Origin of the sequence: Caballeronia jiangsuensis (assembly GCF_046030135.1) — a bacterium.
In the GTDB taxonomy this organism is placed as follows: Bacteria; Pseudomonadota; Gammaproteobacteria; order Burkholderiales; family Burkholderiaceae; genus Caballeronia; species Caballeronia jiangsuensis.
The window spans coordinates 1-57,671 of the sequence record NZ_JAQQDB010000043.1 but is presented as its reverse complement, the minus strand read 5'-3'; the positions used below and the strand labels follow the sequence as shown (position 1 = coordinate 57,671).

The window sequence follows — 57,671 nt, the reverse complement described above, 5'->3', positions numbered from 1 at the left end:
AAGCGATAGCGCGGCCTGCGCGCGCAGCACGCGTTGCGTCGCGCGTTCCGAGGCTGGGATGGCAGCCAGCGCATTGTCGAGCGCTTGCCGGGCGCGTCCGGTCTGAAAGCGCATGAGATCCGTGAAGGCATCGCTGTACTTTCGATTGATGACATCCGCGGCGGTCACGTTGAAGCGCTGCAACTCGTCGATAGGAATATAGATGCGGCCATTGCGCGCATCGCCGCCGATCTCCTGGACACGCTCCGCGAGCAGCAACGCCGATCCCAGCGGAGCGGCCCACGCGGCGGCCTGAACCGGATCGCGCGCGCTGGCCCGCGCAAGCGCCGTCGCGAACGCCCCGCCTGTCTGATCGAGATACCGTTTGAGACCGGGCCAGTCGAGATAGCGCGCCTGATCCAGATCCATGCCGAAACCATCGACGACCGTGGCGAGCGGCGCGCGCCATGCTGCATCGCCTTCATGCGCCTGCAATGCCTTGGTGACCGGGTGCGTCGGCTCGCCGCCATCGAGCCGGCCAAGCTCGCTCTGCCACCACGCGTGCTTCGTGCGGCCGATGGTCGGATCGCTGGTTTCCTTCACGGTCTCTTCGAGTTCGCGGTAGAGCGCGAAGAGCGCGGTCAGAAGCGGCTGGCTCGCGGCCGGCGCGCGGCGCAGCGCGTAGTACGTGCCGGAGCCTTCGGGGGCGGCCTTTTGCTGGCAATAGTCGTCGAAATTCACGAACGGGGCTTATGGGAGTTCGAAGGGGAGGCGTCGTGGGGTGTCGTCTTGCGGTTTCGCCACGCGGCGGACCGACGCATGGGCGCTCATTTTATCCGGCGGGGCGCGGCTTCGCCGACGCGAGTTCAGGCGGGTGATGGAGCGCGGGCATCGACTTCGCGGGTCGCTCGCAGGCGAAAGGCGAGGCGATGACGATCGAGCTGGGCGACATCGGCATCTAGCCGGTGAAAGCAGAGCCCCAAAACGAAAAACCCCTTTGCCGATGAAAGGGGTTTCGTTGTGGTGCGAGGAGGGGGACTCGAACCCCCACACCCTTGCGGGCGTCAGGACCTAAACCTGGTGCGTCTACCAATTTCGCCATCCTCGCAGCACGGCAGGCTCTGGGCTGATTCGGTGACGATTCGCGCCCGGCGATGCCGCCGTGTCCGGCACCGGTCCACTGTGCCAAGCCCGAAATTCTAACCGATCCGTCCGTCGATGTCTGCGAAAATGCGTCGATGCTTTTCGCTCGGTGAATCGGCTTGCAAGGCGCGCGCATGAGCGCCGATCCCGGACATACACGCTCCAGGATTGCCGCTTCGTGAGCGGCTGCCTACAATCCCGTTCATTCATCCGTCTCGACACTCAGGCTTACTTTCATGACTCGCAACGCGCGCAATCGCTTCGTCGCATGGCTCGGCATCGCCGCCATGTGGCTCGCGATCGTCGCGCCGGTCATCAGCCAGACGCTCGCAGCACGCGACGCCGCCACGACCGATCCGCAAGCGATCCTGTGCACGGTCGATGTGTCAGCACCGGATGCGCACGCGGGTCATCACGACTCCGCGAATCATTTCGACGCCTGTTCGTACTGCGGATTGCTCGCACACGATCTGCCCGTCGCGACGAGCGCCGCGCATGACGTGGCATCGATCGAGCGCGTCGTACGTGCCCCGACGTTCGCGAGCGCCGACCCGGTCGCCTCGAAATCCTTCAACGCCGCGAGCCCGCGCGCGCCTCCCGTTCTTTCCTGACATCGTCCTTCGTCCGGCCGTCTCGCTCATCCAGCGAGGGCGTCGGCGTTCTCGCCAGCATTGCGTGTTCTGTCCGCATGCCGCGCGCACGCCCAGTCTGAAAACACAAACATTCAACGAGAATCGCCATGCTTGCACCCAACCTGAACGCGGAGGTCGCGGCGCACCGTCGCACGCTCTGGCGCTGGCATTTCTATGCGGCGCTCTTCGTAATGCCGCTGCTCATCGTGCTCGCGATCACCGGCACGATCTATTGCTTCCAGCCGCAGATCGAGCCGCTTCTGTATCGCGACCAGATGGTCGTCGCGGATACGCACGGACCGCAGCTTCCCCGCGATGTCCTGCTCGCGAAGGCCGCCGCGAACGAGCCGCCCGGCGCCGTGCCGACGCTCGCGCAAATCGAAACCGATCGCACGCGCAGCGCCGAGTTCGTCTTTCGCCTGCCTTCGGGCGAGAGCGAAAGCGTGTATGTGAATCCCTATGACGGCGCGGTGCTCGGCACGCTGTCCGTCGAACATCGATTGATGAAGCAGGTGCGCAATCTGCATCGCGGGCTGATGCTCGGCAAGACCGGCGAACTCGTGATGGAACTGGCCGGTTGCTGGACTCTCGTGATGATCGGCACGGGCATCGCGCTGTGGTGGCCGAGCCGGTCGAACGCGCGACAGGGTGGCGTGTGGCTGCCGCGTCTGTCGTTGCAAGGACGCGCGTGGTGGCGCGATCTGCATGCGGTGGGCGGCATCTGGCTCGCCATCGGCGCGCTGTTCTTCGTGCTCTCGGGGCTGCCGTGGTCGGGATCGTGGGGCAAGGAGTTCAAGGCGCTCGCGACATCGGCGTCGCTCGGCTATCCGAAGGGCGCTTGGGGCGAAGCGCATGTGCATTCGGCCGCGCCCGGCGCCGCATCGAAGAACGCGGATGAGCACGCGATGCACGGCATGCACATGAAGATGGACGACCTCCCGCTGCATCAGACGCCGTGGGCCGTCGGTGCGACGACCGTGCCCGATAGCGCGAACGCTTCTTCGCCGGCCGCGCGCGTGTCGATCGACGACGTGGTCGCGCTCGCCACGAAAAACGGAATCGCCGACGACTACGGCATCGCGCTGCCCGACAAGCCGACGGGCGTCTACACGGTTTCGTACTTCCCGGCCGATCCGCGCGCCGAACGCACGCTTCACATCGATCAGTACAGCGGCCGCGTGCTGTCCGATATCGATTACGCGAGCTACGGACGCGTCGCGCAATGGATTTCGTATGGCACGTCGCTGCACATGGGGCGCTACTTCGGACTCGCGAACCAGATCGTCTGCTCCGCGATCTCGCTCGGGCTCGCGACGCTGGCCGTGACGGGCTTCATCATGTGGTGGAAGCGCCGGCCCGCGCGTGAGCTCGGCGCGCCGGCGCGTCCCATCAAGCGGCCGCCGATGCGCGCGTGGCGCGGCGGCCTGACCTTGCTGGGCGTGGTTTTCCCGCTGATGGGCGCGACGATGCTCGCCGTCTGGTGCCTCGACCGGTTCGCGTTCGGCGCGAAGCGCGCGGTCGTCTAGCGGTTGCCGAGCCCGACGCTCAGATCGAACCGAACCGGAGCCGCGTGAGTTGCTCGGCTTCGTTAGCGAGCAGGCGCGCGGCGTCGCGGATCGCCGTATCGAGCGTGATCGGGCCCGGCGCGGGCGAAAAGCAGCCGCTGAAGAACTCGGAGAGCCGCGGCAGCGCGGCCGAATCGACCGCGCCCGACAGCAGCGACGCCGGCACGCCCGAATCGCGCGCGTGCTTGCAGGCGATGAAGGGCGCCTTGCCGTGCAGCGTCTGGACATCCGAACGGCCTTCGCCCGTGATCAGCCAGTTCGCGCCTTCGAGCGCGGCATCGAGGCCGATTTCGCGCGCGACCACTTCCGCGCCCGTCTCGAAGCGCGCGCCGAGCATGTGCAGCGCGAAGCCGAGTCCGCCCGCCGCGCCCGCGCCGGGTTCGTTGCGCTTCGCGACGCCCATCGCGGGTTCGAGAAGATCGGCGAAATGGGTGAGGGCGGCGTCGATCGTCGCCACTTGTTCGGGCGTCACACCTTTTTGCGGACCGAAGATCGCGGTCGCGCCGTGATCGCCGGTGAGCGGATTGTCGACATCCGACATGCCGACGAACTTTGCATCCTTCACACGCGGATCGAGTCCCGATGCGTCGATGCGCGCGATCTGCGCCAGCGCCGACGGCACCGGTGCGAGTTCCTTGCCGGCCGCATCGAAAAGTTTGAGCCCGAGTCCGACGAGCAGGCCCGCGCCGCCGTCGTTGGTGCTGCTGCCGCCGAGCGCGACGTAGAACGTGCGCGCGCCGGAATCGAGCAGCGCGCGAATCGCCTCGCCCATGCCGAGCGTGCTGCGCTCGGTGACCGGCACGGCCATGCCATCCGGATCCGTGATGCCGACGACTTCCGCCGTTTCGATGATCGCGCCGCCATCGTCGAGCAGGCCAGTCGCGGCATCGCGACGCGCGGCGGCCGCGCCGCGCACGTTGAGCATGCGGCGCTCGCCGCCCGCCGAGAGCATCGCGTCGAGCGTGCCTTCGCCGCCGTCGGCCATCGGGCGGATGCGGATGTCGGCGTCCGGCCGTGCGCGCCTGATGCCTTCCGCGATGGCGTTCGCGACGCCTTCCGCGGAGAGCGAGCCCTTGAAGGAATCGGGAGCGATGACAACTACAGGAGCAGCAGACGTGGCGTTAGGCATGGTGTCTCGAATGTTCTGGTGTGAAGGAACGATTGAAAAGCCGCGGCGATGCCTTATCTATGCACTTGTTGCATGCGCTTCATGCCATGCGGCAATGGATTGCGCGCCGGACGGCTTCGTCGCTTGAATCATGCGCCGGCAAGCTTATCAGCGCGGCGCGCGCCGCAAAATAGCGGCGCGCCGATAACGGGAATTGTGCGCGTGGGAGCGCGTCCGAAAAACGCGGATTTACGCCGAAATTCGCCCATCAAACGGGCGCTTTTCCGGGCAAATTCGGCTGAAACGGCGTCTTGACGAATTCGTCGGACGGACCGCGCGGAATTGTTTGCTAAAATACTTGGCTCTGTTGACTGACACCGTGTCGGGCGACGTTCCGGCACGCCGCGAGATGCGTTTTTTACGCGTCTTTCGGCGCCAGGCGTCGATTTCGGCCGGCTCCCGCAGAGCCCGCATCCGGACCCGCGCCTTAAGAACCGCGGAAGAACCGAACACCGAATTTACGATTTACTCTAGGACGATTTCAGCCATGGCTAACGTAGTTGAGAACCTCGGCAAGCTCGAACGCCGCGTGACGATTTCCCTGCCGAAAGACACCGTGCAGAAGGAAGTGGATTCGCGCATCCGCCAGTTGGCCAAGAACGTGCGCATGCCGGGCTTCCGCCCGGGCAAGGTGCCGCTCAAGATGGTGACGCAGCAGTACGGCGGCCAGGTCGAGGCGGAAGTGCTGAGCGACAAGGTCGGCAAGGAATTCTTCGACGTCACGCGCGCCGAAAATCTGCGCGTCGCGGGCCAGCCGAGCTTCGCGCCGAAGTCGGAAGTCGCAGCCGACGCCTACGCGTTCGACGCGACCTTCGAGGTCTATCCGGAAGTGCAACTCGGCGATGTGGCGAACGCTGAAATCGAACGCACGGTCACGACCATCTCCGAAGCTGAAGTCGATCGCACGCTGGACATCCTGCGCAAGCAGCGCGTGCACTTCCACGCCCGCGGTGAAGCCGGCGAGCATGGCGACGGCGGCGAGAGCACGGCAGCGGCCGACGGCGACCGCGTGACGCTCGACTTCGTCGGCAAGATCGACGGCGTCGCGTTCGAAGGCGGCAGCGCGGAAGACTTCGCGTTCGTGCTGGGCGAAGGCCGCATGCTGCCCGAATTCGAGCAAGCCGCGACGGGCCTGAAGGTCGGCGAATCGCGCGATTTCGACCTCAAGTTCCCCGAGGACTACCACGGCAAGGACGTCGCGGGCAAAACGGCGCAGTTCACGATCACGGTCAAGAAGATCGAGTGGCCGCATCTGCCGGAAATCAACGCGGACTTCGCGAAGTCGCTCGGCATCGAAGACGGCGATCTCACGAAGATGCGCACCGAGATCAAGGACAACCTGGAGCGTGAAGCGAAGCGCCGCACGCAGCAGATCGTGAAGAACCAGGTCATGGACGCGCTCCTGAAAATCTCCGAGCTGGACGTGCCGAAGGCGCTGATCGAGCAGGATCAGCAGCGTCTCGTCGAAATGGCGCGCCAGGACCTGCAGCAGCGCGGCGTGCCGAACGCCGCCGACGCGCCGATCCCGGCCGAAATGTTCGCCGAGCAGGCCGAGCGCCGCGTGAAGCTGGGCCTCGTGCTGGCCGAGCTGGTGAAGGCCAACGAACTCCAGGCGAAGCCGGAACAGATCCGTGCTGAAGTGGACGAATTCGCCAAGAGCTACGAAGACCCGAAGGAAGTCGTCCGCTGGTATTATTCGAACCAGCAGCGCCTCGCCGAGATGGAAGCGTACGTCGTGGAAAGCAACGTCGTCGATTTCGTCCTGGGCAAGGCCAAGGTGACCGACAAGGAAGTCAGCTTCGAGGAACTGGCCAGCGCAACGGCGCAAGCCTGACGCGTTAGGCAAGGGGCGTGCGGAGTCGTCGGACTGACGGCTCGCACGCCTTTTTTGCATTAAAGTTTGGGCGTTTGCATGCCGTTCTATTGGATGTTCCTTTGTCGTTCAGTATCCCTATTCCGAACAAGGAAATTGCATGACCTTTCGCGCTGAATTGCTCGACACGTTGGCGTCCCACGCATCGCGGGACTTCGAAGCCCAGGCGCTCGGCCTCGTTCCGATGGTCGTGGAAACGAGCGGCCGCGGCGAGCGGGCCTATGACATTTATTCGCGCCTCCTGAAGGAGCGCGTGGTGTTTCTCGTCGGCGAGGTGAACGACCAGTCGGCGAACCTCGTCGTCGCCCAGTTGCTGTTCCTCGAAAGCGAGAACCCGGACAAGGACATCAGCCTGTACATCAACAGCCCTGGCGGCTCGGTTTCGGCCGGCATGGCGATTTACGACACCATGCAGTTCGTGAAGCCCGATGTCTCCACGCTGTGCATGGGTCTCGCCGCGAGCATGGGCGCGTTCCTGCTGGCGGCGGGCGCGAAGGGCAAGCGCGTCGCGCTGCCGAACGCGCGCGTGATGATTCACCAGCCGCTCGGCGGCGCGCGCGGTCAGGCATCGGACATCGAGATCCAGGCGCGGGAAATCCTGTACCTGAAGGAACGTTTGAATCAGTTGCTGTCGCATCACACGGGTCAGCCGGTCGAGCGCATCGCGCGCGACACTGATCGCGACAACTTCATGTCGGGCGACGATGCGCAAGCTTACGGCCTCGTCGACCAGGTGCTTCACAAGCGTCCCTGAAGGCGTCCGGAGCGGCGCCGCGCCGGCCCTCGGAGACGAAAAGCCGGCCAGGAGTGCGAAGTCGCGCGTGCGGCGCAACGCCAAAAACGCGCTTCTTTCGACCTCGCGGGTGCGAATCTGCGTCGTCGAATCGAAGCGCGTATCATGTAACAAGAGTGTCCGGAGGCTTACACATTTATGGCGGACAAAAAAGGTTCCAGCAGCGAAAAGCTGCTGTATTGCTCGTTCTGCGGAAAAAGCCAGCATGAGGTGAAGAAGCTCATCGCTGGGCCGTCGGTGTTCATCTGCGACGAATGTATCGATCTGTGCAACGAGATCATTCGCGACGAGGCAGCCGGCGCGGCGGAGGAGGCTGGGCTGACGAGGTCCGACCTGCCGAGCCCGCAGGAAATCAGCGATATCCTCAACCAGTACGTCATCGGCCAGGAACGCGCGAAGAAAATTCTCGCCGTGGCCGTGTACAACCATTACAAGCGGCTCAAGCATCTCGACAAGAAAGACGAGATCGAGCTGTCGAAGAGCAACATTCTTCTGATCGGGCCGACCGGCTCGGGCAAGACGCTGCTCGCGCAGACGCTCGCCCGCATGCTGAACGTGCCGTTCGTGATCGCGGATGCAACGACGCTGACCGAAGCCGGCTATGTCGGCGAGGACGTCGAGAACATCATTCAGAAGCTGCTGCAGAACTGCAACTACGAAGTCGACAAGGCGCAGCGCGGAATCGTTTACATCGACGAAATCGACAAGATCAGCCGCAAGTCGGACAACCCGTCCATCACGCGCGACGTGTCGGGCGAGGGCGTGCAGCAGGCATTGCTCAAGCTGGTCGAAGGCACGATGGCGTCGGTGCCGCCGCAAGGCGGACGCAAGCACCCGAACCAGGATTTCATCCAGGTCGATACGACCAACATCCTGTTCATCTGCGGCGGCGCGTTCGATGGGCTGGAAAAGGTCATCACGGACCGCACCGAGAAGACTGGTATCGGTTTCGGCGCGAGCGTGAAGAGCAAGCAGGATCGCGACGCAGGCGAAGTGCTGCGCGAAGTCGAGCCGGAAGATCTGATCAAGTTCGGTCTGATTCCTGAACTGATCGGCCGTCTGCCCGTGGTGGCGACGCTCGGCAAGCTCGATGAAGCCGCGCTCGTGAAGATTCTCATCGAACCGAAGAACGCGCTGGTGAAGCAGTATCACAAGCTCTTCGCGATGGAACGCGTGGAACTGGAAATCCGCCCGGCGGCGTTGCAGGCCATCGCGCAGAAGGCGATTCGCCGCAAGACCGGCGCGCGCGGCCTGCGTTCGATTCTGGAACAGGCGTTGCTCGACGTGATGTACGAACTGCCGACCATGAAGGGCGTTTCGAAGGTGATCGTCGACGACAACACGATCGACGGCGACGGCAAGCCGCTGCTCATCTACGAAGACGCACCGAAAGTAGCAGGATCGAACTGAAGCAGGCTGTGTGTCGGCGAAAGGCCGTTCATGGCGACGTGAACGGCCTTTTATTTTTTTCGGTTTATCTTGTGGACGTTACTGACGCGATCTTTGACTAACGACTTTTCCCTTCCGATAAAGGCTTGCAATAGCTCTGAACGGCCTTACTTACGACTGAACTGATTCCATTAATGGGGAAATGAAATGTCAGGAACCCAACTCCTCCCGCAGGAACGCATTACGCTGCCGCTGCTCCCGCTGCGCGACGTAGTCGTTTTCCCGCATATGGTGATTCCGCTCTTCGTCGGGCGGCCTAAGTCGATCAAGGCCCTCGAAGCCGCGATGGAAGGCGGCAAGCACATCATGCTCGTCGCCCAGAAGACGGCGGCGAAAGATGAACCGACCGAAAAGGACATGTACGAAGTGGGATGTGTCGCCAACATCCTGCAAATGCTGAAGCTGCCCGATGGCACCGTGAAAGTGCTCGTCGAAGGTTTGCAACGCGCCAAGACGCTCTCGATCGAAGAGCAGGAAACGCAATTCTCGTGCGACGTGATGCCGCTCGAGCCCGATCACGCCGACAGCGCTGAAACCGAAGCGCTGCGCCGCGCGATCGTTTCCCAGTTCGATCAGTACGTGAAGCTCAACAAGAAGATTCCGCCGGAGATCCTGACGTCGCTGTCGGGTATCGACGAAGCGGGTCGTCTTGCCGACACCATCGCCGCGCATTTGCCGCTCAAGCTCGATCAGAAGCAGCACATCCTCGAGATGTTCCCTGTGATCGAGCGTCTGGAGCATTTGCTCGCGCAGCTCGAAGCCGAAATCGACATCCTTCAGGTCGAGAAGCGCATTCGTGGCCGCGTGAAGCGTCAGATGGAGAAGAGCCAGCGCGAGTACTACCTGAACGAACAGGTCAAGGCCATTCAGAAGGAACTGGGCGAAGGCGAAGAGGGCGCGGATCTCGAAGAACTCGAGAAACGCATCACCGCCGCGCGCATGCCGAAGGAAGCCAAGAAAAAGGCCGATGCCGAGCTCAAGAAGCTGAAGCTCATGTCGCCGATGTCCGCGGAAGCGACCGTCGTGCGCAACTACATCGACACGCTGATCGGTTTGCCGTGGCGCAAGAAGAGCAAGGTCAACAATGACCTCACGAACGCCGAGCGTGTGCTGGACGAAGACCACTTCGGTCTCGAGAAGGTGAAGGAACGCATTCTCGAGTACCTCGCGGTTCAGCAACGCGTCGAGAAGGTGAAGGCGCCGATCCTGTGCCTCGTCGGGCCTCCGGGCGTCGGCAAGACTTCGCTTGGGCAATCCATCGCCCGTGCGACGAACCGCAAGTTCGTGCGCATGGCGCTGGGCGGCGTGCATGACGAGTCCGAGATTCGCGGTCACCGTCGCACGTATATCGGTTCGATGCCCGGCAAGATCCTGCAGAGCCTGACGAAGGTCGGCGTGCGCAATCCGCTTTTCCTGCTCGACGAAGTTGACAAGATGGGCATGGATTTCCGCGGCGATCCGGCTTCCGCGCTGCTCGAAGTGCTCGACCCGGAACAGAACCACACGTTCGCGGACCACTACATCGAAGTGGACTTCGACCTGTCGGACGTGATGTTCGTGGCAACGTCGAACTCGCTGAACATTCCGCCGCCGCTGCTCGACCGGATGGAAGTCATCCGTCTGTCGGGTTACACGGAAGACGAGAAGGTCAGCATCGCGACGCGTTACCTGTTGCCGAAGCAGAAGCGCAACAACGGCTTGAAGGACGGCGAGATCGATGTCACCGAGCAAGCCATCCGCGACATCATTCGTTACTACACGCGTGAAGCGGGCGTGCGTTCGCTCGAGCGCGAAGTATCGAAGATCTGCCGCAAGGTCGTGAAGATGTTGCTGCTGAAGAAGGCCGAAGGCGCCGTGAAGGTCGATGGCTCCAACCTCGACACCTTCCTCGGCGTGCGCAAGTATGACTTCGGTCTGGCCGCGAAGGACAACCAGATCGGTCAGGTCACGGGTCTTGCGTGGACGGAAGTCGGCGGCGATCTGCTGACGATCGAAGCGGCGGTGATGCCCGGCAAGGGCGGTGTGATCCGCACGGGTTCGCTCGGCGACGTGATGAAGGAATCCGTCGAAGCGGCGCGCTCGGTGGTGCGTTCGCGTTCGCGTCGTCTCGGCATCACGGACGAGTCCTTCGAGAAGAAGGACATTCACATCCACGTGCCGGAAGGCGCGACGCCGAAGGACGGTCCGTCCGCCGGTATCGCGATGACCACGGCGCTGGTGTCGGTGCTGACGGGCATTCCGGTTCGCGCGGATGTTGCGATGACGGGCGAAATCACGCTGCGCGGCGAAGTGCTGCCGATCGGCGGATTGAAGGAGAAGCTGCTGGCAGCGCATCGCGGCGGCATCAAGCTCGTGCTGATCCCCGAGGAGAACACCAAGGATCTGGCCGAGATTCCCGACAACGTGAAGAACGCCATCGAGATCGTGCCGGTTCGCTGGATCGATCGCGTGCTGGAACTGGCGCTCGAACGCGCGCCGGAGTCGTTGCCCGAGGAAGAAGCGAAGGCAACGCCGGTCACGGCCGAGCAAAAGGACGCGCCTGCATCGGGCGAGTTTGTGAAGCACTGAGCGCTTCTCGCGACACGGTTTCATCGCCGTGTTGCGTGATCGAAGCTAAAACCCGCGGGCGTTTGCCTGCGGGTTTTTCTTTTTGCGAAACGCTTTTCGAAGAGGTCTTCTAAAACGCTTCAAACCCGCGCCGAGTAAGGCTCAACCCCCGTTGACACGCTTCTTTCGGCTAAGTTAAATGAGCGCCGCATCCATCATATCGAGATGCCATTCGCATCGATGCTGGACCAGATCGATTACAACGTGCCAATACTGATTCGGGGATCACCATGAACAAGACGGAATTAATCGACCATATCGCGCAGCAAGCCGATATCTCCAAGGCCGCAGCCGGCCGCGCGCTCGAAGCGGTGATCGGCGGCGTGAGCGCGACGCTGAAGAAGGGCGGCACTGTGACGCTCGTCGGCTTCGGGACGTTCGCCGTGGGCAAGCGCACCGCGCGCACGGGCCGCAATCCGCGCACGGGCGATGCGATCAAGATCGAAGCCGCGAAGGTCCCGAAATTTCGCCCTGGCAAAGCGCTGAAGGATGCGCTAAACTAGCGGACTCGCTGGATACGGCGCTTCTCAAACGAAGCGCATGAATTCAGCGCAGCGCAAACCGAATGAATTTGCGGACCGGGTGCTTAGCTCAGTTGGTAGAGCGGCGCCCTTACAAGGCGTAGGTCGGGAGTTCGAGCCTCTCAGCACCCACCAGGTCTCAGTTCATTGCGCGCTACCCAGGAGCGGTAGTTCAGTTGGTTAGAATACCGGCCTGTCACGCCGGGGGTCGCGGGTTCGAGTCCCGTCCGCTCCGCCAGAATCGAACATGAAAGTCCCGCAAGCTGTATCGCTTGCGGGACTTTTCTGTTTTTTGCGCGTGATTCCGCGTCGTTAAGAATGCTAACGATTGCGCAAAGAAGCACGCGTCTGTGTACCGCTGATCCGCTGCACACAAGGTATTTCCGGAGCGTGAGACCTTTCACTACGGAAAGTCGGCGCGACTATTTCGCTCTTGAGAACGCAAATCCCATCTGCCTTTCGCCTTTTCCCCGTCCACTGTTGTAATATCGAGCGTTTTGTTATAACCACGCAGCGCACGCATGCTCGACTTTTTCCGTAATCACCAGCGCCTGATGATGGCTCTGCTGATCCTGATCATCGTGCCCGGTCTGGGCATGGTCGGGATCCAGGGCTTCAGCAACTATTTCGACGAAAGCTCCTACGTCGCCAGCGTGAATGGCCACAAGATCACGCGCGCGGAGTTCGACAGCGCCTTCCGTCAGCAAGTGGACCGCGCCCGCTCGATGCTCGGCGCGCAGTTCGACGCCAAGATGTTCGACACGCCCGAGGCACGCGCCGCGATGGTCGACAGCCTCGTGCAGCAACGCGCGATGGCCGACGAAACGCAGCGCCTGCATCTGACCGCGTCGGATGACGCCGTGCGCCGCGCGCTGCTTTCCGATCCGGTGATCTCGTCGCTGAAGAAACCCGACGGCAGCATCGACCTCGATCGCTACAAGCAACTGCTCGCAATGCAGGGCATGACACCCGCGCAGTACGACGAGCGCATGCGCTACACGATCGCGACCGAGCAGATTCCGGGCAGCATCCAGACGACGTCGTTCACATCGAAAGCGCTTGCGCAGAGTCTGACGGAGCTTGCCGAGCAGAAGCGCTCGGTGCAGGGTCTGTCGCTGCGTGCGGCCGACTACACCGCGAAGATCCAGCCCACCGACGCGCAGCTCAATGCGTACTACGACGCGCATCGCAACGACTTCGCGACGCCGGAGACGGCCACGATCCAGTATCTGCTGCTGTCGCCATCGACGGTCGCGGCGGCATCGAAGCCGAGCGACGCCGAGCTCAAGAAATATTACGACGACAACATCCAGCGCTATCGCACGGAAGCGGAAGTGCGCGCGAGCCACATTCTCGTGAACGCGCCGAAGGACGCGAGCGCGGCGGACAAGGCGAAGGCGAAGCAGAAAGCCGAAGAACTGCTCGCGCAAGTCAAGGCGCATCCCGACCAGTTCGCGCAGATCGCGCAGAAGAACTCGGACGATCCCGGTTCGGCGAGCAAGGGCGGCGATCTCGGCTACTTCGCGCGCGGCCAGATCGCGGGCGGCAAGGCTTTCGACGACGCCGCGTTCGGCCTGAAGAAGGGCGAGGTGAGCAATATCGTCGAGTCGGACTTCGGATATCACATCATCCAGGCGACCGATGTGAAGCCGTCCATCACGAAGCCGTTCGATGAAGTGAAAGATTCGCTCGCCAAGGACTATGCGGCCCAGCAAGGCACGAAGGGCTTCGCCGAAAACGCGCAAGGCTTCACCGATCTCGTCTACGAGAAGGCGAAAACGCTGCAACCCGCCGCGGACAAATACAAGCTGACGATCCAGACCGCGACGGTCGGCCCGAAGCCGAATCCGCAGTTGCCGCAGGACAATCCGCTCAACAATCCGAAGTTCCTCGCGGCCGTCTTCGCGCCGGACGCGGTGAAGGACCGCAACAACACGCAGGCCATCGACGTCGGCAACAACACGCTGATCGCCGCGCGCGTGACCGACTACAAGGCTTCGTCGGTTCCGGCGTTCGACGCCGTGAAGGACGACGTGCGCAAGAAGGTGATCGCGGAAATGGCCGCTGCGATGGCGAAGAAAGAAGGCGAAGCGAAGCTTGCGAATCTGCAGAAGTCGAAGTCGGCCGATGGTTTCACGTCGCCCGTCACGGTTTCGCGTAACGACGCGCAAGGCTTGCCGCCCGCTGCGCTGAGCGCGATCTTCAAGGTGGATGCATCGAAGCTGCCGGCTTATGTCGGTGTGGATCTCGGCGCGGACGGTTATGCGATCTATCGCGTGAACGGCATCGAGAAGGCCACGCCGGTTGCCGCCGATCGTCTCGCGGGGGCGCAGCAGCAGGTCGCGCAGGTCTATGCGCAAGCCGACATGGAGGCGTACATCAACGCGTTGAAGGCGCGCTCGAAGGTCAAGCTTAGCCAGGCGCCGCCGCCGTCGTCGTCGAACTGATCGACGCTGGCGTCGTTAAAAAAGCCCCGCTACCGAAAGGATGCGGGGCTTTTGCTTGGGCTACGCCACCGTCAAGCAGGCAGGCGTCAGAGACTCGCTTACAGGCAAGCCTGGATATCGCCGGTGGCCTGGCTGCCGGCAGCGCCCGAGGCGCGGAAACCGACCCACGTGCCCGAACCCGACCATGCGGGTCGAACGACAGCCGCAGCGCCGCTCGGCGGTTGCTGGCCGGGAACGTACACGTCGACGGCCTGATCGTTCGCCAGCGTGTCCTGCGACACGACTTGCTGCTGCGACGCGTCGGCCCACTTCTGGGCGACGCATTGCGCGACGACCTTCGGCGCCTTCTGGCTCGTGCCGACCTGCTGCACGCCGGCAGGCGGCTGAGCGGCGCAGGCCGAGATCGCAACGGTCAGGGCGAGAAGAGGGATAAATTTCACGTGACCTCCTTGTAGAGTCGCTCACGAAACGAGCGGGGTTATAAGAGTTACGCGAAAGTCTCAGAGATCTGAATCTTGGCCGTGCTCCGCGTTGGATTGCTAAAGCTGTCGCGCGTCCGGCGTCTTCGTTAGTGCGACGCACTGGCGCCCAGCAAGGGTTTCAAGGTTGGCCAGACGTTATCCAATAGCAAAGGCTGGGCCTGCACCGTCGGATGAATCTGGTCGGCCTGGAACATGGCGGGCTTGTCAGCGATACCCGCAAGCAGAAACGGCACGAGCGGCACGTTCTTGTCCTTCGCGATACGCTCATAGACCGCGTGGAACTTTTGCGTGTAGTCGGGGCCGTAATTGGGCGGAACGTACATGCCGATGAGTAAAACCTTCGCATGCGCGGCCTGCGATGCATCGACGATGCTGCGCAGATTCGTCTCCGTCGTCGGGAGCGGTACGCCACGCAGCGCGTCGTTCGCGCCGAGCTCGACGATCACGACCGCGGGCTTGATGCGCGAAAGCACCGCGGTCAGGCGCGCGCGCCCGCCGCTCGTGGTGTCGCCGCTGATGCTCGAATTGGCGACGCTATAATCGAAACGCTCCTTCGCCAGCTTGTCGCGCAGCAGATTGACCCAGCCGGTGTCGCGTGGCAAACCGTATTCGGCCGACAGACTATCGCCCAGCACGACGATTGCGGGCTTCGGCTGCGATGCCGCCTGCGCATCTGCGGCGTGCGCGGTCGCACAACATGCCGTCATCATCGCGATCGCGGAAGCGAAGCCGCGCAAGTTTATTTTCAAGGTGTCCATGCAAAACAATATCGAGCCGGTCATCGAAGTACGGGGATTAAGCAAGCGAGTGAAGGACGCAACGGGCGAGCTCACGATTCTCGATCACATCGATCTGTCGATCGCGAAGGGCAGCAGCGTCGCGATCGTCGGCGCATCGGGCTCGGGCAAGTCGACATTGCTCGGCCTGCTCGCCGGTTTGGACAGCGCGAGCGAGGGCTCGGTTCGTCTGCTCGGCAAGGAGTTGTCCACCTTGAACGAAGACGAGCGCGCCGCGCTCAGAAGCGGCGCCGTCGGCTTCGTGTTCCAGTCGTTCCAGTTGATGCCGCATCTGACCGCGCTCGAAAACGTGATGCTGCCGCTCGAGTTGCGCGCCCAGACGCCGCACAGCGAGATCGCCGCGCGCGCGCGTTCGCTGCTCGATCAGGTCGGACTGGCGCAACGCACAGGACATTATCCCAAGGTGCTGTCCGGCGGCGAGCAGCAGCGTGTCGCGCTCGCGCGCGCGTTCGTCACGCATCCCGCCGTGCTCTTCGCCGACGAACCCACCGGCAGCCTCGATGCCGCCACGGGCTACGCGATCATCGATCTGATGTTCGAGATGAATCGCCGCAACGGCGCGACGCTCGTGCTCGTCACGCATGATCAGGAACTCGCGGAACGTTGCGATGCCACGGTGACGATCGAAGCGGGGCGTCTCGTCAACGGTCTCGGCGTGTAAAAAGGCCCGCAACGCAAAAGCGTCGCGGGCCATCGACGACAACGCCGGGCGTCAGCGCTTCAACGCACTGCGCGCACGCGCGATCAGCGCCGAGGTCGACGAATCATGCTTGGCCGCATCGACGTTCGCGGCGGTGATATCGGCCTCGACGACCTTGCCGAGAATCTTGCCGAGCTCCACGCCCCACTGATCGAACGAGTTGACGTCCCACACCGTGCCTTGCACGAGCACCTTGTGTTCGTACAGCGCGATGAGCGCGCCGAGCGACTGCGGCGTGAGCGCATCGAGCATGATGGTCGTGGTCGGGCGGTTGCCGGGGAAGCTCAGATGCGTCGCGAGTTCTTCCTTGCCCGGACCGGCCACCTTCTTCGCTTCCTCCAGCGTGCGGCCGAGCATCAGCGCCTCGCTCTGCGCAAAGCAGTTGGCGAGCAGCTTCGCGTGATGATCGACAAGCGGATGCTCCGGCGTCATCACGGCGATGAAGTCGATCGGGATCAGCGTCGGGCCCTGATGCAGCATCTGGAAGAATGCGTGCTGGCCGTTCGTGCCCGGCTCGCCCCAGATCACGGCGGCGGTCGGATAATCGACCATCTTGCCGTCGAGCCGCGCGGACTTGCCGTTGCTTTCCATCTCCAGTTGCTGGAGATACGACGGCAGATAGTGCAGCGCCTGCGAATACGGCGCGATCAGATCGCTCTGCGAGCCGAAGAAGTTGCGATACCAGATGCCGATCATGCCCATCAGCACGGGCAGGTTCTTGTCGAGCGGCGCGGTGCGGAAGTGCTCGTCCATCGCGGCCGCGCCTTGCAGGAGCGCGTCGAAATTCTGCGGACCGACGGAGAGCATGATCGAGAGACCCACGGCCGACCACAGCGAGTAACGGCCGCCGACCCAGTCCCACATCTCGAACACGTTTTCTTTCGCGATACCGAACTTGACCACTTCGGCCGGATTCGCCGAGACGCCGACGAAGTGCTTCGACAGCTGATCTTCGGGACAGCCGGACTTCAGGAACCAGTCGCGCATCGAATGCGCGTTGGTCATCGTTTCGAGCGTCGTGAAGGTCTTGGAGACGACGATCGCGAGCGTCTCTTCGGCATCGACTTGCTGGAGCACGCTCCAGAGATCGGCGCCATCGACATTCGATACGAAGTGCGTGTCGAGATCCTTCGACGCGAGATGATGCAGCGCGTGCACGACCATCTTCGGGCCGAGATCCGAGCCGCCGATCCCGATGTTCACCACGTGACGGATGCGCTTGCCGCTATAGCCTTTCCACGAGCCGTCGCGCACGCGGTCGGAGAAGGCGGCCATCTTGGCCTTTTCCTTCTGCACCTGCTCGTAGAAGGGCGCGTCGGGCGACTGGGCGCGCAGCGCGGTATGCAGCACCGCGCGATGCTCGGTGATGTTGACGATATCGCCACGGAACATCGCGTCGCGGCGTTCGGTGACCTTGGCTTGCTGCGCGACCTCGACGAGCAGCTTGAGCGTTTCGTCCTTGACGCGGTTCTTGGAGAAGTCGATTGCGAGGCCGCCGCCTTCGAAGGTCAGGCGCTCGGCGCGCGTCGGCGCGGTGTCGTGCTCGGGCGCGAACCAGTCGCGCAGGCGCTCGCCGGAGATGGCATCGTAATGCGACTGGAGCGCCGACCAGGCAGGAAGCGAATTGAGCATCGAGTTTTGGGTCATGAGCGGTCCGTTAGTCTGAGAGTGACAGAGGAATACGTTCGTGCGATTGCGGCTCGGCTTGCCTGTGCGTGTCGTGTCTGGTGAACGCGACTGAAACACGAGTGAGCGGCCGCGGTTGCCCGAATCAAAAAAGAGTATAGCGACGATGCATGACCGGATGCTTGCAAAGCGTCACGATGGCTTTGCAGGCGAGCGTCCGAAAACCGTCAGCTTCGCGCGTGCTCCGCGTAAAAGCGGCGGTTGATGAGACTGCGCACGACGGGGGCGAGTTCGCCCGCGGTCAGTCCGGCCGGGCCGATGCCGTCGTCGGTGAGTGTCTGCGCGGCGAGCCCATGCAGATAGACGCCCGCGAGCGCGGCTTCGTAAGCCGGCAGCTTCTGCGCGAGCAATGCTCCGATCAATCCGCCAAGCACGTCGCCGGTGCCGCCTGTCGCGAGGCCGGCGTTGCCGGTCGGGTTCACCGAGACGCGGCCATCGGGCGACGCGATCACCGTGCCCGAGCCCTTGAGCACCGCGATCGCCGCATAGCGCGCGGCGAGCTGGCGCGCGGCGGCGATGCGGTCGGCCTGAACGGTTTTCGCGTCGGTTTGCAGGAGGCGCGCCGCTTCGAGCGGATGCGGCGTCAGGATGCACGGATCGCCCTGAGCGCCCCGCGTCGCGACGGCGGACGCGAGCGCCTCGTCTTTCGCGACGAGATTGAGCGCGTCGGCGTCGAGGAGTTTCGGGACGTCGAGCTTCAGCACGTCCGCGAGCACGTTTTTCGCGCGCTCGCTCGTGCCCATGCCGCAGCCGATCGCCAGCGCGTCCATCCTGTCGAGCGCGAAGCCGTCGGCGCGATGCAGCATCAGTTCGGGATGAGGCGGATCGTAAGGCGGAAAGCCGTCGCCCAGAAACGCGACGTGCACTTTTCCCGCGCCACCGTACAGCGCCATGCGCGCGGCGAGAAGCGGCGCGCCGCACATGCCGGTATCGCCGCCGATCACCGCGAGCGAGCCGAACGTGCCCTTGTTGGTCGCGTTGTCGCGCGGCGGCATGCACGGGCCGAAGAGCGCGGGCGCGTTGAGCACGATCGAGGGCGCGGCGCTCGATTCGATCTCCAGCGTCGAAACGAAAAGCCGACCCGTCAGATCGCGGCCCTGCGACGTGAAATGACCCGGTTTCGCGCCGATGAACGTGATGGTGTCGGTCACGCGCACGGCTTCGCCGCCGTTCACGGGCGCGCCGGTGTCGCTGTTCAGGCCGCTCGGGACGTCGAGCGCGAGCACGCGGCCGGAAGCAGCGCAACGGCGCGTCATGCGCGCGGCGATATCGGCGAACACGCCTTCGAGCGCGCGCGTGAGACCGATGCCGAACATGCCGTCGACGAGCCAGCCGAAGCCGTCGAACGATGCGGGCGGCTGGCCGTCGATCGGCACGCCCGCCGCGCGCGCCGATTCGAGCGCCCAGCGCGCGTCGTCAGGCTTGACTTCGACCGGCATGCACACGCGCACGGCAATCCCCGCTCGATGCAGCCGCTCGGCCATCACGAGCGCGTCGCCGCCGTTATTGCCGGGACCGGCCACGAGCCATACCGGCCGTGCGCGGGAATCGGGATCGTGCTCGATCACATCGATGAGGCATTGCGCGGCGGCCGCACCCGCGCGCGCCATCAGCGTGTGGGGCGGCAGCGCCGCGGCTGCGCGCGCTTCGAGCGTGCGCAGCTCGGTGAGCGTCAGCAGCGCGAGCGGATCGTCTTTGGGGCTGAAGTAGGGCGAGCGGGCAGCGGTCATGGCGGCGGCGGGAAGGGCGATCGGAAACCCGGCGTTTTCGCAGCAATCGTGCCCGTCGCGGCGGCGCGCGCCGCGAGGTCGCTAGAAGCGTTCGATGCTCAGCGCGGCAAGCGTGCTGGCGGGCAAATCGGGCGTGACGCCGGAGACGAGGTCCGCGATCACTTTAGCAGACCCGCACGCGAGGCCCCAGCCCGCCGGGCCGTGCGCCGCGCTCACGAAAAGCCGCGGATGGCGGGCCGCGCCGACGATCGGCAGCCCGTCGGCGGTGATCAGCCGCAGACCGTCCCACGCGCGCGCGGCGGAGACTCGCGCGGCGCCCGGAATCCAGTCGTGCGTGCCCTGGCCGAGCAAATCGAGCGCGCGCCGGGACAGCGTGGCGTCGAGCGGCTTGTCGGCCTTCGACGCGCTCTGGAACACGCCCGCGCCGCCCACGCGCAGCCGCTGGTTCACGCGCGTCATGGTGATGCGCTTGACCGTATCGACGACCGTGAGATGCGGCACGCGCTCCTCATACGCGACGGGCGCGGTCAGCGTGTGCACACGCAGCGGAAAGAGCGAGGACGCCGATTTCATTCCGCCGACGAGCCCCGGCGTTCCGGTGCCCGCCGCGACGACGATCGCATCCGCGGTGATCAGCTCGACGTCGGCGCTGCGCTTCCTGCCCTCGTTCGGATCGCCGAGTTCGACCGCGGCGCGCGCGCCGTCCAGCCGGACCGACGCGACGCTCCGATGCATGCGGAACTGCACGCCGTCGTCTTCGAGCACCTGCTTCAGTTGCTTCGTGAAGAGCGGGCAGTTCGCCGTGCGTTCCTCGGGCAGCAGCACGCCGCCCGCAAATTCGGGATAGTCCGGCACGGAAGGCTCGACGGCGACGCATTCCTCGGGCGTCAGGAGCCGGTACGGCACGCCGCAGCCCTTGAGCAGATCGATGGCCGGCTGCGCGTCTTCGAGTTCGCGCGGCTGCCGGAATACGTGCAGCATGCCGCGGCGTTGCTCAAAATCAAGTTCCAGACGGCTTTCGATGTCCGCCAGCACGCCTCGCGACAACTCGACGAGCGGCTGCAGATGCGCGTATTGCGCCGCGAACGCATCGGGATCGCGCAGCGTCGCGAGTTGCTTGATGAAATCGCGCGCGGCCGAATCGAAGCCGGTCTTGACCACCATGCCGCTTTGCTTCGAGCGGCTCGATGCCATGAAGGTCGGGCCGAACCAGACATCGAGCGGCGAGGGCAGAAGCGGGCCGCCCTGGCCGTAGGTCGCGCCTTGCGCGACGGTCGCGTGGCGCTCGATCACGCAGACGCGATGCCCGGCCGCATGCAACTGATAAGCGGTGGCGATGCCGGCGATTCCTCCGCCGATGACGATGACATCCATGACTTTTTTTGTGCCCGAAGGCGCGAGATTGCAGTGCTGCGCGGCGTGACGCGCGGGCGGAAGCGCCCGAAGCCGCGCGCCTTGACGGTAAAACGACGGAACCGGCGGCGCGACTTTACGCCGGACCCGAAGAAAGCGCGCCATGATAGCGCCAAAATCGTTTGCGAGGGACGGCAAGCCGCGCGGTCGTGGGCCGCGCGGCGCGCTGCGCTGAGCGCGGCCGGGCAAGTCCCGGTGATTTCGAGATGAGCATTCGATGCATTCGGCATCGCCGGGCCGCCGCCGTGCGCCGTTCGCCCGGACCGCCCCGGCCGATTTCGAGACGCTTCCGGGTTATAATCGCGGTCTTCCTTTCGCCTCACGCCGTTTTGCGCGCTCGAGTCCGAATTTGCGAATTTTCTGGATTCGCAAAAATGCGAGCGTCGCGCGAGCGGCACACAGACGTCATCGACGCACCGTCACAATGGCCCACTTCTCGTGTTTCCCCGGCGCTTCGGCCCTCTCCGATTTTCGTCAGACCCGCCTTCTCGAAACGCTCGCCCGCATCGACGCGAATATCGTCGGCGTGCGCGGCCAGTATCTGCATTTCGTCAACGCGTCCGAGCCGCTCACCGACGATGACACCAGCCGCATCGACGCGCTGATGCATTACGGCGCGCCGTTCGACGCATCGAAGGAACGCGGCCACGTCGAAACTTTCATGGTCGTGCCGCGCTTCGGCACGGTTTCGCCTTGGGCGAGCAAGGCGACCGACATCGCGCATCACTGCGGGCTCGAGAAGGTGCGGCGCATCGAGCGCGGCGTCGAGTACTCGGTCATCATGAAAAGCGGCTTTCTCGGCGGCAAGAAGGCGCTGTCGGACGAAGCGCGCGCGGCCGTCGCGGATGCGTTGCACGACCGCATGACGGAAAGCGTCGCGGCATCGCGCGATCAGGCGCTGCATCTCTTCGATGAACTGCCCGCCAAGCCCTTGCAGACGGTCGATATCATCGGCGCGGGCCGCAAGGCGCTGGAAGCCGCGAATATCGAACTCGGGCTCGCGCTCGCGGACGACGAGATCGACTATCTGGTGAGCGCGTTCGAAGATCTGAAGCGCAATCCCACCGACGTCGAACTGATGATGTTCGCGCAGGCCAACAGCGAACACTGCCGCCACAAGATCTTCAACGGCGAATGGACCATCGACGGCGAGAAGCAGGACATGTCGCTGTTCCAGATGATCCGCAACACTGAAAAGCTGAATCACGAAGGCACGATCGTCGCGTATTCAGACAACTCGGCGATCATGCAGGGCGGCATCGCGGAACGCTGGTTCCCGCGCGGCCGCGACGAGCAGTATCAGCGTCATGTGGAAATGACCCACACGCTGATGAAGGTCGAGACGCACAACCATCCGACCGCGATTTCCCCGTTCGCGGGCGCGGCGACGGGCTCCGGCGGCGAAATCCGCGACGAAGGCGCGACGGGCCGCGGCGCGCGGCCGAAGGCCGGTCTCGCGGGCTTCACGGTGTCGAATCTCGATTTCCCCGATGCGCGCGAAAAATGGGAAAACGATCGCGATGCCGCCGTGCCGCTCGCATCGCGCAATCCGGCCGACCAGCACGCGCCGTACGGCCGGCCCGACCGCATCGCGTCGCCGTTGCAGATCATGATCGACGGGCCGATCGGCGCCGCGGCCTTCAACAACGAATTCGGCCGCCCGAACCTCGGCGGCTACTTCCGCACCTACGAGCAGAACGTCGCGGGCCGCGTGCGCGGCTATCACAAGCCGATCATGATCGCGGGCGGCATCGGCAATATTTCGGATCAGCACACGCACAAGAACGATCTGCCGGCCGGCACGCTGCTGATCCAGATCGGCGGGCCGGGCATGCGCATCGGCATGGGCGGCGGCGCGGCGTCGTCGATGGCGACCGGCGCGAACACCGCCGAGCTCGACTTCGACTCGGTCCAGCGCGGCAATCCGGAAATCCAGCGCCGCGCGCAGGAAGTCATCAACACCTGCTGGCAGATGGGCGACGGCAATCCGATCCTGTCGATTCACGACGTCGGCGCGGGCGGCATTTCGAATGCATTCCCGGAACTCGTCGATGGCGCGGGCAAGGGCGCGCGTTTCGATCTGCGCAAGGTGCAGCTCGAGGAAAGCGGTCTTTCGCCGCGCGAAATCTGGTCGAACGAGGCGCAGGAGCGTTACGTCCTCGCGATTTCACCCGCCGATCTGCCCGCGTTCCAGGCCATCTGCGAGCGCGAACGCTGCCCGGTGGCAGTCGTCGGCGTGGCGACGGAAGAGCGCCAGTTGAAGCTGATCGACGACGCGAACGAAGGCCAGGAACCCGTCGATATGCCCATGGACGTGCTGCTCGGCAAGCCGCCCAAGATGCATCGCGACGTGAAGCGCGAGAGCACGCAGTTCACGCCGGTCGATGTGACCGGCCTGCCGCTGTCGGCGGTCGCGGTCGATGTGCTGAAGCATCCGACGGTCGCGAGCAAGTCGTTCCTCATCACCATCGGCGACCGCTCGGTGGGCGGCACGACCGCGCGCGACCAGTTCGTCGGGCCGTGGCAGGTGCCCGTCGCCGATTGCGCGGTCACGACGATGGACTACGCGGGCTTTCGCGGCGAAGCAATGACGATGGCCGAGCGCACGCCGCTCGCCGTCATCGACGCGCCCGCATCGGGCCGCATGGCGGTGGGCGAAGCGGTGACGAACATCGCGTCGGCGCCGATCGAATCGCTGAACAAGCTGAAGTTGTCGGCGAACTGGATGGCCGCGTGCGGCAGCGCCGGTGAAGACGCCGCGCTCTACGAGACGGTGAAGGCGATCGGCATGGAGCTGTGCCCGGCGCTCGGCATCAGCATTCCGGTCGGCAAGGATTCGCTGTCGATGCGCACCAAGTGGCAGGACGCACGCGGCGGCGCGCGCGAAGTGGTGTCGCCGGTGTCGCTGATCATCTCGGCGTTCGCGCCCGTGGAAGACGTGCGCCGTCATCTGACGCCGCAGCTCGTCAACGACGCCGGCACGGTGCTGATCGCGATCGATCTGGGCCGCGGCCGCAACCGCATGGGCGGCAGCATCCTCGCGCAGGTGACGCAGCAAGTCGGCGATGCCGTTCCCGACGTCGACGATCCCGAAGACCTCAAGCGCTTCTTCGCCGCGATCCAGGCGCTCAACGCCGATGGCAGGCTGCTCGCCTACCACGACCGCTCCGACGGCGGTCTGTGGGCGACGGTCTGCGAAATGGCGTTCGCGGGTCACGTGGGCGTGTCGCTGAACGTCGACATGCTGACGCTCGACGCCGAACACGAATCCGACTACGGCGACGCGAAGGACTGGGCGAAGCAGACGAGCGGCCGCCGCGACGACCGCACGATCCGCGCGCTGTTCTCGGAAGAGCTCGGCGCGGTGGTGCAGGTGCGCGCATCGGACCGCGACGCGGTGCTCGGCGCGCTGCGCGAGCATGGCCTGTCGGCGTGCTCGCATGTGATCGGCAAGCCGAACGAAAACGGCGCGATCGAGATCTATCGCGACGCGAAGAAGATTTTCGATGCGCCGCGCGCCGAGCTGCATCGCGCGTGGAGCGAGGTGAGCTGGCGCATCGCGCGTCTGCGCGACAACCCGGCCTGCGCGGATGCCGAATACGACGCGCTGCTCGATGCCGCCGACCCCGGCATTTCACCCGTGCTGAGCTTCGATCCGGCCGAAGACGTCGCCGCTCCGTTCATCGCGACGGGAAAACGTCCGCGTGTCGCGATTCTGCGCGAGCAGGGCGTGAACTCGCATCTCGAAACGGCCTACGCGTTCGATCGCGCCGGCTTCGATGCGCACGACGTCCACATGAGCGACCTGCTCGAAGGCCGCGCGACGCTCGCCGATTTCGCGGGCGCAGTCGCGTGCGGCGGCTTCTCGTACGGTGACGTGCTGGGCGCGGGCGAGGGCTGGGCAAAGACGATCCGCTTCAATCAGCGTCTCGCCGACATGTTCGCCGCGTTCTTCGGCCGCGCCGACACCTTCGCGCTCGGCATCTGCAACGGCTGCCAGATGATGTCGAGTCTCGCGTCGATCATTCCCGGCGCGGAAAACTGGCCGAAGTTCACGCGCAACAAGTCGGAGCAGTTCGAGGCGCGCTTCTCGCTCGTCGAGGTGCAGAGCTCGCCGTCGATCTTCTTCGCCGGCATGGAAGGCTCGCGCATTCCGGTGGCGGTCGCGCACGGCGAAGGTTTCGCCGACTTCTCGCAGCAGGGCGATCAGGCGCAGGCGCTCGTCGCGATGCGCTACGTCGATCATCGCGGCAATGCGACGGAGCAGTATCCGTTCAACCCGAACGGCTCGCCGCAGGGCATCACGTCCGTGACGACGCCCGATGGCCGCTTCACCGTGCTGATGCCGCACATGGAGCGCGTGCATCGCAACGTGCAGATGAGCTGGACGCCCGACGACTGGACCACCGACGGCAGCCCGTGGCTGCGCGTGTTCCAGAACGCGCGACGCTTCCTCGGCTGATCGCGCTTCGCGTCAGAATTTGCGTCAGAAACAACAAAGCCGCCCGAGGGCGGCTTTGTCATGGATCGCGGATGCGCGAACGGGACGATCAGGCAAGCACGCTTACTTGATCACCGCCTTGCTTCGCAGACCTTCTTCGAATGCCTGCAGCTTTTCCTGCTGAATCTGCTGCGCGATCTGCGTCTTGACCTGATCGAGCGGCGGCGGGGCGATTTCACGCGAATCGTCCAGGCGGATCACGTGCCAGCCGAACTGCGTCTTCACCGGCTCCGGCGTGACTTCGCCCTTCTTCAGCTTCTCCGCGGCGGCGCCGAATTCCGGCACATAAGCCGAAGGCGACGACCAGTCCAGATCGCCGCCGTTCTTGCCCGATCCCGGGTCTTTCGAATATTGCTTGGCGAGATCTTCGAAGCTCGCGCCGGCCTTGATCTTCGCGATCAGATCCTTCGCCTGCGCTTCGTCCGCGACGAGAATGTGATGCAAATGCAGTTCCTTGCCGCCACCGTTCTGCTTGACGAGCTGGTCATAGCGCGCCTTGATCTCGGCGTCGGTCGGCGTGTTCTTCTTCACGAAGTCTTCGATCAGCGCGCGCAGCACGACGGTCTGCTGCGCCACGGCGACCTGCGCCTTCACGTCGGGACGCGTCGCGATGCCTTCACGCGCGGCTTCCTGCATCAGGATTTCGCGGTTGATGAGTTCTTCGCGCACGGCCTGCTGAAGTTGCGGCGAGTCCTGCTGACCCTGTGCGACGAGCTGCTTCACGAGCGCATCGGCGCGCGACGTGGGAATCGGCGTGCCATTGACGACGGCGACGTTTTGCGCAAAGGCGGGCGCAGCCGCGAACGCAGCCAGCAACACCCAGACGCGGGTTTTTTTCAAAGTCATCGGAGGTTCCTAACTGAGCAAACAGACGCCTTCAAAGGCGAATTTAAGAGGCAAAGCTTTGTGATGAAGCGCGCGCGCGTCTATTCGAATTGTTCTGCGAACTCCTGCGGCGTGTAAGCCCGGATCGCGAGCGCGTGCACGCCGCGCCGCATTTCCTCGGCCAGCGCATCATACACCAGCCGATGCCGCGCCACGCGCGCCTTGCCGGCGAAGCACGCCGCGACGATCGTCACCGTGTAGTGGCTGCCGGCCGCCGCACCCGCATGGCCCGCGTGCGCCGCGCTGTCGTCGTCGATATGCACCGATTGCGGTTGCAGCGTCTCGTTCAGGCGCGCTTCGAGATGCGCGATCTTGTCCGCCGCCGACGCGCTCATGAAATCGAACGATGCGTTCATTGTCCGTCCTCCTTCATGTGTTTCGCGAGCCAGAAACTCTGCGCGACGATGAACAGGACGAGACAGCCCGTCGCACCGAAGAGCTTGAAGTTGACCCACTGATCCGTCGTGTAGTTATACGCGACGAAGAGATTCACGATGCCGAGCAGCGCGAAGAACACGGCCCACGCGACATTCAATTGTCCCCACACGCGATGCGGCAGCACGATCTGCTTGCCCATCATCGCTTCGATCAGATTTTTTCTGAAGCCGATCTGCGCGACGATCAGCGCGAACGCGAACAGCCAGTAGAGCGCCGTCGGCTTCCATTTGATGAAGGTGTCGTTGTGCAGCACGAGCGTCGCGCCGCCAAACACGACGACGACGCCGAGGCTCACCCACAGCATCGGATCGACCTTGCGATGACGGAACGCGACCCAGGCGATCTGCACGAGCGTCGCCGCGATCGCAACCGCCGTCGCGGTATAGATGCCCCAGACCTTGAAAGCGACGAAAAAGAGAATGATCGGAAACAGATCGAACAGAAATTTCATTGGCGTCCGGACGTGATGGGCATCGGATGGATGCGAGGCGCGCGAGGGAAGAACGCCCGCTCGAACGGAGCGGGCGTCGGTACGGCGTGGCACGGTCGCTCCCCGAGCGAGGGTGCCGGGCTCGCGCTTACTTGGGTTCGAATTGTAGCGCAGCCGAGTTGATGCAATACCGCAGGCCGGTCGGCGCGGGGCCGTCCTCGAATACATGGCCGAGATGCGCGCCGCAGTTCTTGCACAGCACTTCGATGCGCAGCATGCCGTGCGTGCGGTCGGTTTTCTCCTGGATCACTTCGCCGTTGATCGGCTTGAAGTAACTGGGCCAGCCGCAACCGGCATCGAATTTCGTGGCGGATTCGAAAAGCGGCGTGCCGCAGCACACGCAATCGTAGACGCCGCGCTCGTCGTGATCCCAGTATTTGCCCGTGAACGGGCGCTCGGTCACGGCGTGGCGCGTGACCTGATACTGCATGTCGTCCAGTTCACGGCGATAGGTGGCGTCGTCTTTCTGCAGCGGATAGTTCGTCGGGGTGTCTTCTCTGCTCATCTCTCGTTCCTTTGGTCTGGCCGGGAAGGCCTTGTATATGAGGGCGATCCTACGAAGAACAACTGACTTCGAGGTCGCTCGCCCAGTTGGGCGGCAGGCCGGCATAAGCCTCGTATTGCGGCTGTTCGTCATACGGATGGCGCAGCACGTCCAGGAGGCGCTCCACTTCCGAAAAGTCCTTCTCGGCCGCCCGGCGGATTGCCTGTTCGGCCAGATGATTGCGCAGCACGTACTTCGGATTCACGCGATTCATCGCCGTGGCGCGCGCGGCGTCGTCGCGCGGCTCGTGCGCCAGGCGCTCGCGATACTGCACGGCCCACGCATCGAAGGCGGCGCGGTCGAGGAACAGATCGCGAACCGGTGCATCCTGGCTCGCGTCGGATTTCGAGAGCTTCGACAAGTTCCGGAACGTGAGCGTGAAGTCCGCGCGATTCGCATGCATGATTTCGAAGAGACCGTTGGCGAGCTTGTCGTCGCCGTCGCGCTCGATTTCGAGGCCGAGCTTCGCGCGCATCGTCGCGACGAGCGCGGGCCCGAAACGATCCTTGTATCGCTCCATCACCTTCTGCGCCTCTTCGACCACGCGCTCGGCGCGTCCTTCCTCCGGCAGATTCCCGCCAAAGAGCGGCACGAGCGCCTGCGCGAGACAGAAGAGGTTCCAGTATCCGACCTGCGGCTGGCGGCCATAGGAATAGCGCCCCTGCGTATCCGAGTGATTGCAGACGTGATGCGCGTTGAAGGCGTCCATGAAGCCGAACGGACCGTAGTCGATCGTGAGGCCGAGAATCGACATGTTGTCGGTGTTCATCACGCCGTGGCAGAAGCCCACGCCTTGCCACTGCGCCATCAGATCGGCGGTGGAGCGCACGGCTTCGTCGAGCAGCGCGAGATAGGGATCGTCGGCGTCGCGGCAGTGCGGATAAAAGCGGTCGATCACGTGATCGGCGAGCGTTCGCAGATCGTCGATGCGGTCGTTCGCATAGAAGTGCTCGAAGTGGCCGAACCGCACGAAGCTCGGCGATACGCGCGTGACGATCGCCGCCGTTTCAATGGTCTCGCGGCGCACCGGCAGATCCGAGCCGATGACGGCGAGCGCGCGCGTCGTCGGAATGCCGAGATGGTGCATCGCTTCCGAGCACAGAAACTCGCGGATCGACGAACGCAGCACCGCGCGGCCGTCGCCCATGCGCGAGTAGGGCGTGCGTCCCGCGCCCTTCAGTTGCACTTCGAGGCGCGCGCCATCGTGTCCAACTTCGCCGAGCGTGAGCGCACGGCCATCGCCCAGTTGACCCGCCCACACGCCGAATTGATGCCCCGAATACACGGCCGCATAGGGCAGCGAATCGCTCGCCCAGTCGCGTGTCGGATTGCCGGCGAAGTACGCGGCGAATGCATCTTTTTCGGCGCCGGTGGCGACTTGCGGATCGAAACCGAGCGTTTCGGCCATCTCGCGCGAAAGCCCGACGAGATACGGATCGGGCACTGGCGCGGCGGGAAGACGCGTGAGAAAAGCGCTGCCGAGCGCGGCGAACGAACCGGGCTCGCCGACGCGGATCGCGCCGGCGATTTCGCTCAAGGAACGCGCGTCGGCGGGCGTCTCGTCGCGCGTCGCGCGTACGGCATTGCTTGGGGAAAACGACATATTGAGCGCCTCTGAGTTAAACGATATTGTAATTCCGCGCCCGCGGGCCTGCAGGAGCGTGGCCCGGCCATCCGATCAGCATCCGACAGATTCGAGGACCCCGCCTATGACGTCGCCGCTCTACGGCCAGATGATGGAAGTACCGCTGCTCGCGTCGTCCCTGCTGTCCCATGCCTCGCGCCACTTCGGCGATAACGAGATCGTGTCGCGCCGCATCGAAGGCGACATCCACCGCTACACGTACCGCGATTGCGAGAAGCGCGCGAAGCAGCTTGCGCAGGCGCTGAGCGCGCTCGGCGTCGAGCAGGGCGAGCGCATCGGCACGCTTGCATGGAACGGCTACAGACATCTGGAGTGCTATTACGGCGTGAGCGGCATGGGCGCCGTTTGCCACACGATCAATCCGCGTCTCTTTCCCGACCAGATCGCGTTCATCATCGATCACGCCGACGATTCCTATGTCTGCTTCGACATGACCTTCGGCCCGCTCGTCGAACTCATCGCGCCGCAGTGTCCGAACGTGAAAGGCTGGATCGCGCTCGGCGATGCCGCGTGCATCGGCGAGCATCTGTCGGACATGAGCGTGCCGGTGATGAGCTACGAGAGCCTCATCGGCGAGCATGACGGCGACTACGAATGGCCGATGCTCGACGAGCGCCAGGCCTCGTTTCTCTGCTACACGTCGGGCACGACCGGCAATCCGAAGGGCGCGCTGTACTCGCATCGATCGACGGTCCTGCACGCGTACGGAGCGTCGCTGCCCGATGCGATGGGCGCGTCGTCGAGCGATGCGATTCTGCCTGTCGTGCCCATGTTCCATGTCAACGCGTGGGGCATTCCGCACGCGGGGCCGCTCGTCGGCGCGAAACTCGTGTTCCCCGGTAAAGACCTCGACGGCAAATCGCTCTACGAGCTGATGGAGGCGGAAGGCGTCACGTATTCGGCGGGCGTGCCGACTGTCTGGATGGCCTTGCTCACCTATATGAAGCAGCAGAACGTGCGTTTCTCGACGTTGAAGCGCACGGTGATCGGCGGCTCCGCGTGTCCGCCCGCGATGCTGCGCATCTTCGAGGAAGAGTACGGCGTGCAGGTGATCCACGCATGGGGCATGACGGAGATGTCGCCGCTCGGCACGTTGGCCCGGCTGAACTTCAGGCAGAAGCAGCGTCCGCTCGAAGAGCAGCGCCGCTCGCTGGAGAAGCAGGGGCACACGCTCTTCGGCGTCGATATGAAAGTCGTCGGCGACGACGGTGCCGAGCTGCCTTGGGACGGAAAGTCCTTCGGCGATCTGTACGTGCGCGGGCCGTGGGTCATCGACCGCTATTTCCGTCGCGACGACTCGCCGCTCGTCGACGGCTGGTTCCCGACGGGCGATGTCGCGACCATCGATCCGGACGGCTTCATGCAGATCACCGATCGCAGCAAGGACGTCATCAAGTCCGGCGGCGAATGGATCAGCTCGATCGAACTGGAAAATATCGCGGTGTCGCATCCGCAGGTGGCGGAGGCCGCGTGCATCGCGTGTTCGCATCCGAAGTGGACGGAGCGGCCGTTGATCGTGGCGGTGCTCAAGCCTGACGCCACCGTCACGCGCGAGGAACTGCTCGCGCATTTCGAGGGCAAGGTCGTGAAGTGGTGGATTCCGGACGATGTCGTGTTCGCCGAGTCTTTGCCGCACACCGCGACCGGCAAGCTGCAGAAGTTGCGTCTGCGCGAGCAGTATCGCGATCACGTGCTGCCGGCGTCCGCCTAGGTCACGTCGGTACGTTTTGAAGCTTCGCTGAATTCGGGTGAATGCGCGGTAAGGGCGCCAATCAGGCGCTCTGACTGCGCTCTCGCAACATCCCTTTCAGCCACCGACAAAATACCCGTGCCATCTGCACATGTCGGCTACGGGGATTGACGTACGCAACGTACATGGCCCCCGACGCCACTATTTCCTGATCGGCCAAAATCAGTGTCCCTGTCTGCAAATGGTCCTGCACGACAATACGCGGCACGATCAGAAGGCCGTTGCCACCGATTGCAGCAGCCACGGCGAGAAACAGGTGATCGTACACAGCATGGACCTGGAGCGATTCGACCGGGATGCTCTTGGCCAATGCCCAGACGGCAATGGTGTCCGGTCGCGAGCGCGATGCTATCAGCGGCCATCGATACAGCGCCTTTGAACGATGCGCTGAGTGCATGGACGGCGAACAAACGCAAACGAGTTCTTCCTGGATGAGTTCCCAACTCTCCGTGTCCGGAAGGCTGAGATCTCTCGTTATCAAGACGTCGAACTGCTCGCGTGGCTGTGGCGGCGAGAGAGACGTGACAAGGTCGATCTGCACGGGATGACTGATCGTGAAAGCGCCCAACGCGGGAATCACAACCGTCATTGCAAAGCTTGGCATAGACGTTCTTACGGTGATTCGGTCATGCTCCTGCTGACCCTGCATGAGCTGCAAGGTAGCGAGTTCAATCGTCGAGACCGCATCTTTAACCGCGTCGTGAAACTGAGCCCCTGAGGGTGTCAGCGTCAACTGGGGGCCCCGACGCTCGAACAGCGAACATCTCACCAGCGCCTCAAGCGTTGCAATGTGACGACTGACAGCACTCTGCGTGATGCCCAACGCTTCCGCCGCGCGCGTGAAATTCCCATGCCTGCCGACCGTTACGAAAACACGTATCGCAGTCAAGGGCAGCGTCGATTTCGGCACCATAACAAAAACTCATGCTAGCAGGAGTGGATCATATAACCGTCATTTTTACGATGATATCTTTTTTCCATCGTAACCAGGTTTTAAAGCTGCACCACGCCATCGTGCCAAGGGGATAACAATGTTGAAGCGGGTTCAATTAGCATGCATTTCAATCATGATAGGGCCTTTGTTGCAACATCCGGCACAGGCAGCTGATGTCGTGCTGTATTCATCTAACGACGTTGAAACAGTCGCTAAGGTTGTCGAGCAATTTGAAAAGCAGAATCCCGCCATCAAAGTTTCGGTTGTCCGTGCCGGGACAGGAGCGCTGATGCAGCGGATCAAAGCCGAAGCGGCTAACCCGCTTGGCGATATCTTCTGGTCGGGAGGAATCTCGACGATCAGCGCTTTTCAGGATCAGTTTCAGCCCTATAACTCCCCAGAGGAGAGCGCGGTTCCAGCGCAGTATCGAAGCAAGCAAGGTCTCTGGCTTGGAACCAATACGCACGTGTCTGTGCTCATGGCCAATCTTCGCCAGGCGCCGGGCGGGCAAGCACCGAAAGGCTGGAACGACCTTGCAGACCCAAAATGGAAAGGGAAAATTGTTATCCCCGATCCGCAATTCAGCAGCGCCTCTTATGTCGCCCTTTATGGGCTGAGCAAGTTGGTTTCGCCTGGCGTATACGCGCAGATCATTCGCAACGCAGTCATCGTCGGCACGACATCAGCCGCGTACCAAGGTGTCGCCAATGGAGAGTTTGCTATAGCGGTGACTATGGAATACGCCGCGTACCAGTATGTTGCCGGTCAACTCGACAGCGTGAAACTGGTCTATCCCGCTGAAGGCACTTTCCTTTCACCGGAAGGCATGGCGCTCATCCGCGGTGGAAAACACCCATCGGAAGCTCGAAAACTTTTCGATTTCCTCGCGTCGAAGCCGGTTCAGACAGAGATCTTCAAAAGTGCGTTCCGGCGGCCGCTGCGCATCGATATCGACGTGAGCAAGATGTCCGCGCTTCCGGCGCTCGACAATATCAAGGTTATCGCGCTCGACGCCAGTCAGATGGAAGCAGCGCGCGCAGAATTCCTCTCGCAGTGGCGCCAGATTGTGGCCTCGAAGTAACGGGCGAGCGAGGAACCGATATGCAGGTTTCATTCGAAAAAATCGATCAGAGCTACGGACGACAGACGCTGTTTCGTTCACTCGACCTGGTCATTCCAAGCGGCCAGTTTTTTACGCTGCTCGGCCCGTCGGGCTGCGGCAAGACTACCTTGCTGCGAATGCTTGCCGGATTCGTGCGGCCCGACCGTGGACGTGTTCTTTTCGGCAACGAGAACGTCACGTCAATTCCGGTCCACCGACGGGGCGTGGGCATCGTGTTTCAGGACTACGCACTTTTCCCGGATCGGTCGGTGATGGCGAATGTCTCATACGGGCTGCTGGCCCGCGGAATGGCGAGGCAGGAGGCGTTTGAGCGATCGGCTTCGATGCTCGAGCGCGTTGGACTTGGCGCCTTTCTCGATCGCGCTCCGGCCGCACTGTCCGGTGGCCAACGGCAACGGGTGGCGATGGCTCGCGCTCTTGTCATCGAACCAAAAGTATTGCTGCTCGACGAACCACTGTCAGCGCTCGACGTAAAACTGCGCGTTGAACTGCGTTCGATGATTCGCACCTTGCAGATCGAAGCGGGGATAACGACAGTGTTCGTGACTCACGACCAGGAGGAAGCGCTCGCCGTGTCGGATCAGATCGCTGTCATGAATCGCGGCGAGATCGTGCAGATCGGATCACCACTGGGAATCTACACACGCCCTCGCACCGCATTCGCGGCCGACTTTGTGGGCGGCGCCAACGTTATCCCGATCATTCAGGAGTTGGCCTCCCGCAGCGATGGTCTGCGACGGATGGAAACGCCAGCAGGCATTCTGCTCACAAGAAGCGATGCGCATGTTCCAGACGGCGCTTCACTGGCGGTCCGTGGAGCGGATATTTCCATCGCTGACGCTTCGCCCGTAAAGGACGGGGAAATAGCGGGATCAATCGTTCAGGTCGAATATCGAGGTCACACGGTTGGGTACTCCGTCCAGACGAGTATCGGACCGATCCGCGTCGATGCCTCCGCTTCACAGGGTACGCGGCTTCGATCGAGGGGAGAACCTGTTGTGTTGAGAGTGCCGCACTCTTCGCATATCGTGGAGGGAACGCTATGTTAGGCAGCCTCCGGCGCGATCCCGTATGGCTCGCGCTAGCCGTTCTCTCAATTGCCTTGTTGTGCGCGTTTTTGCTATGGCCGTTAGGCACGATGCTCGGCAAGTCTCTGATCGACTCTACTGGCGCTGCTGACTTCAGCGGTTATGTGCGTTTTTTTTCTGAGCGTGGGTATCGCGAAGCGCTATTCAACACACTGATCCTAGGGGGTGCCGTAACCGTCTCTTCGATGCTGGTCGGCGGAGGACTTGCAATCGTTGTTGCGCGTTGCGCATTCCCTCTGGCGGGACTGGTTTGTGCGCTGCCATTCATCACGCTCGTGGTGCCCGATGTCGTGGTGGCCGCCGCCTGGGTATTGATCCTGGGCAAGCAAGGGGTGGTGAATATGCTGCTCACGCCGACAGGACTCCAGGTGCCGTCATTGTATTCGTGGTGGGGTCTCGTATTTGTGATGACCCTTAACAACTACGTCTATGCGTTTGTAGCGGTCTTCGTCGGACTGAAGTCGATGGATCGCAATCTGGAAGAAGCTGCGCTTAGCCTTGGTCGGCCGATGAGCCGAGTGCTGTCGGGTGTCACCTTGCCGATGCTGCTTCCGTCGGTATTCGCCGGTGCAATGATTGTCTTTACGCACGTCATCGGCAGCTTCGGTGTTCCGGCCATCATCGGCGCGCGGACGCCCGTTCTCGCAGTGAAGGCATACAACGAGTTTGTCAGCGAAATGGGCGGCAGTGCGCAGATGCAGACCACGATGGCGTCGTTGCTAGTGTCGTTGGGAGCCGGCGCTCTGCTGTTTCAAAAGATCGTAGTCGAGCGACGACAGTTTCAAATGGAATCCGGGCGGACACCGGCATCCTCCAGGATATCGGGTTGGCACGCCGTGGCAGCGACGTCCAGTGTGTCGCTGGTAGTCGTCATGTCGCTGCTACCTGCGCTCGTTGTCGTTGTGACTGCGTTCACGCCGTCGATCGGTCCAGTACTGAGGTATGGCAGCTTCACGCTGGACAACTTGACGCATGTTTTGTTTCAAGCGCCAGAGCCGCTCTATCACTCGCTATTCCTTGCAACGATCGCCACCGTCGCCGGCACATGCTTCTCAATTGCCGCCGCCTATCTGATCGTGAAGCGACGTTCGGCGCTCTCGCATACGCTGGACGTCCTCGTCACGCTTCCTCTGACCGTCGCCGGTACGGTTATGGGGATCGCCTTGACGAATACCTTTGGGAGCGGCTGGCTTGTCCTGACTGGAAGCTGGGTCATCATGGCGCTCGCCTACTTCTTGCGAAAAGTGCCGACGAGCGTGCGCGCTGCAATCGGCCCACTTCATAACCTGAAGGACTCGATCGAGGAAGCGTCGATGAGTCTTGGGGTTAGCCCGATCAAGAGCTTTTTCAAAGTCGTCCTGCCTGTCATTGGCCCATCGGTCGCGGCTGCCGCCGTTCTGATGTGGGTCACGACATTGTCCGAACTGTCGGCGACGATCGTGCTGTATTTCGGCGGTATGAGCACGATGCCAATCGAAATCTTCCAGCAGGTCGACAGTGACCGTCTGGCGCTCGCCTGCGCATACAGCCTCTTGCTTCTGCTCTCCATCTTTGTGCCGCTTGCGGTGGCCAAATGGAAACTTCGCCTCAAAATAGGAACGATCGAATGACCGCAATCGAAACGACACTTCTGGCAAATCGGGTCCTCGGCGCCAAACCTTCCGCCACGAAGGAAATGACCCGCCTTGCGAATCAGTTGAAACGCGAAGGCGCGGACGTAATCGCGCTCAGTCAGGGCGAACCGGATTTCCCGACGCCAGAGCACGTTCGCGAGGCTGCCAAACTTGCGATCGATCGCAATGAATCGCGTTATACGGACGTCGCCGGTACGCTCGAACTTCGCGAAGCGGTAGTACGCAAATTCCAGCGCGACAACGGGCTCGACTATCGACCGGAGCAGATCCAGGTAGGGTGCGGCGCCAAGCAATTGCTGTATAACGCGCTTCAGGCCACGATCAATCCCGGGGACGAGGTCGTTATTCCGACGCCCGCGTGGGTGTCCTACCCGGAGATGGTCTTGCTTGCCGGGGGTCGTCCAATCATTGTCCGCTGTGGCGCCGCCAGCGGCTTCAAAATCACGCCAGCGCAACTCGAAGAGTCGATCACGCCGCGCACGAAATGGCTGATGCTGAATTCCCCGTCGAATCCAAGCGGTGCAGTCTATAGCACCGAAGAACTCTCCGCGTTAGGAGAGGTGCTTCTGCGACATCCGAACGTTTGGGTGATGGCCGACGACATCTACGAAAAAATCCGTTACGACGATTCGGCCTTCGCCACGCCGGCCGCCGTGACCCCCGAACTGGCTTCTCGCACGCTGACGATCAACGGAGTGTCCAAGGCATACGCGATGACTGGCTGGCGGGTAGGGTTTGGAGCAGGACCCGCCGAGCTCATCAAGGCGATGAATCTCGTTCAGTCGCAATCCACGTCTCATACGAGTTCGATCAGTCAGGCGGCATCGATTGCCGCGCTGGATGGCCCGATGGACTTCCTAGACCGTTTTGTCGAACAGTTTCGCAAGCGCCGCGACAATGTCGTCGATACTTTGCGTGGGATCAAAGGCCTGACATGCGATCTTCCGCCCGGCGCCTTCTACGCTTTTCCTGGTTGTGTCGGTCTGCTCGGCACCCGTGATGAATCTGCAAATCTGATCGCGACCGATATCGATCTTGCGATGTACATCCTTCGGACAGCAGGCGTTGCAGTTGTACCCGGCACGGCCTTTGAACTGCCGGGCCACTTCCGCATCTCGTATGCTGCGTCCGACGCCGAGTTGCGCGAAGCAATGAGCCGCATCGCCCGAGCCTGTTCCGCGCTGCGTTAAGTCACGCCGTCAAAAAGCTCCCGACAACCTTGAAGTTAAAATAGGATACCTAAATGACAAAGAATGAATTTCTGCGTGAGACACTTAACCAAGGCAGGCTTTTCACGGCGATGGCGGCACATAATCCATTGTCTGCCAAGCTGGCCGAGCAGGCTGGTTTCGATGGTATATGGGGTAGCGGCTTCGAGCTTGCCGCGAGCTATGCGGTCCCCGATGCGAACATTCTTTCGTTCGGCACACATCTGGAGATGATGCGCGCCATCGCTTCGGTTACCTCGATTCCTCTTATTGCCGACATCGATACCGGTTTCGGCAATGCCGTCAATGTCCGATACGTCGTACCTCAATACGAAGCGGCCGGGGCGTCGGCGATCGTGATGGAGGACAAGACATTTCCCAAGGATACGAGTTTGCGTGCGGAAGGGCGGCAAGAACTCGTCCGCATCGAGGAGTTTCAGGGAAAGGTCGCAGCCGCTGTGGCGGGACGACATGATCCTGACTTCGTGATCATTGCGCGCACCGAAGCGCTGATCGCGGGCCAAGGGCAGGACGAAGCGCTGCGCCGCGCCGCCGCATATGAAGAAGCCGGCGCCGATGCAATCCTGATCCACTCGAAGCAGAAGACACCCGACGAAGTACTCGCCTTCATTAATGCGTGGAACGGCCGCGTGCCACTGGTACTTGTTCCGACTGCATATCCTGAACTGACTGAATCAGACATCAAGGCACTTCGCAAGGTCGGTATCGTCATCTACGGAAATCATGCGATCCGTGCAGCCGTGGGAGCAATGCAAACCGTCTTTGCAAAGATACGGCGAGAGGAAGGAATTCGCGAAGTCGATAAAACGTTACCGTCCGTCCAGGAAATCATTAGTCTTCAGGGCGACGCGCACATGGGCGATATCGAAGCGAAATTCCTTCGCTGAACACGGTTGGCAAGCGCGCGCCGGATTGCCGGCAAAACCACGGTGGGCGCGCGATTCATCTATTGCGAGGAACAGAATGGCGATCGACGTTTTTTCGTTTCACGGTGGCCGGGTCACGAGTCCAACCACCACGCTCTGTGATCGCGCGGATGGTGGCCATCTCATTGTCTATCCGTCTCAATCGGTCTGGGAGCGAAGCGAACTCGCCCCGCTCGATTTGTATCATTGGTCATGCCTTGTCGCAGCGACCGGCCGCGCGATGCTCCAAGTCTTGCCGCAACTCGACGGTGGCTGCGTGAATTAGCGGGAAGCGGGAAATTGGTCGCTGAACGACAGCGCAGACCCTGCGGGACCCAAGAACGTAACGGAACATCGGAAAGTGCATCATCACATTTTCGGCAGAAGCAGGAACGCGCTCAGTGACGACTGGAAATGGGGCGAGGCTCCGAAGTTTCCAGACTTCGCGAAGAAGAAACAATGGGCATGCAACCGCAATCCACTCAACGGCGATGAGCGTGACGCCATAGCGCGGCGCGTCGGTGAAATCTTACGTGGGAGCTATGGGCTATAAGTTCGGCAAGTTCGTCGCTGCTCACCCGGAAGCCCATCGGATGTCCTGGGCGCTGAAGGGAGCCGATCAAGTCGCATACAGTGGAGACGCGACGAAAAACTCGGTCTAGCGCAGTCGCGCTCGTCGAAGCCCCGGTCCGCTCGCGCGGAGCCGGGGCTTCGTCGTATTCGGCGTCTGCATGACACTAGGCAATCATATTAATTGAACGGTCGTGCTTTTTTGTGTATTCTGCACCCATCGCCCACAATTAATCCGATATCCGGTCGACAGGAGACACTCATGGCAGTGGACTACACGAACCGCGGCGGCATCGCGGTCATTACCCTCGATAACCCGCCGGTCAACGGGCTCGGTCATTCGACGCGCGCGGGCATCGTAGAAGGCATCGAACGCGCCAACGATGACGACGACGTGCGCGCCATCGTCATCATCGGCGCGGGCAAGGCATTTTCGGGCGGCGCGGACATCACCGAATTCAATACGCCGAAAGCCACGCAAGAGCCCACGCTCATGACCGTGATCAAGGCGCTGGAAGAGAGCGCGAAGCCGGTGGCCGCGGCGATCCACGCGGTCGCGATGGGCGGCGGTCTCGAACTCGCGCTCGGCGCGCACTACCGCATCGCCGCGCCCGGCGCGCAGATCGCGCTGCCGGAAGTGAAACTCGGCCTGCTGCCCGGCGCGGGCGGCACGCAGCGCCTGCCGCGCGTGGTCGGGCTGGAAACGGCATTGAACATGATCGTGTCGGGTGCGCCGGTGCCGTCGGAAACGCTCGCGCAGACCGCGCTTTTCGACGAACTCGTCGAAGGCGATCTACTGACCCGCGCGCTGTCGTTCGCGAGCAAGGCGGCGGATTGGGGCGGTCCGCATCCGAAAGTACGCGACCGCGAGATCGAGCACCTGAACGCCGAAGGTTTCATCCAGTTCGCAAGGAACGGCGTCGCGGCGGTCGCGAAACAATTCCCGGCGCCGCACAAGTGCATCGACGCGGTCGAAAAGGGCGTGAAGGAAGGCTTCGAGCGTGGCCTCGCATTCGAACGCGAATGTTTTCTCGCGCTCGTGCAGACACCCGAGAGCCGCGCGCTGCGGCATGCGTTTTTCGGCGAGCGCGCGGCCGCCAGAATCGCCGATGTGCCCTCGAATACGCCTGTCAGGACCATCGCGCAAATCGGCGTGATCGGCGCGGGCACGATGGGCGGCGGCATCGCGATGAACTTCCTCAACGCGGGCTTGCCTGTCGTGCTGCTCGAAACGAAGCAGGAGGCGATCGATCGCGGGCTCGCCACGATCCGACGCAACTATGAAGCCCAGGTCAAAAAGGGCAAGCTCACGCAGGAGAAGGTCGAAGAGCGTATGGCGCTGATTCAGCCGACGCTGTCGTTCTCCGATCTGGCGAACGCGGACCTGATCATCGAAGCCGTGTTCGAGGAACTGGGCGTGAAGGAGCAGGTGTTCCGCCAGCTCGATGAAATCGCGAAGCCCGGCGCGATCCTCGCATCGAACACATCGACGCTCGATCTGAACCGGATCGCCGCGTTCACGAAGCGCCCCGGCGATGTCATCGGCATGCACTTCTTCAGCCCCGCGAACGTGATGAAGCTGCTCGAAGTCGTGCGCGGCGAGAAGACGGACAAGGACGTGCTCGCCACCGTCATGCAGCTCGCGAAGAAGATCAAGAAGACGGCGGTGGTGTCGGGCGTGTGCGACGGCTTCATCGGCAACCGGATGATCGAGCAGTACATCCGGCAAGCGCTTTTCATGCTGGAGGAGGGTGCGCTGCCCGCGCAGATCGATCGCGCGATCGAAAAATTCGGCTTCGCGATGGGCCCGTTCCGCATGAGCGATCTCGCGGGCAACGACATCGGCTGGGCGATCAGAAAGCGCCGCTATCGGGAGCAGCCTGATCTGCACTATTCGCGCGTCGCGGATCGCCTGTGCGAGACGGGCCGCTTCGGGCAGAAGACCGGCGCGGGCTGGTACGACTATCAGCCGGGCAGGCGCGACGCGGCGCCGTCGAAACTCGTCAACGACATGATCGTCGCGTATTCGAACGAGCGCGGCGTCGGACGGCGCAAGATCGGCGACGAAGAGATCGTCGAGCGCCTCGTGCTCGCGCTCGTGAACGAAGGCGCGAAGATTCTCGCGGAAGGCATCGCCAGCAAGGCGTCGGATATCGACATGGTCTATCTGACGGGCTACGGCTTTCCGCTCTGGCGCGGCGGCCCGATGCTCTATGCGGACACCATCGGCCTCTACAACGTGGAGCGCGCGATGCGCAAGTACGCGAAGCAGGCCAACGGCGAAGCGTGGCGGCCCGCCGCGCTCGTGACCCGGCTCGCGCAATCGAATGGACGCTTCAATGACTGAGATGAAACCCGTCGAAGACGTGTTGCTCGTCGTGGATGTGCAGTACGACTTCATGCCGGGCGGGGCGCTTGCCGTCGCGTGCGGCGATGAAGTCGTGCCCATCGTCAACCGGCTTGCGCGCGCGTTCTCGCACGCCGTGCTGACGCAGGACTGGCATCCGCGCTCGCATGTGTCGTTCGCGGCGAATCACGCGGGCCGAAAGCCGTTCGAGACGATGACGCTGCCGTACGGCGAACAGGTGCTGTGGTCGGTTCATTGCGTGCAGGACACCGAGGGCGCGGCGCTGCATCGCGATCTGCATGTGCCGCATGCGCGGCTCGTGATCCGCAAGGGACATCACGAGCGGGTCGACAGTTACTCGGCGTTCATCGAAGGGGATCGCGTCACACCGACCGGCCTCGAAGGCTATTTGCGCAACGTCGGCGCGAAGCACGTCTGGCTCGCGGGACTCGCGACCGACTATTGCGTCGCGTGGTCCGCGCTCGATGCGCGCACGGCGGGCTTCGACGTTACCGTGATCGAGGACGCGTGCCGCGCGATCGATCTCGACGGCTCGCTCGAACGCGCGTGGCAGGACATGCGCGACGCCGGCGTGCGGCGCGTGGACTCAGCAGACATACTCAATTAAAGCAAGGGAGACAACATGACTGATGCAGTCATCGTATCGACGGCGCGCACCGCGCTCGCCAAATCGTGGCGCGGCGCGCTCAACATGACCCACGGCGCGACGCTCGGCGGGCACGTGACGAAGGCCGTCGTCGAACGCGCGGGCATCGATCCGGCGCGCGTCGAGGACGTCATCATGGGCTGCGCGAATCCCGAAGGCGCGACGGGCATGAACATCGCGCGGCAGATCGCATTGCGCGCGGGTTTGCCCGTTTCCGTGGCCGGCATGACGGTGAATCGGTTCTGCTCGTCGGGATTGCAGACGATCGCGCTCGCCGCGCAACGCGTGATCGCGGGCGAGGGCGATGTGTACGTCGCGGGCGGCGTCGAATCGATCTCGTGCGTGCAGAACGAGATGAACCGCCACATGCTCACCGATGGCTGGCTGAACCAGAACAAGCCGGAGATCTACTGGTCGATGCTGCAGACCGCCGAGACCGTCGCGAAGCGCTACGAGATCTCGAAGGCGCGGCAGGACGAATACGGCGTGCGCTCGCAGCAGCGCGCGGCGGCGGCTCAGGCCGCGGGCAGGTTCGACGATGAAATCGTGCCGATCACCGTGCTCGCCGGCATCGCCGACAAGGCGACGGGCCGCATGTTCACCAAGGAAGTGACGCTTGCCGCCGACGAAGGCATCCGCGCCGACACGACGCTCGAAGGCGTATCGAAGATTCGGACCGCGCTGCCCGGCGGGGTCGTCACGGCGGGCAACGCGAGCCAGTTTTCCGACGGCGCATCGGCGAGCGTCGTGATGAACGCGACGCTCGCCGAGAAAGAGGGACTTCAGCCGCTCGGCATCTTCCGCGGCTTCGCGGTCGCGGGCTGCGAGCCGGACGAGATGGGCATCGGTCCGGTGTTCGCCGTGCCGAAGCTTTTGAAGCGCGCGGGCTTGTCCGTCGACGATATCGGCTTGTGGGAGCTGAACGAAGCGTTCGCCGTGCAGGTGCTCTACTGCCGCGACACGCTGGGCATTCCCGATGAGCGCCTGAACGTGAACGGCGGCGCGATCGCGGTCGGGCATCCGTATGGCGTTTCGGGCGCGCGGCTGACGGGCCATGCGCTCATCGAAGGCAAGCGGCGCGGCGCGAAGTTCGTCGTGGTCACGATGTGCATCGGCGGCGGCCAAGGGGCTGCGGGGCTGTTCGAAATCGTGTGACGGTTGCGCGTTTCTCGCCGCACGGCGATTTTTGCTACGCTTCAGTTCTCGTTCGACAACAGGAGTCGCCGTGCTACGTCACATCGTCATGTGGAAGCTGAAGGAAAACGCCGAGGGCGCGAGCCGCGCCGAGAACGCCGAAAAGCTGAAGGCGAAGCTCGAGACCTGCCGCAGCATCGTCAAGGGGCAGGGACATTTCGAAGTCGGCACCGCGCAGCCTGGTTTCGCGTGCACGTACGACGTCGTGCTGGTCTCCGACTTCGACGACCACGCCGCGCTCGAAGCCTATCAGGTTCATCCGAAGCATCAGGCGCTGAAGGACTTCGTCGCGGCGATCCGCGAAGACCGGCAGTGCGTCGATTACGAAGTGTGAGCGCGATGTCTTCTTCTGATTCCTCGAGCAACGTTTCGATCGAAAGCCCGTTCATCGACGCGCTCGGCGTGCAGCTCGTCAAGGCCGCCGACGGCGAGAGCGAAGTGCGTATGCCGCTTCAGGAAGCGCACATGAACACGTGGGGCATCGCGCACGGCGGCGTCACGATGACGCTCCTCGACGCAGCGCTTGCGCTCGCCGCGCGCAGCGTCGCGGGCGATGGAATAGGCGTCGTCACCGTCGAGATGAAAGTCAACTTCATGCAGCCGGGCCGCGGCGAACTGCGCGGCTATGGCCGCGTGCTGCATCGCTCGACGACGATGGCCTATTGCGAAGGCGAGATCCGCGACAGCGAAGGCCACTTCGTCGCGAAGGCGCTCGGCACGTTCAAGTACATGAAGCGGCTCGCGGTCGGGCGCGACATCGTCAGGCAGAAGATGCGTTCCGATCCGAAGGCGACGCCCGGTCCGAGCGACGCCTGATCCAAACAATCCGCGAAGGAGAATCCGCATGGCTGAGACACACATCAACCGCCAGATCCTGCTCGTGTCGCGCCCGCAAGGCGAGGCGTCGGTGTCGAACTTCAAGCTGGTCGAAACGCCGCTCGCGCCGCTGCAAGACGGCGAAGTGCGCGTGCGCAATCACTATCTGTCGCTCGATCCGTACATGCGCGGCCGCATGGACGACGCGAAATCGTACGCCGCGCCGCAGCCGCTCGACCAAGTGATGATCGGCGGCACCGTGGGCGTCGTGAGCGAGTCGCGCAACCCGGCGTTCGCGGTGGGCGATAGCGTCGTCGGCGTGCTCGGCTGGCAGGAGTTCGGTACCTCCGATGGCCGCGGCCTGAACAAGGTCGATGCGTCGCGCGTGCCGCTGTCCGCTTATCTCGGCGCGGTCGGCATGCCGGGCGTCACGGCGTGGTACGGGCTCAATCGCATCATCGAGCCGAAAGCCGGCGAGACGGTCGTCGTGTCGGCGGCGAGCGGCGCGGTGGGCAGCGTCGTCGGGCAACTGGCGAAAGCGGCCGGATGCCGCGCGGTCGGCATCGCGGGCGGACCGGACAAGTGCCGCTATGTCGTCGAGACGCTCGGCTTCGATGCCTGCGTCGATTACAAGGCGGGCAAGCTCTACGAGGATCTGAAGGCCGCGACACCCAACGGCGTCGATGGCTACTTCGAGAACGTCGGCGGCGCAACGCTCAATGCCGTGCTCGCGCGCATGAACGCGTTCGGACGCGTCGCCGTGTGCGGAATGATCTCCGGTTACGACGGCAAGCCTTTGCCGATGGACGCGCCCCGACTCATCCTGACGCAGCGGCTCAAGCTCCAGGGCTTCATCGTCTACGAACATCTGGATATCTGGCCGCAGGCGCTGAAGGAACTCGCCGAGCGCGTCGCGACGAAGAAACTGCATTTTCGCGAGAGCATCGCGCAAGGGCTGGAGAATGCGCCCGAGGCGTTTCTCGGCCTCCTGCGCGGAAAGAACTTCGGCAAGCAACTCGTGAAGCTCGTCTAGTCGCGAAGGAACGCACGTGGATCGATTCGAAGGCAAGGTCGCCGTCATCACCGGCGCGGGCAGCGGATTCGGGCGCGAGTTCGCGAAGCTGGGCGCGTCGCTCGGCATGAAGCTCGTGCTCGCCGATCTCGACACCGCCGCGCTCGCCGCGACCGTCGAAGCGGTGCGCGCGGAGGGCGGCGACGCGATCGGCGTCACGACGGACGTGTCGGACGCAGCTCAGGTCGAAGCACTCGCGCGCGCGTCGCTCGAAACGTACGGCGGCGCGCATCTGCTCTTCAACAACGCGGGCGTCGGCGCGGGCGGCTTCGTGTGGGAGAACAGCGCGAACGACTGGCAATGGGTTTTCGGCGTGAACGTGATGGGCGTCGCGAACGGACTGCGCGCGTTCGTGCCGGTCATGCTCGAACAGAACGAGCCGGCGCATATCGTCAACACGGCGTCGGTGGCGGGCCTGCTCGCCGCGCCCGCGATGGGCGTCTACAACGCATCGAAGCACGCGGTGGTCGCGCTGACCGAGACGCTTCATCACGACTTGCGGCTCGCGGGTGCGTCGCTGATCGGCGTGTCGCTGCTGTGTCCCGCGTTCGTGCCGACCGGCATTGCCGACGCCGAACGTTCGCGGCCCGAGGCGCTCGCCAACGAGGCGCCTTACACGGCGTCGCAGAAGCTCGCGGCCCGGCAACTCACGCGGGCGGTGGAAGGCGGCAAGCTCACGGCGCGCGACGTCGCCCTTTTGACGTTCGATGCAGTTCGCGAAGGGCGCTTCTATGTCATCACGCATCCGAACATCATGGCGTCGGTGCAACTGCGGCTCGACGACATCGCGCAACTGCGCAACCCGACCGATCCGATGTCGCTGAAACGGCCGCGCTGACGGCGTGGTTCGTGGCATCATCGTGCCCCTTTGACATTCACTTCGCCGATGCCGCTCAATCCGAAGATCGCGCAAATCCTGGAGATGGTCGCGCGCGCGAATCGACCGCCGTATCACACGCTCACGCCGCAACAGGCGCGCGCCGCGTACGCGATGAGCGCGCAAATTCTCGACATCGCGCCGCTGCCGATGTTCAGCGTCGAGGACCTGCGCATTCCCGTGCGCGATGGCGAAACGATCGGCGTGCGCATCTATCATCCGGTCGAGCCGGGCTGGGCCGAGCCTGTCGCGGCGCTCATGTATCTGCACGGCGGCGGCTTTACGGTCGGCAGCATATCGACGCATGACGCGCTATGCCGCAAGCTTGCGCACGACGCGGGCTGCGCGGTCGTATCGGTCGATTACCGTCTCGCGCCCGAGCACAAGTTTCCCGTCGCGGTGAACGATGCGTTCGACGCGCTGCAATGGCTCGTTCGCGAAGCGCCGACGCTCGGCATCGATCCGGCGCGACTCGCGATCGGCGGAGATAGCGCGGGCGGCACGCTCGCGATCGTGTGCGCGGTGCTCGCGCGCGATGCGGGCATCGATCTGCGGCTGCAGTTGTTGATCTATCCGGGCACGAGCGCGTGGCAGAAGAGCGCGTCGCACGCGCGGCTCGCGGATGGCTATCTGCTTTCCGGCGAAACGATCCAGTGGTTCTTTGCGCAATATCTGCGCGACGATCGCGACCGCGACGACTGGCGCTTCGCACCGCTCGATGCGGCGGGCGGCGTGCCGGATTTCAAAGGCGTTGCGCCCGCGTGGATCGCGGCGGCGGATCACGATCCGCTCTATGACGAGGACATCGCGTTTGCAGCCACGCTCGAAAAGGCGGGCGTGGCGGTCACGCTCGTGCGGTATGAAGGCATGATCCACGAGTTCTTCAAGATGGGCGGGTTCGTGCCGGAAGTCGCCGGGGCGCATGCGGAAGCGGTGAGGGTGTTGCGGGCGGCGTTGGAGTGATTCGCCTAGGCTTCGATCTCGAACGCAAACGCCCGCTCGAATTCCCCCGGCCGCACGATGCGATGCGAACCGTCATCATCGCTACGTTCCTTGATTTCCAGCGATAGTCCCCGCGCAAACGGCTTCACGCGCAACGCCGTCGTGCTGCGCGTCGCGTAATCGGGCGTTTCGATAAACGCCGCCGACAGCACGCGCTCCCGCTCGATCGAAATGCCCGTCGATGGAAGATGCTCGTCGTTCGCAATGCGCGGATCGCGCAATGTGTCGATGAGCACATCGAGCGACGGGCGTTCATCGGCGTGAATCAGATCGCACAGCGCTTCGCGTTGCGCGACGAGCTTCGGCCAGGGCGTGTTCAACAGACTGTTGGACAAGCCATGCACGCCTGCGTCGAGCAACGCGGGTGGCGCATCGGCGCGATTGCCGTACCAGCCGAGCTCGCGCCGCGTGAGGTCTCCGCACAGCAGGTTGAAGCCGTTATATCGATGACCTTCCCGCGCCACGTTCTGTAAATAATCGAGCGGCGCTTCGCGCTCGCCCGCGAGAAAATTGCTCACGAGCGTGCCGCGCGTCGGCGCGTTCGGCTTCATGTCGCCCGGCGCGCGATAGTTGGTGAGCGCCGCGAAACGGCCATCGCGCGAAACACCGAGCCACGTTCCGCCACCCGCCAGATCGCGGCCCGCGAGTACGCCAGGCGCATCGTTCCACCAGTGCATCGGCTCGGCGTCACGGCGCAGAAATTCGTCGCGGTTGGCCGAGAGCGTCAGCAATGCGCGGCCGCTTTCCTCGGAAGCCGCGGGCTGCCAGTCGAAGACGATCAGACACATGCGCGCGCGACCTCAGGCGTCGGCGGGAAAAGCGTAGGGCAGCGGCACGAAGCCGAGCGCGGGGCCATCGGCTGCGCCGACGTGCACCGAGCCGCTTTCGAGCGCGGCGAGCTTGATTTCGACGAGGCAATCCACGCCGCCGTGCTCGCCGGGCGCCACGTTGACGACGAGTCCGCACGGCTGGCCGGGATCATCGGAATGAAAGAGCTCGGCGCCGGGCAGGACGGAATCGGCGCCGGTATCGACGTGTGCGAGCGCCGTGCGCCGCTTGATCGTGCCGCGATACTGGCTGCGCGCGACGATCTCCTGTCCCGGATAGCAGCCTTTCTTGAAGTTCACCGCGCCGAGCACGTCGAAATTCACCATTTGCGGAACGAACTGCTCGACCGTCGCGTGCGTGATGCGCGGCTCGCCTGCGTGAATATCGAGCCAGTCCCACATTTGCTCGGGCACGCGCTTCAGTTTTTCGTCGAGCTTCGCGATGTGCGCCTCGACATCGGCTTTCGGTCCGACCCACAGAAAGCGCGGACGATGCGCCGCATCCGGCACGCGGATCAGCGCGCCGTGCGGCCCTTCGACCTTCACGTGCACGCCGTCGGGCAATGCGTCGAAGATGCCGGAGAGCGCCGCACGCACGTCGCCCGCGAAGCCGACCGCCGCCACTTCGGAAGTCGCGTCGGTGAGCTTCGCCTTCGAGCGCAGCACGAACATCGACAGGCGCTTCTGCACGGCGGCCTGCACGTCGTGCGCGATCAAGAGGCGCACCACGTCGGCCGTGCGCCACATCAGGAAGGAACCGAGCAGGCGGCCCTTCGGCGAGCAATAGCCCGCGAGCCGCGCGGTGGACGCATCGAGATGCTGGACATCGTTCGTGACCTGGTTGTGCAGGAACGAGGCGGCGTCCTCGCCCTTGACGTCGATCACGCCGAACTGGGTGAGCGGAATATACGCGCCGGCGGTCTTGACGGTTTCGAAGTCTGAAGGGGCGAGGGCGATGGTCTGGGAATTCATGAGCGGGCGGGCTGTCAATCCTATCGTTTGGGCGCAAGCCGCAGAAAGCGGCTCTGACGCAGGCGGCAAGTTATTATATTGGTCTTATCTCAAGCGTGTTTCGCATGTCCTTTTTCAAGAAATGCGTCGTGGCGGCGGTGTTCGTCGCGATGCTCGCGGCGGCCGTCGCAGGCGGCATGTACTGGTGGGCCAACCGGCCGATGACCCTGTCGACGCCCGAACTCGACGTCACAATCAAACCGCACAGCAGCCTGCGCAGCGTGAGCGCCCAGTTGAACCGTGGCGGCGTGCCCGTCGAACCCGAGCTGTTCGTGCTGATGACGCGCGTGCTCGGCCTGTCCGCGCAACTGAAGTCCGGCAACTACGCTTTCAAGAGCGGCATCACGCCTTACGAAGTGCTGGAGAAGATCGCGCGGGGCGACGTGAACGAGTACGTCGCGACCGTCATCGAAGGCTGGACGCTGCAAAAAATGCGCGGCGAGCTCGACGGCAATCCCGCGCTCACGCACGACACGGCAGGCATGACCGACACTGACCTGCTGCGGGCGATCGGCGCGGCCGAAGTCGACAAGGCATCGGCCGAAGGTCTGTTCTTCCCGGATACCTATCTCTTCGACAAGGGCACGAGGGATCTCGCCGTCTACAAGCGCGCGTATCGGCTGATGCAGGCGCGCCTCACCGAAGCGTGGAACACGCGCGCGCAGAATCTGCCTTACAAGACGCCGTACGACGCGCTCATCATGGCGTCGATCGTCGAGAAGGAGACAGGGCGCGCGTCGGACCGTCCGCTCGTCGCGGCGGTGTTCGCGAACCGGCTGCGTATCGGCATGCCGCTGCAGACTGATCCGACCGTCATCTACGGCCTCGGACCCGCTTACGGCGGAAAGCTCAGGAAAAAAGACCTCCAGACGGACACTCCGTACAATACCTACACGCGCATGGGCCTGCCGCCGACTCCGATCGCGCTGCCCGGCGTGGCCGCATTGAACGCCACGCTCAACCCCGCCGCGAGCAACGCGCTGTATTTCGTGTCGCGCGGCGATGGCAGCAGCATCTTTTCCGACAATCTGGGCGACCACAACAAGGCCGTCGACAAATACATCCGGGGTCAATGAATGGCGCGCGGCAAGTTCATCACGTTCGAAGGCATCGACGGCGCGGGCAAGACCACGCATCTGGACTGGTTCCGCCAGCGCCTCGAAGCGAAACTGGCGTCGGGCGGACATCAGGTCGCGATGACGCGCGAACCGGGCGGCACGCCGCTCGGTGAAACGCTGCGCGGCATTCTGCTGAATCAGCCGATGGACCTCGAAACCGAAGCGCTGCTGATGTTCGCCGCGCGCCGCGAGCATCTCGCGCAGGTGATCGAACCGGCGCTTTCGCGCGGCGACTGGGTGCTGTCGGACCGTTTCACCGACGCGACTTTCGCGTATCAGGGCGGCGGGCGCGGCTTGCCGCGCGACAAGCTGGAGGCGCTGGAGCGCTGGGTGCAGGGCGGTTTCCAGCCTGATCTGACCGTGCTTTTCGACGTACCGACCGACACCGCGAGCGAGCGACGCTCGGCGGCCCGCGCGCCGGACAAGTTCGAGAGCGAGTCGGAGGCGTTTTTCGAGCGCACGCGCAACGAGTATCTGCGCCGCGCGGAGGAATCGCCGCAGCGGTTCTTCATCGTCGATTCGACGCGGTCTATCGAAGACATTCGTGAAAAGCTTGAAGAAGTAATCGCAATCCTCTGATTTAACATAGAAACATATCGATGATCTACCCTTGGCAAACCGACGACTGGCAACGTCTCCAGCAACTGCGCGCGCACTGGCCGCATGCGCTTTTACTGCATGGCGAGGCGGGCATCGGCAAGCTTCAGTTCGCGCAGCATCTCGCGCAGGGACTGCTATGTGAGATGGCTACCCCGAACGGCGAGCCGTGCGGGACTTGCCGCGCATGCCTGTGGTTTTCGCAAGGCAATCATCCCGATTACCGCGCGGTGCTGCCTGAAGCACTCGCGGGCCTCGCGGCCGGCAACGCCGACGCCTCCGATGCATCCGCCGACAAAGCCGATGGCGACGAAGGCAAGAAGACCCGCACGCCAAGCAAGGAAATCAAGATCGAGCAGGTGCGCGCGCTGCTGGACTTCTGCGGCGTCGGCTCGCATCGGGGCGGCCTGCGCGTCGTCGTGCTGTATCCGGCGGAAGCGCTCAACGTCGCGGCGGCGAATGCGTTGCTGAAGACGCTCGAAGAGCCGCCATCGGGCGTCGTGTTTTTGCTGGTGTCGGCGCGCGTCGATCGTCTGTTGCCCACCATCATCAGCCGTTGCCGCCAGTGGCCGATGAGCGTGCCGCCGTCGAAAGAAGCGAGCGCGTGGCTCGCGTCGCAGGGCGTCGACGATCCGGCGGGACTGCTCGCGCAGGCAGGCGGCGCGCCGCTTGCTGCGCTTGCGCTGGCGAACGACGAGAACCGCGCCCTGCGTGACTTCACGCTCGCGCAACTCGCCGCCGGACCGAATTGCGACGCCTTCGCGTGCGGCGAAAACCTGCAGAAGCTGCCGGTGCCGCTCGTGCTCGGCTGGCTGCAACGCTGGCTCTACGATCTGCTTGCCGAGCGCACGGCGGGCCGGCCGCGCTATTTTCCCGGCGCGGCGAAGGCACTCGCCCGTTGCGCCCAGAGCGCCGATCCCGCCGCGCTCGCACGCTACATGAAGACCGTCACGCGGCAGCGCGCGGTGGAAAATCACCCGCTCAATGCGCGCCTCGTGTTCGAGGAACTGTTCATCGGCTATCGCGGCATTTATACGGCCTGACATACGGCCTGACCGCGATATGCGCCCCGCGCGCAGCAGCACATGTATTAAGGAGCACCGGATGTTCGTCGATTCACACTGCCACATCAACTTCGAAGGGCTCGCCGACCGTCTGCCCGACGTGCTCGACAAGATGCGCGCGCACGCCGTGACCCATGCGCTGTGCGTGTCGGTCGATCTGGAAACGCTGCCTTCCGTGCTCGACATCGCCGAAAAGCACGAGAACGTGTATGCATCCGTCGGCGTGCATCCGGATCACGAGGATGCGAAGGAGCCGAGCGTCGCGGAACTCGTCGAACTGGCTGCGCATCCGAAGGTTTGCGCGATCGGCGAGACCGGGCTCGACTACTATCGTCTGGAAGGGCGCAGCATCGCCGACATGGAATGGCAGCGCGAGCGTTTTCGCACGCACATCCGGGCCGCGCACAAGACGGGCAAGGCGCTCATCATCCATACGCGCTCGTCGTCGGACGACACCCTGCGCATCATGGAGGAAGAGCGCGCGGGCGTGCCGGGCGGCGTGATGCATTGCTTCACGGAGCCGTGGGAGATCGCGGAACGGGCACTCGCGCAGAACTTCCATATTTCGATCTCGGGCATCGTCACGTTCAAGAATGCGAAAGACGTGCAGGACGTTGCGCGGCGCGTGCCGATCGAGCGTTTGCTGATCGAAACCGATTCGCCGTATCTCGCGCCGGTGCCGTATCGCGGCAAGCCGAACGAACCTGCGTACGTGAGTTATGTCGGACGTTTCATCGCGCAGTTGCGCGAGCAGCCGGAAGAAGCCGTCGCAGAGGCGACCACCGAGAACTTCTTCCGGCTCTTCAAGATCGCGCGGCCAGTCTGAGGGCAGCCGGCCCGCGCGCGAAAAAAACCTGTTTCAAGGCAATCCGAAGGTCACTATGAACAATTCCCCGATGGTTTCCACCCTGTCCGTGGCGAGCGTGCCAAACGTTTCCCGTGCCCGGGATGTCCGCAATGCACGAGCAGGCGCGGCCGTGCGCGGCCTCGTCGCGGGCGCGCTGCTGGCCGCATGCGCGATCGCGCAGCCGGTCTGGGCCGCATCCGTGGACTCGCTCATCAAGGCGGTCAAGTTCGACGACGTCTCCGCCGTCAAGAAGCAACTCGCGCAGGGCGCGGACCCGAATACGGTCGACAACACGGGCACGCCGATCATCGTGATCGCCGCGCGCGAGAAGTCCGACAAGGTCGGCCAGTTGCTCGCCGACAATTCGAAGACCGATCTTGAGAAACTCGACCCCGCCGGCGAAAACGCGATGATGCTCGCCGCGCTCAACGGCGACGCGACCTTCGTGAATCTCCTGATCGCAAAGGACGCCGAAGTGAACAAGAAGGGCTGGACGCCGTTGCACTACGCGGCGACCAACGGCCATGACGATATCGTGAAGATCCTGGTCGATCATTCGGCCTATATCGACGCCGGTTCGCCCAACGGCACGACGCCGCTCATGATGGCCGCGCGCGGCGGTCATCTTTCGACCTGCAAGCTGCTGCTCGACGAAGGCGCGGATCTGCGTGTGAAGAATCAGCTCGGCATGACGGCGGTGGACTTCGCCCGCAAGTACAACGAGAAGGACGTCGCGGAAGGCCTGCAGGCGCGTCTGGATTCGATGCCGCAGAGCGGCGGCGCTCCGCAAAGCGGCTCAAACGGTGCAAAATAGCGCAGCGCGACAGTCAAGCTCCGGGGCACGCGCGGTCAGGCGCGGCCGCACATCGCCCCGAACCCGTTGCCCCATTCAAGCCGCCGCTCAACATAAAAGGAAGACCATGCTGCGGGAATTCGTCCTCGCCTGTGCTCTCGCGACGCCCGTCTGCGCGTTTGCGTTTACCGGCAACGATCTGAACAAGCTCTGCACCAAAACGGATCCCAATTCGCGGACTGCCTGCGCGGCCTATATCGAAGGCGCGGCGGACGGCATCTACAACACGATCGAGGCGATCGGCGGAACCTCCGGGCCGCAGGTCGGCCAGTATTTCTGTCTGCCGGCGGACGTGAAGCCGCAGCAACTCACGGACGCGGTGCGCAAGTACATCGCGAATAATCCCGACAAGGCCGATTTCAACGCGACCACGATGGTCTCGCTCGGCCTCGGCAAGGCGTTCCCCTGCAAGGCGGAGCGCTGAACGGCTTTTGACGCCGGGGCGCTATCGGGCGTCCTGGCGTCGCGCTGCATTGCGCGGCGATCCGCATCCGTGCGATGCGGCCGGCGTAATCACTTCGCCGCCTCCACCTTCACGAAGCTGATCTTCGCGACGCTCATGCTCCCACTCGATCACTTCCTGAATCTCGCAGAACGGCCGCTCGGCACCTGGCCGGGCGCGCTCGTCGTGGCCGCCATCGCGGTGGTATTCGCGATCGGCGTGCATCGCATCGGCGCGCGCATTCTCGTGCGCATCGCGCGGCCGTATCCGCTGATGAGCGTCGTCCTGCGCTACGTCGACAAGCCCGCGCTCTTCCTCCTCATCATCCTCGGAATCGGCTTCGTGATTTTCGAGGCGCCCGATACGCTGCCGCTCATCGGCGTGCTGCGCGATGTCGAAACCGTCGCGCTGATCGGTGCGCTCACGTTCCTCGCGATGCGCTCGGCGGGTGCGGTAGGCGAAGCGATCGTGCAGGCGCATCCGCTCGACACCGACGACAACCTCAACGCGCGCCGCATCCACACCCAGGCGCGCGTGCTCGCGCGCTCGGTGATGGTGGTGATCGTGATCATCGGTTTCGGCGCGGCGCTGATGGCGTTTCCGAGCGTGCGGCAGATCGGCGCGAGCCTTTTGGCATCGGCGGGTGTCGCGGGGCTCGTCGCCGGTATCGCGGCGCGGCCGGTGCTCGGCAATCTGATCGCCGGATTGCAGATCGCGCTGTCGCAGCCGATTCGCCTCGACGATGTCGTCGTGATTCAGGGCGAGTGGGGACGCGTCGAGGAAATCACCGGCACGTATGTATCGATTCGAATCTGGGACCAGCGACGCCTCATCGTGCCGTTGCAGTGGTTCATCGAGAATCCGTTCACGAACTGGACGCGCAACAGCTCGCAGATCATCGGCACGGTGTTTTTGTACGTCGATTACCGCATGCCGATCGCGCCGCTGCGCGAAGAACTGGAGCGCATTCTCGCGCACGCGCCGGAATGGGACGGCCGCGTGCAGGTGCTGCAGGTCACCGACGCCACCGACCGCGCGATGCAGCTTCGCGTGCTCGTCAGCTCGTTCGATTCGGCGCTCAACTGGGATTTGCGCTGCCGCGTGCGCGAAGGGCTCGTGAACTTCGTGCAGGCCGCGTATCCGCAGTATCTGCCGCGTGCACGCGCGGATTTGTCGACGGATAAGGACCGTCACGTCGATTTCGCGCCGCCGCTCGAACGCGAGGGCGCGACGCACGCCGCCAGCACGGCGAACACGCCCGCCGATCCGGTCGCGAGCCGCGGCGAGCCGGGCGGGCCGGATCCACGAGCGCATGCGGCGGCATCGACCGGGAAGAACTGAGGGCATCGACGGAAACCCGCGCGGGATTTTCCAGTCGAAAATTTCGGGTTTATTCTAAAAAGAAAAGTTCGAAGAGAAAAAGGAAAGCATATGAGCCGTCTCGTCGTCGTATCCAACCGGGTCGCCACGCCGACCGAAACCAAGGGCTCCGCGGGCGGCCTCGCCGTCGGCGTCTTCGGCGCGCTCAAGGACAGCGGCGGCGTCTGGTTCGGCTGGAGCGGGGACGTAGTGAGCGAAACCGTCGCGAACCAGGGGCCGAAGCTCGAACAGGACGGTGCGGTGACTTTCGCGACCGTCGGCCTGCCGAAGAAGGACTACGACCAGTATTACCGTGGCTTCTCCAACGCGATGCTGTGGCCGGTCTTTCACTATCGCAACGATCTCGCCGTCTACGACCGCGACGAATACGCCGGCTACCGGCGCGTGAACGCGTGGCTCGCGCACAAGCTCATCAAGCTGCTCGAACCCGACGACATCATCTGGGTCCACGACTATCATCTGATCCCGTTCGCCGAGGCGCTGCGCTCGGCGGGCATCACGAATCGCATCGGCTTCTTTCTGCATATCCCGTTTCCGTCGCCGCAGATTCTCTTGAACATTCCGCCGCACGAGGAACTGGTCAAGTCGCTGTGCTGCTACGACGTGGTCGGCTTTCAGACCGAACGGGACCGCGTCGCGTTTCATGACTACATCGTCCGGCACGCGCACGGCACCGCAACGCCCGACGGCCACGTCGAAGCGTTCGGCAGAAAGCTCAGGACGAACGTGTATCGCATCGGCGTGTTTCCGGACGAGATCGCCGAACAGGCCGAACGCGGCGAAGCGCGTCAGGACGTGATGGATCTGAAGCAGAGCCTCGAAGGCCGCAAGCTCATCATGAGCGTGGACCGGCTCGATTACTCGAAAGGACTCGTCGAGCGTTTTCGCGCGTTCGAGCATTTTCTGGAGAAGTCGCCCGAATGGCGCGGCAACGTCACGCTCGTGCAGATCGCGCCGCCGACGCGCGCGGATGTCGAGACCTATCAGCAGATTCGCCAAAACCTGGAGTACGAAGCGGGGCGCATCAACGGACGCTACTCCGGGCTCGATTACACGCCGATCCGCTATCTCAACCAGCGTTACGACCGATGGAAGCTGATGTCGCTCTTTCGCGAATCGCAGATCGGGCTCGTCACACCGCTGCGTGACGGCATGAATCTCGTCGCGAAGGAATACGTCGCCGCGCAGAATCCCGACGATCCCGGCGTGCTCGTGCTCTCGCAGTTCGCGGGCGCGGCCGATGAGATGACCGGCGCGGTGATGGTCAATCCGCACGATATCGTCGGCACGAGCGAGGCGATCGGGCGCGCGCTCGCGATGCCGCTCGCCGAGCGCAAGGAGCGCTACGAAACCAACATGACCGCGCTGCGCAAGCACGACCTGGGCGTGTGGCGCGACGACTTCCTCGCGGATCTGCGCGGCGACGCTCAAGCGTAACCGTCTCCCGAAACGAGTGTTTCGCCCCTGTAACAGAGCGATGAAAGTGCAATAGACGCCCACGGCGGGCTTATTCGCACTCGATAATGGGTTCAACACGCCGGCGCTTGCCGGCGCACGACAGGCATGGGCGAACCGCGCGAGACGGAATTACGCGTAAGGGCAAACCTTGTTGGCCCGGCTTACGGCCCGCTGTCATACTCGATGCGCGCCGCGGCCGGTACACGAAGTCTGCGCCGCACGTCGATATTCGCATGGAGACGAGAACGATGAGAATTGCCCAGATTGCTCCGCTGACCGAGTCGGTGCCGCCGAAACTGTATGGCGGAACCGAGCGCGTCGTGTCGTACCTCACCGAGGCGCTCGTCGAGCTCGGTCATGACGTGACGCTCTTCGCGACCGGCGACTCGCAAACCAGCGCCAACCTGGAAGCCGTATGGCCGCGCGCGTTGCGGCTCGACCCGGCGATCCGCGACCGCATCGCGCCTCACATGCTGCTGATGGAACTGGTGCGCCGTCGCGCCGAAGAGTTCGACGTCCTGCACTTTCACATGGACTATTACTCGTTCTCGCTCTTCAAGCGCCAGGACACGCCGTTCGTGACGACGATGCACGGCCGCCTCGATCTTCCCGAGCAACAGCCGGTATTCGATACGTTCAATACCGCGCCCGTGATTTCCATTTCCGATGCGCAGCGCCATCCGCTGCCGCAGGCGAAGTGGGTGAGCACGGTGTATCACGGCCTGCCGGAGAAGCTTTATACGCCGCAGCCGGTGGAACAGAAGTACCTCGCGTTTCTCGGACGCATCTCGCCGGAAAAGCGTGTCGATACCGCGATCCGCATCGCGGGCCGTTGCGGCTTGCCGATCAAGATCGCCGCCAAGGTGGATTTCGCCGATCACGAGTATTTCGAGCGCGAAATCGCGCCATTGCTGAAGTTGCCGTATGTCGAGTATGTCGGTGAGATCAACGACAGTCAGAAGGCCGAATTTCTGTCGGGCGCGCATGCGCTCATGTTCCCGATCGACTGGCCGGAGCCCTTCGGGCTCGTGATGATCGAAGCGATGGCGTGCGGCACGCCTGTCATCGCGTTCAATCGCGGCTCGGTGCCGGAAGTGCTGGACGAAGGGGTGTCGGGCTTTATCGTCGAGGATGAAATCGGCGCGGTGGCCGCGGTGAATCGCCTGCACACCTTGTCGCGCGAACGCGTGCGCGCGCGCTTCGAAGAGCGCTTCACATCGCATCGCATGGCGCGGCAGTATCTGGAGGCCTATCAGGCAGTCGTGCGCGCGCAAAAGCGCACGCGCTTCAAGCTGATCGACCGCGCGACGACGACCTGATCGGTCGAGCTTCGAAGAAAAAAACCGCCGTGTGGCGCGACCCGAAGGTCCGACCCACC

At 63.5% G+C, this 57,671-nt stretch carries 48 protein-coding genes and 3 tRNA genes (1 of these 51 running past the window's edge); 35 read left to right on the top strand and 16 right to left on the bottom strand.

What is annotated here, in order from left to right:
* Positions 1-720 carry the 5' portion of a squalene/phytoene synthase family protein gene (locus tag PQR08_RS31905; protein ID WP_250483568.1) on the bottom strand. It extends 102 nt beyond the left edge of the window, so only the first 720 of its 822 coding nucleotides appear in the window; the start codon lies at positions 718-720; its stop codon lies off the left edge, out of view.
* A gap of 280 nt (positions 721-1,000) precedes the next feature.
* Positions 1,001-1,087 (bottom strand) — tRNA-Leu (locus PQR08_RS31900).
* Positions 1,088-1,358: 271 nt separating this feature from the next.
* Between PQR08_RS31900 and PQR08_RS31895 the strand changes: the two genes are divergently transcribed.
* Positions 1,359-1,733 carry a DUF2946 domain-containing protein gene (locus PQR08_RS31895; protein WP_250483569.1) on the top strand — a complete coding sequence of 125 codons (375 nt, stop codon included), beginning with the start codon at positions 1,359-1,361 and terminating at the stop codon, positions 1,731-1,733.
* Between the two features lie 128 nt (positions 1,734-1,861).
* The gene (locus PQR08_RS31890) at positions 1,862-3,280 is read left to right on the top strand and encodes a PepSY-associated TM helix domain-containing protein (protein WP_250483570.1); all 1,419 of its coding nucleotides are present in this window, start codon (positions 1,862-1,864) and stop codon (positions 3,278-3,280) included.
* Between the two features lie 19 nt (positions 3,281-3,299).
* Here the strand turns inward: PQR08_RS31890 and PQR08_RS31885 are convergent, their stop codons facing one another.
* Positions 3,300-4,448, bottom strand: a complete 1,149-nt coding sequence (locus tag PQR08_RS31885) for a glycerate kinase family protein (RefSeq protein WP_250483571.1) — start codon at positions 4,446-4,448, stop codon at positions 3,300-3,302.
* Positions 4,449-4,974: 526 nt separating this feature from the next.
* Between PQR08_RS31885 and tig the strand changes: the two genes are divergently transcribed.
* From tig to PQR08_RS31845, 8 genes are all read left to right on the top strand, one after another.
* Complete coding sequence (tig, locus tag PQR08_RS31880) at positions 4,975-6,321, top strand: trigger factor (protein WP_238293737.1); 1,347 nt, start codon at positions 4,975-4,977, stop codon at positions 6,319-6,321.
* Positions 6,322-6,460: 139 nt separating this feature from the next.
* Entirely contained in the window at positions 6,461-7,114 is a 654-nt protein-coding gene (clpP, locus tag PQR08_RS31875) for an ATP-dependent Clp endopeptidase proteolytic subunit ClpP (protein WP_035498698.1), read from the top strand.
* 177 nt (positions 7,115-7,291) lie between these two features.
* A complete protein-coding gene (clpX, locus tag PQR08_RS31870; protein ID WP_035498697.1) occupies positions 7,292-8,563 on the top strand; it encodes an ATP-dependent Clp protease ATP-binding subunit ClpX in 1,272 nt (423 codons plus the stop codon).
* Positions 8,564-8,749: 186 nt separating this feature from the next.
* Positions 8,750-11,170, top strand: a complete 2,421-nt coding sequence (gene lon / locus PQR08_RS31865) for an endopeptidase La (protein ID WP_035498696.1) — start codon at positions 8,750-8,752, stop codon at positions 11,168-11,170.
* Positions 11,171-11,385: 215 nt separating this feature from the next.
* Entirely contained in the window at positions 11,386-11,712 is a 327-nt protein-coding gene (locus PQR08_RS31860) for an HU family DNA-binding protein (protein ID WP_273591749.1), read from the top strand.
* Positions 11,713-11,789: 77 nt separating this feature from the next.
* A tRNA-Val gene (locus PQR08_RS31855) sits at positions 11,790-11,865 on the top strand.
* A gap of 26 nt (positions 11,866-11,891) precedes the next feature.
* Positions 11,892-11,968: transfer RNA gene (locus PQR08_RS31850), tRNA-Asp, on the top strand.
* 283 nt (positions 11,969-12,251) lie between these two features.
* Complete coding sequence (locus PQR08_RS31845) at positions 12,252-14,177, top strand: SurA N-terminal domain-containing protein (RefSeq protein WP_238293739.1); 1,926 nt, start codon at positions 12,252-12,254, stop codon at positions 14,175-14,177.
* A gap of 98 nt (positions 14,178-14,275) precedes the next feature.
* On the opposite strand, the gene PQR08_RS31840 is transcribed toward PQR08_RS31845, so the two are convergent.
* Positions 14,276-14,617, bottom strand: a complete 342-nt coding sequence (locus PQR08_RS31840; protein ID WP_187604784.1) for a hypothetical protein — start codon at positions 14,615-14,617, stop codon at positions 14,276-14,278.
* 128 nt (positions 14,618-14,745) lie between these two features.
* The gene (locus tag PQR08_RS31835; protein WP_408163597.1) at positions 14,746-15,366 is read right to left on the bottom strand and encodes an arylesterase; all 621 of its coding nucleotides are present in this window, start codon (positions 15,364-15,366) and stop codon (positions 14,746-14,748) included.
* Between PQR08_RS31835 and PQR08_RS31830 the strand changes: the two genes are divergently transcribed.
* Positions 15,248-16,117 (top strand): ABC transporter ATP-binding protein, encoded by an 870-nt coding sequence (locus PQR08_RS31830; RefSeq protein ID WP_408163594.1) that lies wholly within the window; start codon positions 15,248-15,250, stop codon positions 16,115-16,117. The two genes, PQR08_RS31835 and PQR08_RS31830, sit on opposite strands and share 119 nt — an antisense overlap.
* 51 nt (positions 16,118-16,168) lie before the next feature.
* Here PQR08_RS31830 and pgi read toward each other — a convergent pair whose 3' ends face one another.
* The 3 genes from pgi to PQR08_RS31815 all read right to left on the bottom strand — a co-directional run bounded on the left by pgi (position 16,169) and on the right by PQR08_RS31815 (position 20,946).
* Positions 16,169-17,803: a glucose-6-phosphate isomerase gene (gene pgi, locus PQR08_RS31825; protein WP_238215661.1), complete on the bottom strand. Its 1,635-nt coding sequence runs from the start codon at positions 17,801-17,803 to the stop codon at positions 16,169-16,171.
* A 206-nt stretch (positions 17,804-18,009) separates the two neighbouring features.
* Positions 18,010-19,572, bottom strand: a complete 1,563-nt coding sequence (locus PQR08_RS31820; RefSeq protein ID WP_250483572.1) for an NAD(P)H-hydrate dehydratase — start codon at positions 19,570-19,572, stop codon at positions 18,010-18,012.
* A gap of 81 nt (positions 19,573-19,653) precedes the next feature.
* Complete coding sequence (locus tag PQR08_RS31815) at positions 19,654-20,946, bottom strand: FAD-dependent oxidoreductase (protein ID WP_250483573.1); 1,293 nt, start codon at positions 20,944-20,946, stop codon at positions 19,654-19,656.
* A 463-nt stretch (positions 20,947-21,409) separates the two neighbouring features.
* Here PQR08_RS31815 and purL point away from each other — a divergent pair, with 463 nt between their 5' ends.
* Positions 21,410-25,447 (top strand): phosphoribosylformylglycinamidine synthase, encoded by a 4,038-nt coding sequence (gene purL / locus PQR08_RS31810; RefSeq protein ID WP_250483574.1) that lies wholly within the window; start codon positions 21,410-21,412, stop codon positions 25,445-25,447.
* Positions 25,448-25,549: 102 nt separating this feature from the next.
* Here purL and PQR08_RS31805 read toward each other — a convergent pair whose 3' ends face one another.
* The 5 genes from PQR08_RS31805 to PQR08_RS31785 all read right to left on the bottom strand — a co-directional run bounded on the left by PQR08_RS31805 (position 25,550) and on the right by PQR08_RS31785 (position 29,446).
* Complete coding sequence (locus tag PQR08_RS31805) at positions 25,550-26,332, bottom strand: peptidylprolyl isomerase (RefSeq protein WP_238215667.1); 783 nt, start codon at positions 26,330-26,332, stop codon at positions 25,550-25,552.
* Positions 26,333-26,412: 80 nt separating this feature from the next.
* Positions 26,413-26,727: a BolA family protein gene (locus tag PQR08_RS31800; RefSeq protein ID WP_187604777.1), complete on the bottom strand. Its 315-nt coding sequence runs from the start codon at positions 26,725-26,727 to the stop codon at positions 26,413-26,415.
* Entirely contained in the window at positions 26,724-27,260 is a 537-nt protein-coding gene (locus tag PQR08_RS31795; protein WP_035498675.1) for a septation protein A, read from the bottom strand. Before PQR08_RS31795 ends, PQR08_RS31800 begins: the two co-directional genes overlap by 4 nt.
* A 127-nt stretch (positions 27,261-27,387) precedes the next feature.
* Positions 27,388-27,804 (bottom strand): peptide-methionine (R)-S-oxide reductase MsrB, encoded by a 417-nt coding sequence (msrB, locus tag PQR08_RS31790; protein ID WP_238215669.1) that lies wholly within the window; start codon positions 27,802-27,804, stop codon positions 27,388-27,390.
* Positions 27,805-27,853: 49 nt separating this feature from the next.
* Complete coding sequence (locus PQR08_RS31785) at positions 27,854-29,446, bottom strand: protein adenylyltransferase SelO (protein WP_250483575.1); 1,593 nt, start codon at positions 29,444-29,446, stop codon at positions 27,854-27,856.
* Positions 29,447-29,552: 106 nt separating this feature from the next.
* Between PQR08_RS31785 and PQR08_RS31780 the strand changes: the two genes are divergently transcribed.
* Entirely contained in the window at positions 29,553-31,199 is a 1,647-nt protein-coding gene (locus tag PQR08_RS31780; RefSeq protein ID WP_238215671.1) for a 3-(methylthio)propionyl-CoA ligase, read from the top strand.
* Positions 31,200-31,260: 61 nt separating this feature from the next.
* Here PQR08_RS31780 and PQR08_RS31775 read toward each other — a convergent pair whose 3' ends face one another.
* Positions 31,261-32,151, bottom strand: a complete 891-nt coding sequence (locus PQR08_RS31775; RefSeq protein ID WP_250483576.1) for a LysR family transcriptional regulator — start codon at positions 32,149-32,151, stop codon at positions 31,261-31,263.
* A gap of 118 nt (positions 32,152-32,269) precedes the next feature.
* Here PQR08_RS31775 and PQR08_RS31770 point away from each other — a divergent pair, with 118 nt between their 5' ends.
* The 13 genes from PQR08_RS31770 (at position 32,270) to PQR08_RS31710 (ending at position 46,657) form a co-directional block, all read left to right on the top strand.
* Complete coding sequence (locus PQR08_RS31770; protein WP_250483577.1) at positions 32,270-33,253, top strand: ABC transporter substrate-binding protein; 984 nt, start codon at positions 32,270-32,272, stop codon at positions 33,251-33,253.
* Positions 33,254-33,273: 20 nt separating this feature from the next.
* Complete coding sequence (locus PQR08_RS31765; protein WP_250483578.1) at positions 33,274-34,344, top strand: ABC transporter ATP-binding protein; 1,071 nt, start codon at positions 33,274-33,276, stop codon at positions 34,342-34,344.
* Positions 34,338-35,993, top strand: a complete 1,656-nt coding sequence (locus PQR08_RS31760; protein WP_187604771.1) for an ABC transporter permease — start codon at positions 34,338-34,340, stop codon at positions 35,991-35,993. Before PQR08_RS31765 ends, PQR08_RS31760 begins: the two co-directional genes overlap by 7 nt.
* The gene (locus PQR08_RS31755) at positions 35,990-37,207 is read left to right on the top strand and encodes a pyridoxal phosphate-dependent aminotransferase (RefSeq protein ID WP_250483579.1); all 1,218 of its coding nucleotides are present in this window, start codon (positions 35,990-35,992) and stop codon (positions 37,205-37,207) included. The genes PQR08_RS31760 and PQR08_RS31755 overlap by 4 nt, the downstream gene beginning before the upstream one ends.
* 53 nt (positions 37,208-37,260) lie before the next feature.
* The gene (locus tag PQR08_RS31750; protein WP_187604769.1) at positions 37,261-38,133 is read left to right on the top strand and encodes a phosphonopyruvate hydrolase; all 873 of its coding nucleotides are present in this window, start codon (positions 37,261-37,263) and stop codon (positions 38,131-38,133) included.
* 850 nt (positions 38,134-38,983) lie between these two features.
* A complete protein-coding gene (locus tag PQR08_RS31745; protein WP_250483581.1) occupies positions 38,984-41,068 on the top strand; it encodes a 3-hydroxyacyl-CoA dehydrogenase NAD-binding domain-containing protein in 2,085 nt (694 codons plus the stop codon).
* Between the two features lies 1 nt (position 41,069).
* The gene (pncA, locus tag PQR08_RS31740) at positions 41,070-41,696 is read left to right on the top strand and encodes a bifunctional nicotinamidase/pyrazinamidase (RefSeq protein WP_250483593.1); all 627 of its coding nucleotides are present in this window, start codon (positions 41,070-41,072) and stop codon (positions 41,694-41,696) included.
* A 15-nt stretch (positions 41,697-41,711) separates the two neighbouring features.
* Complete coding sequence (locus PQR08_RS31735; RefSeq protein ID WP_250483582.1) at positions 41,712-42,890, top strand: acetyl-CoA C-acyltransferase; 1,179 nt, start codon at positions 41,712-41,714, stop codon at positions 42,888-42,890.
* Positions 42,891-42,960: 70 nt separating this feature from the next.
* Positions 42,961-43,263 (top strand): Dabb family protein, encoded by a 303-nt coding sequence (locus PQR08_RS31730; RefSeq protein ID WP_035498667.1) that lies wholly within the window; start codon positions 42,961-42,963, stop codon positions 43,261-43,263.
* A gap of 5 nt (positions 43,264-43,268) precedes the next feature.
* Positions 43,269-43,745, top strand: a complete 477-nt coding sequence (locus tag PQR08_RS31725; RefSeq protein WP_187604764.1) for a PaaI family thioesterase — start codon at positions 43,269-43,271, stop codon at positions 43,743-43,745.
* Positions 43,746-43,773: 28 nt separating this feature from the next.
* The gene (locus tag PQR08_RS31720) at positions 43,774-44,778 is read left to right on the top strand and encodes an NADP-dependent oxidoreductase (protein WP_250483583.1); all 1,005 of its coding nucleotides are present in this window, start codon (positions 43,774-43,776) and stop codon (positions 44,776-44,778) included.
* 16 nt (positions 44,779-44,794) lie between these two features.
* Complete coding sequence (locus PQR08_RS31715) at positions 44,795-45,655, top strand: SDR family oxidoreductase (RefSeq protein WP_250483584.1); 861 nt, start codon at positions 44,795-44,797, stop codon at positions 45,653-45,655.
* A gap of 48 nt (positions 45,656-45,703) precedes the next feature.
* The gene (locus tag PQR08_RS31710) at positions 45,704-46,657 is read left to right on the top strand and encodes an alpha/beta hydrolase (RefSeq protein ID WP_250483594.1); all 954 of its coding nucleotides are present in this window, start codon (positions 45,704-45,706) and stop codon (positions 46,655-46,657) included.
* 5 nt (positions 46,658-46,662) lie between these two features.
* Here PQR08_RS31710 and PQR08_RS31705 read toward each other — a convergent pair whose 3' ends face one another.
* Both PQR08_RS31705 and ygfZ read right to left on the bottom strand, forming a co-directional pair.
* Positions 46,663-47,484, bottom strand: a complete 822-nt coding sequence (locus tag PQR08_RS31705) for an NRDE family protein (protein ID WP_250483585.1) — start codon at positions 47,482-47,484, stop codon at positions 46,663-46,665.
* A 12-nt stretch (positions 47,485-47,496) separates the two neighbouring features.
* On the bottom strand, positions 47,497-48,495 hold the full coding sequence (gene ygfZ, locus PQR08_RS31700) for a CAF17-like 4Fe-4S cluster assembly/insertion protein YgfZ (protein ID WP_250483586.1): 999 nt from the start codon (positions 48,493-48,495) through the stop codon (positions 47,497-47,499).
* Positions 48,496-48,599: 104 nt separating this feature from the next.
* On the opposite strand from ygfZ, the gene mltG reads away from it, so the two are divergent.
* The 9 genes from mltG to PQR08_RS31655 all read left to right on the top strand — a co-directional run bounded on the left by mltG (position 48,600) and on the right by PQR08_RS31655 (position 57,612).
* Positions 48,600-49,610, top strand: a complete 1,011-nt coding sequence (gene mltG, locus PQR08_RS31695; RefSeq protein WP_408163586.1) for an endolytic transglycosylase MltG — start codon at positions 48,600-48,602, stop codon at positions 49,608-49,610.
* Complete coding sequence (gene tmk / locus PQR08_RS31690) at positions 49,611-50,231, top strand: dTMP kinase (RefSeq protein ID WP_250483587.1); 621 nt, start codon at positions 49,611-49,613, stop codon at positions 50,229-50,231.
* 20 nt (positions 50,232-50,251) lie between these two features.
* Positions 50,252-51,292, top strand: coding sequence for a DNA polymerase III subunit delta' (locus tag PQR08_RS31685; protein WP_250483588.1), 1,041 nt, complete (start codon positions 50,252-50,254; stop codon positions 51,290-51,292).
* Between the two features lie 61 nt (positions 51,293-51,353).
* Positions 51,354-52,139 carry a TatD family hydrolase gene (locus tag PQR08_RS31680; protein WP_250483589.1) on the top strand — a complete coding sequence of 262 codons (786 nt, stop codon included), beginning with the start codon at positions 51,354-51,356 and terminating at the stop codon, positions 52,137-52,139.
* Between the two features lie 55 nt (positions 52,140-52,194).
* On the top strand, positions 52,195-52,974 hold the full coding sequence (locus tag PQR08_RS31675; RefSeq protein ID WP_250483590.1) for an ankyrin repeat domain-containing protein: 780 nt from the start codon (positions 52,195-52,197) through the stop codon (positions 52,972-52,974).
* A 106-nt stretch (positions 52,975-53,080) separates the two neighbouring features.
* Positions 53,081-53,437, top strand: a complete 357-nt coding sequence (locus tag PQR08_RS31670; protein WP_008349679.1) for a Rap1a/Tai family immunity protein — start codon at positions 53,081-53,083, stop codon at positions 53,435-53,437.
* A gap of 135 nt (positions 53,438-53,572) precedes the next feature.
* On the top strand, positions 53,573-54,796 hold the full coding sequence (locus tag PQR08_RS31665; protein WP_250483591.1) for a mechanosensitive ion channel family protein: 1,224 nt from the start codon (positions 53,573-53,575) through the stop codon (positions 54,794-54,796).
* A 90-nt stretch (positions 54,797-54,886) separates the two neighbouring features.
* Positions 54,887-56,272, top strand: coding sequence for an alpha,alpha-trehalose-phosphate synthase (UDP-forming) (otsA, locus tag PQR08_RS31660; protein ID WP_035498648.1), 1,386 nt, complete (start codon positions 54,887-54,889; stop codon positions 56,270-56,272).
* A 269-nt stretch (positions 56,273-56,541) separates the two neighbouring features.
* Positions 56,542-57,612, top strand: coding sequence for a glycosyltransferase family 4 protein (locus tag PQR08_RS31655; RefSeq protein WP_187604752.1), 1,071 nt, complete (start codon positions 56,542-56,544; stop codon positions 57,610-57,612).
* The last annotated feature ends 59 nt before the right edge of the window (positions 57,613-57,671 follow it).

What these genes read in the sequence shown, in the direction of transcription:
- PQR08_RS31895 (WP_250483569.1), top strand. Translation starts at nt 1,359, where the DNA reads ATGACTCGCAACGCGCGCAATCGCTTCGTCGCATGGCTCGGCATCGCC.
- PQR08_RS31890 (WP_250483570.1), top strand. Translation starts at nt 1,862, where the DNA reads ATGCTTGCACCCAACCTGAACGCGGAGGTCGCGGCGCACCGTCGCACG.
- PQR08_RS31885 (WP_250483571.1), bottom strand. Translation starts at nt 4,448, where the DNA reads ATGCCTAACGCCACGTCTGCTGCTCCTGTAGTTGTCATCGCTCCCGAT.
- tig (WP_238293737.1), top strand. Translation starts at nt 4,975, where the DNA reads ATGGCTAACGTAGTTGAGAACCTCGGCAAGCTCGAACGCCGCGTGACG.
- clpP (WP_035498698.1), top strand. Translation starts at nt 6,461, where the DNA reads ATGACCTTTCGCGCTGAATTGCTCGACACGTTGGCGTCCCACGCATCG.
- clpX (WP_035498697.1), top strand. Translation starts at nt 7,292, where the DNA reads ATGGCGGACAAAAAAGGTTCCAGCAGCGAAAAGCTGCTGTATTGCTCG.
- lon (WP_035498696.1), top strand. Translation starts at nt 8,750, where the DNA reads ATGTCAGGAACCCAACTCCTCCCGCAGGAACGCATTACGCTGCCGCTG.
- PQR08_RS31845 (WP_238293739.1), top strand. Translation starts at nt 12,252, where the DNA reads ATGCTCGACTTTTTCCGTAATCACCAGCGCCTGATGATGGCTCTGCTG.
- PQR08_RS31835 (WP_408163597.1), bottom strand. Translation starts at nt 15,366, where the DNA reads ATGACGGCATGTTGTGCGACCGCGCACGCCGCAGATGCGCAGGCGGCA.
- pgi (WP_238215661.1), bottom strand. Translation starts at nt 17,803, where the DNA reads ATGACCCAAAACTCGATGCTCAATTCGCTTCCTGCCTGGTCGGCGCTC.
- PQR08_RS31820 (WP_250483572.1), bottom strand. Translation starts at nt 19,572, where the DNA reads ATGACCGCTGCCCGCTCGCCCTACTTCAGCCCCAAAGACGATCCGCTC.
- PQR08_RS31815 (WP_250483573.1), bottom strand. Translation starts at nt 20,946, where the DNA reads ATGGATGTCATCGTCATCGGCGGAGGAATCGCCGGCATCGCCACCGCT.
- purL (WP_250483574.1), top strand. Translation starts at nt 21,410, where the DNA reads ATGGCCCACTTCTCGTGTTTCCCCGGCGCTTCGGCCCTCTCCGATTTT.
- PQR08_RS31805 (WP_238215667.1), bottom strand. Translation starts at nt 26,332, where the DNA reads ATGACTTTGAAAAAAACCCGCGTCTGGGTGTTGCTGGCTGCGTTCGCG.
- PQR08_RS31800 (WP_187604777.1), bottom strand. Translation starts at nt 26,727, where the DNA reads ATGAACGCATCGTTCGATTTCATGAGCGCGTCGGCGGCGGACAAGATC.
- PQR08_RS31795 (WP_035498675.1), bottom strand. Translation starts at nt 27,260, where the DNA reads ATGAAATTTCTGTTCGATCTGTTTCCGATCATTCTCTTTTTCGTCGCT.
- msrB (WP_238215669.1), bottom strand. Translation starts at nt 27,804, where the DNA reads ATGAGCAGAGAAGACACCCCGACGAACTATCCGCTGCAGAAAGACGAC.
- PQR08_RS31785 (WP_250483575.1), bottom strand. Translation starts at nt 29,446, where the DNA reads ATGTCGTTTTCCCCAAGCAATGCCGTACGCGCGACGCGCGACGAGACG.
- PQR08_RS31780 (WP_238215671.1), top strand. Translation starts at nt 29,553, where the DNA reads ATGACGTCGCCGCTCTACGGCCAGATGATGGAAGTACCGCTGCTCGCG.
- PQR08_RS31775 (WP_250483576.1), bottom strand. Translation starts at nt 32,151, where the DNA reads ATGGTGCCGAAATCGACGCTGCCCTTGACTGCGATACGTGTTTTCGTA.
- PQR08_RS31770 (WP_250483577.1), top strand. Translation starts at nt 32,270, where the DNA reads ATGTTGAAGCGGGTTCAATTAGCATGCATTTCAATCATGATAGGGCCT.
- PQR08_RS31765 (WP_250483578.1), top strand. Translation starts at nt 33,274, where the DNA reads ATGCAGGTTTCATTCGAAAAAATCGATCAGAGCTACGGACGACAGACG.
- PQR08_RS31760 (WP_187604771.1), top strand. Translation starts at nt 34,338, where the DNA reads ATGTTAGGCAGCCTCCGGCGCGATCCCGTATGGCTCGCGCTAGCCGTT.
- PQR08_RS31755 (WP_250483579.1), top strand. Translation starts at nt 35,990, where the DNA reads ATGACCGCAATCGAAACGACACTTCTGGCAAATCGGGTCCTCGGCGCC.
- PQR08_RS31750 (WP_187604769.1), top strand. Translation starts at nt 37,261, where the DNA reads ATGACAAAGAATGAATTTCTGCGTGAGACACTTAACCAAGGCAGGCTT.
- PQR08_RS31745 (WP_250483581.1), top strand. Translation starts at nt 38,984, where the DNA reads ATGGCAGTGGACTACACGAACCGCGGCGGCATCGCGGTCATTACCCTC.
- pncA (WP_250483593.1), top strand. Translation starts at nt 41,070, where the DNA reads ATGAAACCCGTCGAAGACGTGTTGCTCGTCGTGGATGTGCAGTACGAC.
- PQR08_RS31735 (WP_250483582.1), top strand. Translation starts at nt 41,712, where the DNA reads ATGACTGATGCAGTCATCGTATCGACGGCGCGCACCGCGCTCGCCAAA.
- PQR08_RS31725 (WP_187604764.1), top strand. Translation starts at nt 43,269, where the DNA reads ATGTCTTCTTCTGATTCCTCGAGCAACGTTTCGATCGAAAGCCCGTTC.
- PQR08_RS31720 (WP_250483583.1), top strand. Translation starts at nt 43,774, where the DNA reads ATGGCTGAGACACACATCAACCGCCAGATCCTGCTCGTGTCGCGCCCG.
- PQR08_RS31710 (WP_250483594.1), top strand. Translation starts at nt 45,704, where the DNA reads ATGCCGCTCAATCCGAAGATCGCGCAAATCCTGGAGATGGTCGCGCGC.
- PQR08_RS31705 (WP_250483585.1), bottom strand. Translation starts at nt 47,484, where the DNA reads ATGTGTCTGATCGTCTTCGACTGGCAGCCCGCGGCTTCCGAGGAAAGC.
- ygfZ (WP_250483586.1), bottom strand. Translation starts at nt 48,495, where the DNA reads ATGAATTCCCAGACCATCGCCCTCGCCCCTTCAGACTTCGAAACCGTC.
- mltG (WP_408163586.1), top strand. Translation starts at nt 48,600, where the DNA reads ATGTCCTTTTTCAAGAAATGCGTCGTGGCGGCGGTGTTCGTCGCGATG.
- tmk (WP_250483587.1), top strand. Translation starts at nt 49,611, where the DNA reads ATGGCGCGCGGCAAGTTCATCACGTTCGAAGGCATCGACGGCGCGGGC.
- PQR08_RS31685 (WP_250483588.1), top strand. Translation starts at nt 50,252, where the DNA reads ATGATCTACCCTTGGCAAACCGACGACTGGCAACGTCTCCAGCAACTG.
- PQR08_RS31680 (WP_250483589.1), top strand. Translation starts at nt 51,354, where the DNA reads ATGTTCGTCGATTCACACTGCCACATCAACTTCGAAGGGCTCGCCGAC.
- PQR08_RS31675 (WP_250483590.1), top strand. Translation starts at nt 52,195, where the DNA reads ATGAACAATTCCCCGATGGTTTCCACCCTGTCCGTGGCGAGCGTGCCA.
- PQR08_RS31670 (WP_008349679.1), top strand. Translation starts at nt 53,081, where the DNA reads ATGCTGCGGGAATTCGTCCTCGCCTGTGCTCTCGCGACGCCCGTCTGC.
- PQR08_RS31665 (WP_250483591.1), top strand. Translation starts at nt 53,573, where the DNA reads ATGCTCCCACTCGATCACTTCCTGAATCTCGCAGAACGGCCGCTCGGC.
- otsA (WP_035498648.1), top strand. Translation starts at nt 54,887, where the DNA reads ATGAGCCGTCTCGTCGTCGTATCCAACCGGGTCGCCACGCCGACCGAA.
- PQR08_RS31655 (WP_187604752.1), top strand. Translation starts at nt 56,542, where the DNA reads ATGAGAATTGCCCAGATTGCTCCGCTGACCGAGTCGGTGCCGCCGAAA.